A 56294-nucleotide genomic window follows, 5' to 3' on the forward strand; every position below is an offset into this window, starting at 1 on the left:
CTTCTCGTCGAGGGGGGTGGTGTCGACGTCGTTCACGTGGAGCCTCCAGGGTGTGAAGATCCGGACCTCACGGACTCTAGTGGTCCCGGGAGTGGAGGGGCGAGCGTGGTGTGCGATTCGGCGGCTCTCGATTCGGCGGGCCACTGGCCGCGCTGGACGAGCAGAGAGGCCCCGAACCTCAATGGTTCGGGGCCTCTCATCGGTGTCCGAGGGGGGACTTGAACCCCCACGCCCTAATACGGGCACTAGCACCTCAAGCTAGCGCGTCTGCCAATTCCGCCACCCGGACGAGTGCGGGGAAACACTAGCAAAGGAAGGGCCGATGCGTGGCATCGAGGGGCGACGTCGACGCGCCGCGGTTCTGTCTGGGTGCATGCGTTCGGCAACCATGACTGCTGTTCGCGGCCGGGATGGGGATTGGGCTGGCCTTCTGGGGAGTGGCGGAGCCGCTCACCTTTTTCGCCACCGACGTGAGGCCGTGAATGACCGGCGAGGGTGCGGAACTGGCCCAGAAGGCGATGCGTCAGAGCAGGTACGTCGGTCGCAGTTGCCGGATGATCCTGCGGCGTAGCCGGACCCGGCGTACTCCGTCGTGGGCGATGCGTACCCGGTCCAGCTCCCAGCCGCCGTACTCGGCGCGTTCGACCAGCAGCCGGGTCACCGCGTGCCTGGACAGCGTGCGCGGCAGGTGCACGTGGTCGAACTCCCACTCCACGGCCCGTGTCGGTGCCCGTCGCTGTCTGGCCACCTAATGCTCCGAGACGTCGTCCAGTGCTGCGGAGATCTCCTTCGGAAGCTCCCTGTCCTCCGCGGCCACGATGTCGCGCAGCTGGGCTGCGGTCCGTGCGCCGACGATCGGTGCGGTGACCCCGGGACGGTCCCGCACCCAGGCCAGCGCCACGTCGAGGGGCCGCCAGCCGAGGCCGTCCGCTGCCCTGGCCACGGCCTCGACGATCGTCCGGCCGTGGTCGTCGAGATAGGGCTCCACGAAGCCGGCGAAATGGGTGGAGGCCGCCCGAGAGTCCACCGGCGTGCCGGTGCGGTACTTCCCGGTCAGCACCCCGCGCCCCAAGGGCGACCAGGGCAGCACGCCCAATCCCATCGCCTCCGCTGCGGGCAGCACCTCCGCCTCGATGCTCCGGTTCAACAACGAGTACTCGACCTGGGTCGACGCCAGGGGTGACCGGCCGGGCACGGCCCGTTGCCAGGTGGCCGACCACGCGGTCTGCCAGCCGGTGTAGTTGGAGATCCCGACATAACTGGCCCTGCCCGTGGACACTGCGGTGTCCAAGGCGCTGAGCGTCTCCTCCAGGGGAGTCTCGTCCGACCACACGTGCACCTGCCAGAGGTCCACATGGTCGGTGCCGAGCCTGGCCAGTGAGGCATCGAGATCGGTCAGCAGTCGGCCGCGTGAGGTGTCGTACTGCCGTTCGCCCCGGCGCGCTGACACGCCGGCCTTGGTGGCCAGCACCACGTCGTCGCGGCCGACCACGTCACCCAACAGCCGGCCGATCAGTTCCTCGGAGGCGCCGTTGCCGTAGCCGGCCGCGGTGTCCACCAGCGTGCCACCGGCCTCGGCGAACGTGATCAGCTGATCACGGGCCTCGTGCTCGTCGGTGTCCCGGCCCCAGGTCATGGTGCCCAAGCCGAGCCGGGAGACCTTCAGGCCCGTCGTACCCACCCTGCGTTGCTGCATGGAGCAACCGTAGTCAGCCACGCCGCCGACGGGGCCCACGGCTCGCCGGTGAGGCGCCCGCGAGGCGTCGATGCGGGCCAGTAGTGTTGCGGCCCGTGTGGGATCTGTTGAAGGCCGTGGTGCTCGGCACGCTGCAGGGACTGACCGAGTTCCTGCCCATCTCCAGCAGTGCGCACCTGCGCATCTTCCCGGAGATGCTGGGGTGGGGAGATCCGGGGGCGGCGTTCACGGCGGTGATCCAGATCGGCACCGAGGTCGCGGTGTTGCTCTACTTCCGCAAGGACATCTGGCGGATCGGCAGCACCTGGCTGAAGTCACTGGTGCACCCGGAGTACCGGGGCCAACTCGACGCCCGGATGGGCTGGTTCATCATCATCGGCACCCTGCCGATCGTGGTCCTGGGGGTGCTCGGCAAGGACATCATCGAGAACGACTTCCGGAACCTGTGGATCATCGCCACCGCGCTGGTGGTGATGGGTCTGGTGCTGGGGCTTGCGGACCTGTTGTTCCCCAAGGACCGGGAGATCAAGGAGCTCACCCTCCGGGACGCGATCCTGATGGGGTTCGCCCAGGCGATGGCCCTGATCCCGGGCGTCTCCCGCTCCGGGGCCACCATCACGATGGGCCGGATGCTCGGTTTCGAACGCGCCGCGGCCACCCGGTACGCGTTCCTGCTGGCCATCCCTGCCGTGATCGGGGCGGGGCTGTACGAGCTGAGGGAGATCCCGCACGGCGACAACGCGTACGGCTGGGGTCCGACGATCACCGCCACCATCGTCTCGTTCGCCGTCGGCTACGCCGCGATCGCCTGGCTGCTCCACTACGTCTCGACCCACTCCTACCTGCCGTTCGTGATCTACCGGGTGCTGCTCGGGTCGCTGACGCTGGGGCTGCTCTTCTCCGGGGTGCTCAGCGCCTGAACCAGTAGCCTGCAGCCCATGGCGACAGTGATCCTGGCTCGACACGGCCGCAGCACCGCGAACTCCGAGGGAGTGCTGGCGGGGCGACTGCCGGGCGTGGGCCTGGACGAGGTGGGTCGGCACCAGGCCCGGGACGCCGCGGTCCGGCTGGCCGGCGTACCGCTGGTGAGCGTGGTGACCAGCCCGCTGCCACGCACCAAGCAGACCGCGCGGCTCCTGGTCGACGGACACCCGACCGCGCCACCGCTGACCGTCGACCGGGCGTTGATCGAGTGCGACTACGGCGAATGGCAGGGGGAGAGACTGAGCGTCCTGCGACGCCGGCGGTTGTGGCGCACCGTGCAGCAGCAGCCCTCCGCGGTCACCTTCCCCGGCGGCGAGTCGCTGGCGGCGATGCAGCACCGGGCGGTGGCCGCGGTTCGGCGCATCGACGCTGGGGTCGCCGACCTGCACGGCCCGTCCGCGGTCTGGCTGGCCGTCAGCCACGGTGACCTGATCGGCACGATCCTGGCCGACGCACTGGGCATGCACCTCGACCTGTACCAGCGGATCAGCGTCGGCCCGGGTTCGCTCTCGATCATCCGGTACGACGCCGAGCGGCCGTCGGTGCTGGGGATGAACACGCACGCCGGAGACCTGTCCTGGCTCTCCCCGCCCACGAAGCGCCGCAGCCGCGCCCGGTCCACCCTCGGCGGGGCGGCTGCCCCAGGGTGAGAGCCCACCCCTCACGGCCCTCCCGATGGTCGACACGGGGTGGCCCTAGGCTGGCCGTATGCAGGTGCACCTCTATGACCCGCCGGAGCGCTTCGTTGCCGGCACCGTCGGTGAGCCTGGGCAACGGACCTTCTTCCTGCAGGCCCGCGCCGGGGTCCGGATCACCTCGGTCGCGATCGAGAAGCAGCAGGTCAGTGCGCTGGCCGAGCGGGTGGACGATCTGCTCGACCAGGTGATGAAGGCCGGGTCGGAGGCGGTGGTCCCGGCGATGGCGCCGCTGGACCTGGACGACAGCGGTCCGCTGGACCAGCCGATCGAGGAGGAGTTCCGCGCCGGCACCATGACCCTGTCCTGGGATCCTCACGATCAGCGGGTGGTGATCGAGGTCTTCCCGATCCCGGTGACCGGGATCCCGGGCCCCGACGAGGACGAGCCGGAGCCCGACGAGGTCTTCCTGGTCAGGATCAGCCCCCGGGACGCCAGGGCCTTCGTCAAACGCTGCGTCCAGGTGGTCCGGGCGGGCCGTCCCGGATGTCCCTTCTGCGGCGAGGCGATCGACCCGAACGGCCACCTGTGCGTACGGGCCAACGGCTTCCGGCGTCGGGACCCATGAGCGAGGTGGCGCTGGTCGGACGGATCCTGCCGGCCAGCAACGCGACCTTCCTGGCCGAGCACCAGGGCCGCCGGATCGTGTACAAACCGGTCGCGGGGGAGCGGCCCCTCTGGGACTTCCCGCTCGGCACGCTCGCCGGCAGGGAGGTGGCGGCGCATCTGGTCTCCGAGGCGATGGGCTGGCAACTGGTGCCCCGCACCTGGCTCGGCGACGGCCCGCACGGTCCGGGGATGCTGCAGGAGTGGTGTGAGCCCGATCCCGACCAGCGACCCGTCGACGTGGTTCGGCCGACTCAGGTGGGTGCCGGGATGATCCGGGTGTTCGACGGGTACGACGCCGAGGAGCAGCCGGTCTGCCTGGTGCACGAGGACAGCGCGGCGTTGCGTCGACTGGCCGTCTTCGACGTGGTCACGAACAACGCCGACCGCAAGGGCGGGCACATCCTCGGGATGGCCGACGGACGGCGTCTCGGGGTCGACCACGGCATCTGCTTCCACGTCGAACCCAAGCTCCGTACCGTGCTGTGGGGGTGGGCCGGAGCGGACCTGCTCGCCGAGGAGCGGTTCGCCCTGGTGGCGCTGGAAGGCGCCCTCGGCGACACGCTCGGCGCCGCACTGGGGTCGCTCCTGGACGCCAGCGAGGTCGCCGCCCTGGCCAGACGCTGCCGGCACCTGCTCCGCGAGGGCCACCTGCCGGCACCGGCAGCGGATCGACCGATGATCCCGTGGCCGCCGCTGTGAGGTGGTTGGTTAGGCTGCCGACATGCGTGGATGGTCAGCCCCCGAGGTCCCTCAGCTACCGGTGACCGGACCCGTCGTGCAGGTGCACGACACCTCATCGAGGACCCTACGACCGACCAACCCCGACGGCGCGGCACGGATGTACGTCTGCGGGATCACTCCCTACGACGCCACCCACATGGGTCACGCCGCCACCTATGTCGGTTTCGACCTGCTGAACCGGGCCTGGCGCAACGCCGGCCACGAGGTGCTCTACACCCAGAACGTCACCGACGTCGACGACCCGCTGCTGGAGCGTGCGGACAAGGTCGGCATCGACTGGGTCGAGCTCGCCGAGCGGGAGACCGAACTCTTCCGCACCGACATGGAGGCGCTGCGGGTGCTGCCGCCCACCCATTTCGTCGGCGCCGTCGAGTCGATCCCGCTGGTGGTGGAGTTGATCCAGCGCCTGCAGTCCCGCAATGCGGTGTACGACGTGGACGGCGACCTCTACTACGACGTCTACGCAGACCCCGCCTTCGGGCGGGTCTCCCGACTGGATCGCGACACCATGCTCACCCTCTTCGCGGAGCGCGGCGGTGACCCGGACCGACCCGGCAAGAGGGACCGCCTCGACTGTGTCCTGTGGCGAGCCGAGCGTCCCGGTGAGCCGGCCTGGGAGAGTCCCTTCGGTCCCGGCCGCCCGGGCTGGCACGTCGAGTGTGCCGCGATCGCGCTGCAGCATCTGGGAGTGCCGTTCGACATCCAGGGCGGCGGCGCCGACCTCGTCTTCCCGCACCACGAGATGTGCGCCGGAGAGGTTCAGGTGGCGACCGGACAGCATCCCTTCGCGCACACCTACGCCCACGCCGGCATGGTCGGGTACGACGGTCACAAGATGTCCAAGTCCCGGGGCAACCTGGTCTTCGTGAACGCCTTGCGGTTGAGCGAGATCGACCCGATGGCGATCCGGCTGAGCCTGCTGCGCCACCACTACCGCGACGACTGGGAGTGGACCGACGCACAGCTCTTCGACGCGGTGGACACGCTGACTCAGTGGCGGCGTGCCCTGGCGCTGGGCGCCGGAGCGCCTGCGCTGCCGGTGGTGGAGCAGGCCCTGGCCGCCTTGGCCGACGACCTGGACGCGCCGACGGCGGTGGCATCGGTGCAGGCCTGGGTGGAGGCGACACTGGGCACGAACGGCCTGGCCGACACGAGCGACCCCGACGCCGCCGTACTGATCCGCTCCCTGCTGGACGCGGCGCTGGGGCTGTCGCTCTGAGCCGCCGCCCGGATCACTCCGTGTCGCGCCGCTTCAGGTAGCGCTCGAACTCCCGGGCGATCGCTTCACCGGAGGCCTCCGGCAGTTCGGCGGTGTCCCGGCTCTCCTCGAGGCTGCGCACGTACTCGGCGATGTCCTCGTCCTCCTCGGCCAGTTCGTTGACGCCGCGCTCCCATGCTCGCGCGTCCTCGGGGAGTTCGCCGAGGGGGATGCTGGTCTGCAGCAGGTCCTCGATCTGGCCCAGCAGCGCCAGGGTCGCCTTCGGGCACGGGGGCTGCGCCACGTAGTGCGGCACCGCCGCCCAGTAGGAGACGGCGGGGATGTCCAGCCGGGTGCAGGCGTCCTGGAAGACGCCGACGATCCCGGTCGGCCCCTCATAGGTCGACTGCTCGAGCTTCAGTCGGTCCACCAACTCCAGTTCGGTGGAGGTGCCGGTCACCGGGATCGGCCGGGTGTGCGGGGTGTCGGCCAGCAGGGCGCCCAAGGTGACCACCAGTCGCCCGCCGAGCTCGTCGCAGCCGGCCAGGATCTCGGCGCAGAACTGCCGCCAGCGCATGTTCGGCTCGATGCCACGCACCAGGATCACGTCGCGGTGCAACCCCGGAGGGGAGGCCACCGCGATCTGGGTGCTCGGCCAGGTCAGCCGCCGGTGCCCGTTCGGATCGGTGCCGACGGTGGGCCGGTTCATCTGGAAGTCGTAGAAGTCCTCGGGGTCGATGGCTCCGACCACCTGCGCGTCCCAGACGTCGAGGAGGTGGTCGACCGCACCTGAGGCCGCCTCGGCCGCGTCGTTCCATCCCTCGAACGCGGCGATCACCACCGGGTCGACCAGGCCGCTGACGTCGTCGATCTCGATCACCGGTTCAGCGTAGACGCCAGGTCAACGGGATTCGGGACGCGGGTGCAGGCAGGTTCCCCGGCGGGGGCACGGCCTGCGGGGATTTCTGGGGCCGGTGTCTGCGGTGTCACGATTCGGTAATCAGGTCCCGCCCCGGTCAGGGATGCCTAGGCTGGCCCACGACACCGGGTACCACCGTCGAGGAAGGCTGCATCGTTGCCTGAGGAACTGAACGTCCGACCGGACGCCACCGACCAGCTGCGCGGACTGTTGGCGGAGCGGATCCTGGTGTTCGACGGGGCGATGGGCACGATGATCCAGCGGCACAGCCCCGGTGAGAGCGAGTACCGGGGGGAGCGGTTCGCCGACTGGCCCTCGGACGTGAAGGGCAACAGCGACCTGCTGGTGCTCAGCCAGCCGGAGATGATCACCTCCATCCATGCCGAGTACCTGGCCGCCGGCGCCGACATCGTCGAGACGAACACCTTCGGCGCCACCCGGATCGCCCAGGCCGACTACGGCATGGAGGGCCTGGCCCGGGAGATGAACCTGGCCGCTGCCAGGCTCGCCCGCCAGGCCGTCGACGCGGTCAGCACGCCGGAGCGGCCCCGCTTCGTCGCCGGCGCGATGGGTCCCACCAACCGGACCGCGTCGATCTCCCCGGACGTCAACGACCCCGGCGCCCGCAACGTCAGCTACCAGGAACTGGTCGAGGCGTACCTGGAGCAGGCCGAGGGGCTCGTCGACGGCGGCGCCGACATCTTGTTGATCGAGACGATCTTCGACACGCTGAACGCCAAGGCGGCCATCTTCGCGCTGCTCACCCTCTTCGAGCAGCGGCAGCGTCGCTGGCCGGTGATCGTCTCCGGCACCATCACCGATGCCTCCGGCCGGACCCTGTCGGGCCAGGTCACCGAGGCGTTCTGGCACTCGATCCGGCACGTGGAGCCGCTGGCGGTGGGCCTGAACTGCGCCCTGGGTGCGAAGGAACTGCGGCCCTACCTGTCCGACCTGGCGACGGTGGCGGACACGTTCGTCTCGGCGTACCCGAACGCCGGCCTGCCCAACGCCTTCGGTGAGTACGACGAGTCCGCGGACCAGATGGCGGCGACCGTCGGCGAGTTCGCCACCGCCGGGCTGGTGAACCTGGTGGGCGGCTGCTGCGGCAGCACCCCCGACCACATCGGCGCGATCGCGGCCGCGGTGGCCGATGTGTCCCCGCGGGTGCCTGTGTCGCGTCGCGAGGCGATGCTGCTGTCCGGTCTCGAACCGTTGGTGCTCGACGAGGACTCCCTCTTCGTCAACGTCGGCGAGCGCACCAACATCACCGGCTCGGCCCGGTTCCGGCGACTGATCAAGGACGGCGACTACGACACCGCCCTCAGCATCGCCGCCCAGCAGGTGGAGAGCGGCGCCCAGATCATCGACATCAACATGGACGAGGGGATGATCGACGGCGTCGCGGCCATGGACCGCTTCTGCAAGCTGATCGCCTCCGAGCCCGACATCTCCCGGGTGCCGGCGATGATCGACTCCTCCAAGTGGGAGGTGATCGAGGCCGGTCTGCGGTGCGTGCAGGGCAAGCCGATCGTCAACTCGATCAGCCTCAAGGAGGGCGAGGAGTCGTTCGTGGCCCAGGCCCGGCTGTGCCGCAAGTACGGCGCTGCGGCGGTGGTGATGGCCTTCGACGAGGACGGTCAGGCCGACTCCCTGGAGCGCCGCAAGGAGATCTGCGGGCGCGCCTACCGGATCCTGGTCGACGAGGTGGGCTTCGACCCCCGCGACATCATCTTCGACCCGAACGTGTTCGCGGTCGCCACCGGGATCGAGGAGCACGCCTCCTACGGCCTCGACTTCATCGAGGCGACCCGCTGGATCAAGGAGAACCTGCCCGGCGCGCTGGTGTCCGGAGGCATCTCCAACGTCAGCTTCTCGTTCCGCGGCAACAACCCGGTCCGTGAGGCCATCCACGCGGTCTTCCTGTTCCACGCGATCCGGGCCGGACTGGACATGGGCATCGTCAACGCCGGTGCTCTGGTGGTCTACGACCAGGTCGAGCCCGAGCTGCGGGATCGGATCGAGGACGTCATCCTCAACCGGCGCCCCGACGCGGCCGAGCGGCTGCTGGAGATCGCCGAGGAGCACAACCGCACCGGCGAGGTCGAGGAGGCCGGCGTCGAGGAGTGGCGCACCCTGCCGGTCGGCGAGCGGATCACGCACGCGCTGGTCAAGGGACTCGACGCGTTCGTCGAGGCGGACACCGAAGAGCTGCGGGCCGAGATCGCGGCCCGCGGCGGCCGCCCCATCGAGGTGATCGAGGGGCCGCTGATGGACGGCATGAACGTCGTCGGCGACCTGTTCGGAGCCGGCAAGATGTTCCTGCCCCAGGTGGTCAAGTCGGCCCGGGTGATGAAGAAGGCGGTCGCCTACCTGATCCCGTTCATCGAACAGGAGAAGATCGACAACCCCGAGTTCGCCACGGCCAAGGAGACCAACGGCACCATCGTGATGGCCACGGTAAAGGGCGACGTGCACGACATCGGCAAGAACATCGTCGGTGTGGTGCTGCAGTGCAACAACTACGAAGTGATCGACCTCGGCGTGATGGTGCCTGTCCAGAAGATCCTGGACACCGCTCGTGACGTCGGCGCCGACATCATCGGTCTCTCCGGCCTGATCACGCCGTCCCTGGACGAGATGGTGCATGTCGCCTCGGAGATGCAGCGACAGAACTTCGACATCCCGCTGCTGATCGGCGGGGCCACCACCTCACGGGCGCACACCGCGGTCAAGGTGGACGGTCGCTACGACGGTGCCGTGGTCTGGGTCAAGGATGCCTCCCGGTCGGTGCCCACCGCCGCGGCGCTGCTCGACAAGGCCGGCAAGGAGCGATTGCTGGCCGACGTCAAGGAGGACTACGACGCCCTGCGCGCCCGGCACGCCAACAAGGCCGACCGCAAGCTGATCGACCTTGCCTCGGCCCGCGCCAACCGCCCCGAGGTGGACTGGTCTGCGGTGCCGCCGGCACCGGCCGCGCCCGGTATCCATGTCCTGGCCGACTACGACCTCGCCGAACTGCGTGAGTACATCGACTGGCAGCCGTTCTTCAACGCCTGGGAGATGAAGGGCAAGTTCCCCGACATCCTGCACAACCCCACCACCGGTGAGGTGGCCAGCAAGCTGTATGCCGACGCGCAGCGGATGCTGGACACGCTCATCGAGGAGAAGTGGCTGACCGCCTCAGGGGTCTTCGGGCTCTTCCCTGCCAATGCGATCGGCGACGGCGACGACACGGTGATCTGGGCCGACGAGGACCGGACCGTTGAACGGGCGCGGCTGCACCACCTGAGGCAGCAGGGCGAGCACCGTGCGGGCATCGCCAACAAGTCGTTGGGTGACTACATCGCCCCGGTCGGCACGCCCGATCACGTCGGTGCCTTCGCGGTCACCGCAGGGATCGGACTGGAGGAGCGGGTCAAGGCGTTCAAGGCCGACCTGGACGACTACTCGGCGATCCTGGCGGAGGCCTTGGCCGATCGCCTCGCGGAAGCGTTCGCTGAGCGGCTGCATCAGCGGGTGCGCACCGAGTTCTGGGGGCATGCAGCCGAAGAGGAGCTCGACAACGCTGCGCTCATCGCCGAGCGCTATCGCGGCATCCGCCCTGCTCCCGGCTATCCCGCCTGCCCCGACCACACCGAGAAGCTCACCTTGTGGGAGCTCCTCGACGTGGAGGCCTCGGTAGGCATCCAGCTCACCGAGTCGATGGCGATGTGGCCCGGCGCCGCCGTCTCCGGCTGGTACCTCGGACACCCCGACTCCCAGTACTTCGTGGTCGGTCGGTTGGACCGTGACCAGGTCGCCGAGTACGCCGGGCGGAAGGGCTGGACGTTGACCGAGGCGGAGCGCTGGCTCTCAGCCAACCTCGGCTACGACCCGGATGACTGAGTTGCCGGCGGCCGTCCTGTGGGACATGGACGGCACCTTGGTCGACACCGAGCCGTATTGGATCGCGACCGAGTTCGAGTTGGCGGCCGAGCACGGGGCCACCTGGTCTCGGGAGCAGGCGCTGGCCCTGGTCGGCAACGACCTGGTGGAGTCCGGCCGCTACATCCAGCAGCAGATGGGGCTGACCCTCAGCCCGGCCGAGATCGTGGAGCGACTCCTCGACGGAGTGATCGCCCGGGTCCAGGAGTCGGTGCCGTGGCGCCCCGGCGCCAGGGAGCTGCTTGCGGACCTGCGACACCACGACGTCCCCTGCGCCCTGGTGACCATGTCGTATCGCCGGTTCGCCGGGCCGATCGTCGACCAGCTGCCGGCCGGCACCTTCGACGTCGTCGTCACCGGGGATCAGGTCACCCGGGGCAAGCCGCATCCCGAGCCCTATCTGACGGCAGCCCGACTGTTGGGTGTATCGGCACCGGAGTGCCTGGCGATCGAGGACTCCGACACCGGCGCCACGTCAGCCGAGACGGCTGGCTGCACCGTGATCGCGGTGCCCAACCATGTCCCGGTCACGTCGGGGCCAGGTCGCATCCTGATCGACTCACTGGTCGGGGAGAGTGCCGGGTCGCTGACGCGTCGTTGCCTGACCCGGTGACATCCGGTCTCAGGTGAGCTCGCGGCCGGGCAGCGGCGGCGGCGTCCCGCCCCACGCCGGGCACAACGCCTGGTGGGCGCACCAAGCGCACAACGGACCGCGCCGCGGCTGCCAGTCCCCGGACTCCTCACAGGCCCGGATCGCCCGCCAGATGGCCTCGACCTTGCGTTCACACGCCACCAGGTCCGCCTCGTCCGGCACGTACCGCAGGACCTCCCCGTTGCCCAGATAGATCAACTGCAGCAGGGACGGGACCACCCCGCGGCTGCGCCACAGCACCAGGGCATAGAACTTCATCTGGAACAGGGCCCGGGCCTCGAACATCTCACCGGGGCTGCGACCGCTCTTGTAGTCGACGATGCGTACCAGACCCTCGGGCGAGATGTCGACGCGGTCGATGAAGCCGCGCAGCAGCAACTTCGAGTCCAGGACGGTCTCGACGTAGGACTCCCGCTCGGCGGGCTCGAGCCGGCGAGGGTCCTCCAGCTCGAAGTAGGTCTGCACCGACCGGCGACACGCCACGAGCCACTCGGCGATCTCGGCCCCTGCCGCTTCGAACCCCTCGGCGAGGCCGGGCTCGGCCTCCAGCATCTGTTGCCACGTCGGCTCGACCATCGCGGCCGCCTGCTCGGGGGTGCGGTGGGTGGCAGGCAGGTCGAAGAGATCCTCCAGCACCTTGTGCACCAAGGTGCCGCGCACCGCATCCACACTGGTCGGCTCCGGCAACTGGTCGATCACCCGGAAGCGGTACAGCAGCGGACAGGTGAGGAAGTCACCGGCACGGCTGGGGGAGAGGGCGCCGAGCACCTCGACGCCGTCCACGGGCGTGGAGACGGCCTCGGCGGGGGAGTTCGGCGTCACGGTCATGATGGGACGACCCTAGGTCACCCCGCCGACAGGCGGCCGGTCCGCTAGCCTCGTCGTGTGTCCCACGGAGTCGAAGACGCGCCCCCGACGGGTCGTGCTGCCCGCCCGCCCGGCCACCTCAAGGTGGGCCAGGTGTTCGGCAGTGACGTCCTGGTCTCGCCGACCTGGTTCGTGGTGGCGGCGTTGATCGCCGTGCTCGTCGCGCCCCGTGTCGAGCAGGTGCAGCCGGGGCTCGGCGGTTGGAAGTATGTGGCCGGCTTCTGCTTCGCGGTGGTCCTCTATCTCTCGGTGCTCCTGCACGAGGCCTCGCACGCCTGGATGGCCCGCCGGTTGGGGTACCCGGTCGGCGCCATCACCCTGCACTTCCTGGGCGGCATGACCGCGGTGGAACGCGAGTCCCGCAAGCCCCGCGAGGAGTTCTGGATCGCGGTCGTCGGACCGATCGCCTCGATCCTGGTGGGTCTGGGGGCGCTCGCGCTCTGGTTCGTCACCCCGCCCGGGCTGCTCCGGCTGGGCGTGGAGGGGCTGGCCTTCGCCAACCTGCTGGTCGGAGTCCTCAACCTGGTGCCCGGGCTGCCACTGGACGGCGGCCGAGTGCTCAAGGCCCTCGTCTGGGGCGTCACCGGCAACGCCCACCGCGGGACACTGGCCGCCGGGTGGGTCGGTCGCGCCGTGGCGGTGGCGCTGCTCAGCTGGCCGCTGGTGCTCCTCTACGGCTTCGACATCGCGCCACGGCTGCTCGACTACCTGCTCGCCGGCGTGATCGCGGTCTTCCTGTGGACCGGCGCCACGGCCGCCATGACCTCGGCCCGGCTGCGACGGCGGCTCCCGGCCCTGCAGGTCCGCGACCTGGCACGTCGCACGGTCGCGGTGCCCGCCGACGTGTCCCTGGCCGAGGCGGTACGCCGAGCCCAGGAGGCCGAGGCCGGCAGCATCGTCACGGTCACCCCGGACGGTCGCCCTCAGGGCATCGTCAGCGAGGCAGCGGTGCAGGCGACGCCCGAGGAACGCCGCCCCTGGGTGCCGGTCTCCGCGGTGGCCCGCGAGGTCGCCCACGGCCTGGCTCTGCCGGTCGGCCTCGGCGGCGAGGAGTTGGTGCTGGCGATCAGCCGGATGCCCGCCGAGGAGTACGTGGTGATCGACGACGAGGGTGCCCTGTACGGCGTACTCGCCACCGCGGACGTCGACCGGGCGTTCCGGGAGCGACGCTGACGGGTCGGGGCACTACCCTTGCGCGCATGCCTGAGATCGAGCCCGGTTCCGCACGCCCCGACGACGTCGACCCCGACGCATGGTCAGGGGTGCACCGTGGGCCACTGCGCCCGGGCGAATGGGTCCGGCTGACCGACCAGAAGGGTCGCCGCCACAACTTCGAACTGGTGCCCGGCAAGCGCTTCTTCAGCAACAAGGGGCACCTGGAGCACGACGAGCTGATCGGTCATGAGGAGGGCTTCACGGTGCGCTCCTCGGCCGGTGGCGACTACCTGGTCTTCCGGCCGCTGCTGAGCGAGTTCGTGGTCTCCATGCCCCGCGGTGCCGCGGTGGTCTACCCCAAGGACGCGGCCCAGATCGTGGCGATGGCTGACATCTTCCCCGGTGCCGTGGTGGTGGAGGCCGGCGTCGGATCCGGCGCGCTGACCTGTTCGCTGCTGCGCGCGGTAGGGCCGCTGGGCACGGTGGTCTCCTGGGAGCGACGCGAGGAGTTCGCCGACGTGGCCAAGGGCAACGTCACCCAGTTCTTCTCCGGCGAGCATCCGGCCTGGGATCTGCGCCTCGGTGACCTCGCGGAAGGACTTCCCGACTCCGGGATCCGCGCGGACCGGGTGATCCTGGACATGCTGGCCCCGTGGGAGTGCCTCGAGGCCGTCGCAGGGGCACTCGTGCCCGGTGGCATCGTGTGCGTCTACGTGGCGACCACCACCCAACTCTCCCGGGTGGTGGAGGAGTTGCGCGTGCACGGAGGGTTCACCGAACCGCAGGCCTGGGAGTCGCTGGTGCGGGATTGGCACGTCGAAGGACTCGCCGTGCGACCCGGCCACAAGATGATCGGCCACACCGCCTTCCTGGTCACCGCCCGGCGGATGGCACCCGGCGCCAAGCCCCCGCAGCGCAAGCGGCGCCCGGCACCGGGCGCCTACGGCCCCGACTACTCGGGACCGCGGCCGGCCGACGTACCCCTGGATGTCAGCGACCCGGGATGACCCCGCGACCACACCGAGACCGATTCGTTGCCTGACACTGCCCGAACCTACTTCCGTTTCTCCCCGCCGAGGGTAGGGTCACAAGTGCAGGAGGTGGTCTTCGATGACGGCACCGCAGGACGGACACACTCGTGAGGAACTCGCTGCCCAGGTGAGTTTCCTGGAGGCCGAGGTGGAGGAGTTGCGCCGCCGCGTGGCGGAGACTCCGACCGGGTCCAGAGGACTCGAACTGCGCCTGGCTGACACCCAGCGCTCGCTCGCAGCCGTGACCAGTCAGAACGAACGGCTGGCCGGCACCCTGCGCGAGGCCCGCGACCAGATCACCCGCCTCAAGGAGGAAGTGGACCGGCTGGCCCAACCCCCGGCCGGCTTCGGCACCTTCTTGAACCGCAACGAGGACGACTCGGTCGACGTCTTCACCGGCGGCCGGAAGCTGCGGGTGAACGTGAGCCCGAACGTCGACGTGGAGACCCTGGCACGCGGCCAGGAAGTGATGCTCAACGAGGCCCTCAACGTGGTCGCTGCGCTCGCCTACGAAGAGGTGGGCGAGGTGGTGATGCTCAAGGAGGTCCTCGCCGACCGCGACCGGGTGCTGGTGATCGCCAACGCCGACGAGGAGCGGGTGGTCCGGATCGCAGCCTCACTGCGTGACGAGGTGCTCCGAGCCGGCGACTCGCTGCTGCTCGACTCGCGCGCGGGCTACGTCTACGAGAAGGTGCCCAAGTCCGAGGTCGAGGAGTTGGTGCTCGAGGAGGTCCCGGACATCGACTACAACTCGATCGGCGGCCTGGCCGGCCAGATCGACCAGATCCGGGACGCGGTGGAACTGCCGTACCTGCACCCCGAACTCTTCGTGCAGCACCAGTTGAAGCCACCGAAGGGCGTGCTGCTGTACGGCCCCCCGGGGTGCGGCAAGACGTTGATCGCGAAGGCTGTCGCCAACTCGCTGGCCAAGAAGGTCGCGGAGCGGACCGGCAGCAGCGGCAAGTCGTACTTCTTGAACATCAAGGGTCCCGAACTGCTGAACAAGTACGTCGGCGAGACCGAGCGCCACATCCGGCTGGTCTTCCAGCGAGCCCGGGAGAAGGCGTCCATGGGCACTCCGGTGATCGTCTTCTTCGACGAGATGGACTCACTGTTCCGGACCCGTGGCTCCGGAGTCTCCTCCGATGTGGAGAACACCATCGTCCCCCAACTCCTCAGCGAGATCGACGGCGTCGAGACGCTGGAGAACGTCCTGGTCATCGGCGCTTCCAACCGGGAGGACATGATCGATCCGGCGATCCTGAGGCCGGGCCGGTTGGACGTCAAGATCAAGATCGAACGACCCGACGCCGAGTCGGCCCGCGACATCTTCAGCAAGTATCTGGTCGCCGACCTGCCGTTGCACGCCGATGACCTGGCGGAGTTCGGCGGCGACCGAGATGCCTGCATCACCGGAATGATCCGGGCCGTGGTGGAGCGGATGTACACCGAGACCGAGGAGAACCGGTTCCTCGAGGTCACCTATGCCAACGGCGACAAGGAGGTCCTGTACTTCAAGGACTTCAACTCCGGCGCCATGATCCAGAACATCGTCGACCGCGCCAAGAAGATGGCGATCAAGGACTTCCTCGATCACCAGCAACTCGGCCTGCGGGTGCAGCACCTGCTGCAGGCCTGCGTGGACGAGTTCAAGGAGAACGAGGACCTGCCGAACACGACCAACCCCGACGACTGGGCGCGGATCTCCGGCAAGAAGGGCGAGCGGATCGTCTTCATCCGGACCCTGGTCACCGGCAAGCAGGGCACCGAGCCCGGACGGTCCATCGAACAGGTCGCCAACACCGGCCAGTACCTGTAGGTCCGACGGCCCGAGCGGGTCGGCTGCGCTGCCACGCTGCCCGGGGGCGGCGGCTAGACTCGGACGCTGCCCCGCTGATCGTGTTCGACCCGCTGATCGTGTCCGAGGAGTTCCGTGGCCGTCCAACCCATCCGTCTCTTCGGCGACCCGGTGCTCCGGCAACGCGCCGACGAGGTGACCGACTTCGACCGTGAGGTGCGCCGCCTCATCCAGGACCTCACCGACACCATGCTGAGCGCGGGCGGAGCCGGGCTCGCTGCACCCCAGATCGGTGTGGGGCTGCGTGCCTTCACCTGGCACGTGGACGGCGAGATCGGACACCTGATCAACCCCAGCCTGGAACTCTCCGCGGAGCAGCAGATCGACCTGGAGGGGTGCTTGTCGCTGCCCGAGCTCAGCTACGAGTGCCAACGCGCCCTGTCCGTGGTGGCCCACGGGTTCGACGTACACGGTGAGCCGGTCACCGTGCGCGGATCCGAGCTGCTGGCTCGGGCGATCCAGCACGAGACCGACCACCTCGACGGCGTACTCTTCATCGACCGACTCGACACCGAGGCCCGGAAGGCGGCGATGCGGGAGATCCGCGAGTCCGCGTGGTTCGGGCTGGAGCAGCCCACCGTCAAGATCTCCCCGCACGCGACGAGAGGATTCGGAATCTGATGCGCGTCGTGTTCGCCGGCACCCCCGAGGTCGCCGTCCCAGCCCTGGAGGCGATCGCCGAGTCCGGCCACGAACTGGTCGGGGTCGTCACCCGACCCGATGCACCCGCCGGCCGGGGACGGAGACTGGTGGCCAGCCCGGTCGCGGTGCGTGCCGTCGAGCTCGGCGTCCCGGTGCTGAAGCCGGATCATCCGCGCGATCCCGACTTCCAGGCCGCCCTGCGAGCGCTGGCCCCGGACTGCTGTCCGGTGGTGGCCTACGGTGCCCTGCTGCCCCAGTCGGCGCTGGACATCCCCCCGCACGGCTGGGTCAACCTGCACTTCTCCTGCCTGCCGGCGTGGCGTGGCGCTGCCCCGGTCCAGCACTCGGTGTGGGCCGGTGACGAGGTCACCGGCGCCACCACCTTCCGGATCGTCAAGGAGCTCGACGCCGGTCCCGTGTTCGGGGTGATGACCGAACGGATCCGACCCGACGCCACCTCAGGTGACCTGCTGGCCCGGCTGGCCGAGGGTGGCGCAGGGCTGCTGGTCGCCACCCTCGACGGGATCGCCGACGGCAGCCTGGAGGCGCGGCCGCAACAGGCCGAGGGCGTCTCCTACGCACCCAAGATCGAGGTGGCCGACGCTGAGGTGGACTGGACCGAACCGGCGGCCGCCGTGGACCGCCGGATCCGAGCCTGCACCCCGGCGCCGGGTGCCTGGACGCTGCTTGACGGCGAGCGTTTCAAGGTCGGGCCAGTGACCGTCGTGTCCGGTCGGGACCGTCTGGCTCCGGGTGAGCTCGAGGTGACCAAGAGCGCGATCTTCGTCGGCACCGGGACCGACCCGGTGCGACTGGGCCAGGTGAAGCCGTTCGGCAAGAAGCAGATGGACGCCGCCGACTGGGCCCGCGGCGTCCGGCTCGAGCCCGGCACCACGTTCGCGGGGTGACGATGCTCGACCAGGCCCGACTGGCGGCGTACGAGGTGCTGACCGCGGTCAGGGCCGACGATGCGTACACCAACCTGGTGCTGCCTCAGGTCCTGGCCAAGCATGGGCTGACGGGACGCGACGCTGCCTTCGTGACCGAACTGGCGGCCGGAGCCATTCGGCGACGAGGAACCTACGACGCGATCCTGGACAGCTGTGCCGACCGGATCCAACCACGGGTACGGGATGCCCTGCTGCTGGGGGTCCACCAGTTGCTGTCGATGCGGGTGCCGCATCATGCCGCGATCTCGACCACCGTGGACTTGGTCCGCAGCCGCAACAAGGGTGCCGCCGGCTTCGCCAACGCGGTGCTGCGCAAGGTGTCCTCCGATGATCTGGACGGCTGGATCGCCAGCGTCGCTCCGGCGGCCGACACTGACCCGATCGGCCACGCGGTGGTGGCGCACTCGCATCCGCGTTGGGTGGTCGAGGCGCTGGCCGCGGCCCTGACGGCCGGTGACCGCGCCGAGGAACTGGGGGCACTGCTGGCTGCCGACAACGAGAACCCGAAGGTGACACTCGTGGCCCGGCCCGGCGTCTGCACCGTTGCCGAACTCATCGAGGCCGGGGGAGTGGCGACCGGCCGTTCGCCCTACGCCGTCGAACTCGCTGGCGGGGATCCCGGCGCGATCCCTGCGGTGGCCGAGGGCCGTGCCGGTGTGCAGGACGAAGGCTCCCAGCGGGTCGCGCTGGCGCTCACCGAGGCGTCGTTGTCCGGCCCCGACGAGCGTTGGCTCGACCTGTGTGCCGGCCCGGGAGGCAAGACGGCGCTGATGGCCGCCGTGGCGGCCGGCCGCGGGGCGCGGGTGCTGGCGAACGAGGCGCTGCCGCACCGTACGGAACTGGTGGCCCGGCACGTGCGGGCGGTCCGCGCCGGCATGCTGGACGTGGTCACCGGCGACGGCACCCGCCCGGACTGGGAGCCGGCGAGCTTCGACCGGGTGTTGATCGACGCCCCGTGCTCGGGGCTGGGGGCTCTGCGGCGCCGCCCCGAGGCGCGCTGGCGCAAGCGTCCCGAGGATCTGGACACACTGGTGCCCCTGCAGCGGGCGCTGTTGAGTGCCGGCGTGGACTCGGTGCGTCCCGGGGGAGTCGTGGTCTATGCCACCTGTTCCCCGGTCCTCGCGGAGACCCGAGGTGTCGTCGATGCCGTGCTGTCGTCACGGGATGACGTGCGGGAGGAGCGCGCCGAGCAACTCTGGCCGCACGTGGATGGCAGCGACGCGATGTTCTTCTCGGTGATCCGCCGCACCCCCTGACCCCCTCGCTGGTCGAGTGCCGCCCGGTTCGGTGGTCGAGTGCCGCCGAGGAACGAGGCGGTGTATCGAGACCACCCCCGACCGCCGAACCACGCCTGCCCTCGGTGGTCGAGTGCCGCCTGCGTTCGGTGGTCGAGTGCCGCCGAGCTTGCGAGGCGGTGTATCGAGGCCACCCCCTAGTCGTCCGGGGTCTCGATACGCTCGCTGGCGCTCGCTACTCGACCGCCGATCAGGGTGTGAGGCGTCATCCGGAAATGTCGGAGCCTGCTGGTTGGCTTGTTCTCATGAAGGCGGAGCAGCTCGAAGATCTCGACACCTCGGGTGAGGTGCTCGACTTCCTGCGCACCCAGCAGGCCGAGGCCCTTCTGGTCGAGGCGGCCGCGATGGTGGCGGCGGTGAAGTACTGCGGGATCAACACCCCGACCACTGACACCGAGGCCGCCGGGCATTGGTTCGGGGACCGGTCCTGCGCGTTGGCGGGTGCGGGTGCCCCTCAGGTGTCAGAATCCGCGGTCATCGAGTACGCCGCCGCCCTGGGCCGTAGCACCGAGTCGGCGAAGCGGTATCTGGGTGAGTGTTTGGAACTGGCGCATCGGCTCCGGAAGACCTGGACCCGGGTCCGTGCCGGTGAGGTCCCCGGCTGGGCGGCACGCCGGATCGCGTCCCAGACCATGAAGCTCCCCCAGGCCGGCGCGGCGTGGGTCGACGGTCAGGTCGCCCCCGCCGCGGGACGGATCGGGCCCACCGCGTTGGACCGGATCCTGAACGAGGCACTGACCCGGTTCGACCCCGAGGAGGCCGAACAGCGCCGCCTCGACGGCCTCGAGGGTCGTCGGGTCGATATCGATCTTGATGATCTGATCGATGGGCAGGTCTGCCACGCCCGCGTGCACGGGGTCATCGACGCAGCTGATGCGATCGACCTCCAGGAAGCGTTGAACACCCTGGCCGCGCAGTACCGCGAACTGGGATCCACCGAATCACTCAACGTACGCCGCGCCAAAGCCCTCGGCGAGTTGGCCCGCACCCAACTCCACCTCCACCTCGACGACGGTGACGGGGACAGTGGCGGGGGTCTCGCTACACCGCCTCACACGTTCGGCGGCACTCGACCAACGAACAACGACGGGGGTGGTCTCGAGACACCGCCGGGCAATGGAGCGGAGGGTGGGGGTCTCGAGACACCGCCGGGCAATGGAGCGGAGGGTCGGGGTCTCGAGACACCGCCGGGTGACGGAGCGGTGGGTCGGTGGTCGAGTGTCGGCGAGGGACGAGCCGATGTATCGAGGCCACCCACCCGGCGGGTGGTGTTGCATGTGCATCTGTCCGAGGACGCGGTTCAGGGGTTCGGGGACGGGATCGCCCGGGTGGAGACGATCCTGGGGCAGCGGGACCGGTTGGTGACGTTTGAGCAGCTCACCGAGTGGTGTGAGGGCGCCCAGGTCACCGTGCAGCCCGTCCTGGATCTTCACGAGACGTTGATGTCGACGGGGTATCAGCCCGCAGGCAGGCTGCGGGAGCAGGTGGTCGGGAACAACCCGACGTGTGTGTTCCCCTACTGCCACCGGCCGGCCAGGACCAGCGATCTGGACCATGTCGAACCCTGGCGCGACGACGGTGGCGGTGGCCGGACCGACTCCACGAACCTGGCGCCGTTGTGTCGTACCCACCACAGGGCGAAGACCCACCTGGGGTGGACCTACACGATGCTGATCCCTGGTGAGTACCTGTGGACCAGCCCCCAAGGCCGCTCGTATCACCGTGGACCCGACGGCAGCAGTCCCGTCGACCCACCACGAGATACACCCCGCCCCTGACCCCGCACCCCCACCGGCTGCGGGGCCACCGGCCTGCCCCGTGCCACCCGGGGGTGGCCTCGATACACCGCCTCGTTCCTCGGCGGCACTCGACCACCGAACAGGCGCGGCACTCGACCACCGAGCACGGTGGTGTGGTTCGGCGGTCGAGTAGCGAGCGTCAGCGAGCGTATCGAGACCCCGGGCGACCGGGGGGTGGTCTCGATACACCGCCTCGCAAGCTCGGCGGCACTCGACCACCGAACGCAGGCGGCACTCGGCCACCGAACAGGGTGGTGGTTCGGCGGTCGAGTAGCGAGCGTCAGCGAGCGTATCGAGACCCCGTGCGACCTCGGGCGTGGCCTCGATACACCGCCTCGCAAGCTCGGCGGCACTCGACCACCGAACAGGGACGACGCTCGACCACCGAACGCAGGCGGCACTCGACCACCGAACAGGGACTGCACTCGACCACCGAACGGGGGGCGGCACTCGACCACCGAAACACGCGACGCCCGACCCACCACGAGATACACCCAGCCCCTGACCCCGCACCCCCACCGGTTGCGGGGCCACCGGCACGCCCGGGCGGTCGCCGGAGGACTCCCTGACCCGGTAGCGTCGTCGACGTGGCATCCCCCTTCACCGAGGTCGAGGTTCCGTCTCCGGACGCGAGCACTCGCGTGGTCAAGGTGACCAACCCTGACCGGGTCTACTTCCCCGACCTGGGGATCACCAAACTCGACCTGGTCGAGTACTACCTGAGCGTCGGCGAGGGGATCGTCAACGCGTTGTGGGAGCGCCCGTGCATGCTGCATCGCTTCCCCAAGGGCCTGGCCGGGGAGAAGGTGCACCAGAAGCGGCTGCCCGGCGGTGCCCCCGAGTGGGTGGAGACCGTGGAACTCTTCTTCCCGAGGTGGAAGCGGACCGCAGACGAACTCTGCGTCACCGAACTGGCCAGCGTGATCTGGGCCGTGCAGATGTCCACGGTCGAGTTCCACCCGTGGAACAGCCGCCGCGCGGACACCGAAGCCCCGGACGAGTGGCGGATCGACCTGGATCCCGGCCCCGACTGTGACTGGCAGACGGTACGACGGGTGGCCGCGGTGACCCGAGACCTGTTGGACGAGCTGGGCATCCGGGGCTACCCCAAGACCAGTGGCGGGAGCGGACTGCACGTCTACGTGCGGATCCCGCCGATGCCGTTCGCCGACCTGCGGCGGGCGGCGTACGCGTTCGCGTGTGAGGTGGAACGGCGGGCGCCGGACGACGTCACCACGGCGTGGTGGCGCAAGGACCGTGACCCGGCGCAACTCTTCGTGGACTACAACCAGAACACCCGCGACCACACCATCGCCGCCGCCTACTCGGTGCGCGGTGTTCCCGAGGCCACCGTCTCCGCTCCGGTCACCTGGGAGGAGATCGGCACCTGCGAACCCGGCGACTTCACCGTGCGGACGATGCCCACCCGGTTCGCGGAGATCGGCGACCTGCACGCCAGCATCGACGACGTCGCCCACGACATCAGCGTCCTCGGCGAGTGGGCCGACCGGGACGAGGCGAACGGCAAGGAGTGACCATGCTCGACCCCCGCCAGATCGACCTGACCGAGCTCGGCGAGCTGCTCGACCAGCCGGAGTGGAATGCCGGCTACTTCGATCCGGCGACCGGCGAGGTGATCCAGGCCCTCGACGGCGAGGTATACGGACCCCAAGGTGAACCGATCGACGGGGATGAGATGGGCTGGATCGTCGTGGGCGGTGAGGGCAGTCGGAGCGCCTACCGGGACATGGAGGCCTTTGCCGAGGCGGTGGCGGATCCCCGCCTCGCGGATCGAATGGCCGATGCCCTGCAGGGCCGCGGCGCGTTCAAGCGGTTCCGTTCGGTCGTCCACGACCATCCGTCCTCGATCGGGGAGCAGTGGAACAACTACCGACGGTCCCGTCAGACCATCCGTGCCCTCGACTGGCTGCTGGACGATGGCGTGATCACCGAGTCCTCCGCCGCCCCGCTACGGGCTGAGGCGATCCGCATCGGGGACGACGCGCTGGCGTCGGTCAGCAGCCCGGTGGCCGACGGCGACATCAAGGAGGTGATGCGCCTGGAGCGGCACCTGCAGACCCCTGCATGCAGGCAAGACCCCGCGGGGCTGAGAGCGCTGCTCGCTGACGACTTCATCGAGATCGGCGCATCCGGTCGCACGTGGGACCCGGAGTCGATCATCGCCCATGTGAGAGCCGAGAAGCCCGCAGACGAGATCGAGATTGCCGAGATGACCGCACGGGCACTCGCCGCGGATCTGGTGCTGGTCCAGTGGACGTCCCAGCGAGCCGGGCGACGGGCACGACGTACCTCGATGTGGCGACGTGACCCGGGCGGCTGGCGTCTGGTGCACCACCAAGGCACACCGCTGCCCTGACGGCTTAGGATCAGGGCTCGTGGGCCACATCCAGATCACTCCCTCCATCCTCAACGCCGACCTCGCCAACCTCGGCGCCGAGGTCCGGCGCATCCCGGGCGCCGACTGGGTGCACGTGGACGTGATGGACAACCACTTCGTTCCCAACCTGACCCTGGGGCTCCCGGTCGTCGAGTCGTTGCGGCAGCACACGGGTCTGCCTCTTGACGCGCATCTGATGATCGAGGACCCGGACCGGTGGGCGCCCCAGTACGCCGAGGCCGGATGCGGGTCGGTCACCTTCCACATCGAGGCGGCCGCTGCCCCGGTCCGGCTGGCCCGCGAGATCCGCGCCCAGGGGGCCCGGGCGTCGATGGCCCTGAAGCCGGCCACCCCGATCGAGCCCTATGAGGACCTACTGCCGGAACTGGACATGGTCCTGGTGATGACGGTCGAGCCAGGGTTCGGTGGCCAGAAGTTCCTGGACCTGTGCCTGCCCAAGATCCGTCGGGCTCGGGCACTGATGGACAAGTACGGCGTCGAAACCTGGCTCCAGGTCGACGGAGGGGTGTCCCTGGAGACCATCGAACGATGCGCCGAGGCCGGCGCCGATGTCTTCGTGGCCGGCTCCGCGGTCTACCGCGCCGACGACCCCGACGCGATGGTCGCCGAGCTCCGGGCAGCCGCGGAGGCCGCCCGGGCATGACCCCGGACTGGGGCCTCCGGTTCCCACACCCCCTTCGACGCCACCAACGCGAAGCGATGGAGGCGCTGGAATCCGCCTGGCAGTCCGGTCGGCGCCGCGCCTGGGTGGTGCTGCCCCCGGGCGCCGGCAAGACGCTCGTCGGGCTGGAGTCGATCCGGCGCTGGCAACGTCCGGCCGTCGTGCTCAGCCCCAACGCGGCCATCCAGGGCCAATGGGTGAGCGGCTGGCAGGAGTTCCGCGACGACAACGGCACCAACCCCGTCTCGGTGGGTACGACGCGGGACCTCACTGCCACCGTCACCTCGGTGACCTACCAGTCGCTGGCCGTCTTCACCGACGCCAGGGAGCCCGACGAACCCGAGCCGGAGACCGAGCTCGGCCGCCTCCACCCCAACGGGCAACAGTTCGTCGAGCAGTTGCGCAACGCGGGACCGATCACCCTCGTCCTGGACGAGTGCCACCACCTGCTCGAGGTCTGGGGGCGGCTGCTGGCCGAACTCCTCGAGCAACTCCCCGAAGCAGTCGTCATCGGCCTCACCGCCACGCCGGCGACCACCCTGAGCACAGACCAGGCCGCGCTGGTCGACGAACTGTTCGGCGAGATCGCCTACGCGACCTCGATTCCCGCCGTGGTGCGCGAAGGCCACCTGGCCCCGTTCGCCGACCTCGTCTGGCTGACCACGCCCACCAGCGAGGAGGCCGAGTGGCTGCACGACCGCTCGGTGCGCTTCGCCGAACTGACCACTGCGCTGATCGCCCCGGACTTCGGCTCGCTGCCGTTCCTGCAGTGGCTCGACGCGACCTTCGTGAACGGCCCCGACTTCCGCCTGGTCAAGGCGAACCGGTTCCCGCAGTGGGACGCTGTCCGACGCCTCGAGTACGCCGGTCTGGTCACCCTGGGCGACGACGTACCCGTGGGTGAGGAGCACCGTCAACGGCCCACCGCGGACGACTGGGCGGTACTGCTGAACCAATGGTTCCGCGACTGTCTGAAGGACTCCGACGACCCTCGCGACGCTGAGGTCATCGAGGCGCTGCGCCGGGCGTTGCCCGCGGTCGGCTACCAACTGACCAGGAACGGGATCCGCCGGGGCAGATCGACCGTCGACCGGGTGCTGGCCCGGAGCGCGGCCAAGTCCCAGGCGCTGGTCGAGATCGTCAGCACCGAGCATCGCAACCTCGGTGACCGGCTGGCGATGCTGGTGATCTGTGACCATGAGGCAGCGGCCGCCACCGTCCCGGTGGATCTGCGGGGCGTGATGCCGGCCCGTGCCGGGTCGGCCCGGCTGGCGCTGGCCAGCCTCGTCGCGGACCCGGCCACCGCGGGGCTGGCCCCGGTGATGGTGACCGGCCGCACCGTCGCAGCGGCCCCGGACACCCTCAGCCGCCTCCAGAAAGGGCTCGGCGCCCTGGGTGAGGACCTCGAGATCGGACCCGCCGACACCGACGGCATCGCCGAACTGTCCGGCCCCTGGCGCACCCGGCAGTGGGTTCCGGCGGTGACCGAATTCTTCAGCAGCGGCGCCTGCCGGGTGCTGATCGGCACCCGCGCGCTGCTCGGCGAGGGGTGGAACGCACCCGCCGCCAGCGGTCTGATCGACCTGAGCACCGCCCGCACCCCCGGAACGGTGGTGCAGACCCGCGGCCGCACGTTGCGGGTCGACCCCACGCATCCGGAGAAGGTCGCGATCAACTGGACCGTCTGTTGCGTCAGCGAGGAGCACCCCAACGGCGACCACGACTGGCTGCGCACCGTGGACAAGCACCGCGGCTACTTCGGGGTCGACGTGAACGGCGACGTGGTCGACGGAGTGGCGCACATCCATCCCGACTTCTCGCCCTTCCAGCCACCTCCGGCGCACCGCTACGGCGCCTACAACGCGCAGATGCTGGTCAAGGCGGAGAAGCGCGACCTGATCGCCGACGCCTGGTGCGTCGGCGAGCCGTACGACGACGAGTTCCGGCCCACGGTCTGGGTGTCCACCCCCCGCTTGCCGGCCCTGCCGCCGGGCGGGGAGGAGGCGCCGGCGCCGCCCGCATTGCTGCTCACCGCCGACGGGCTGCGTCATCTGGACCGGCCGCTGCCCGGGCCGTGGCGGCGAGATGCCGGCCTCGGGCTGGCGGGCGTACTGGCCCTGCTCGCGGTGGTCAGCGGCACGGCCGCGGTCGCCGGCGTACTGGTCCTGGGTGTGGTCGCGGCGATGATGCTCGGTCCGCTGTCCCAGCGTCGACACAACGCCCGAGTGCTGGCCGGTCTGGAGACCGAACCCGATCCGCTGCTGGCCGCCTACGCCCTGGCCGACGCCCTCGACGAGGCCGGTCTGGTGCCCGGTGGCGCGGCGGCGGTCGACTGGTCGATCGGCACCGATGGCCGGCTCCGGGTCCGCCTCGACGGCGGAGACGCAGGCGGGCAGCAGAGCAGCATCTTCGCCGAGGCCTTCGCCGAGATGACCGCACCGATCGGGCACCCCCGCTACCTGGTGCCCCGTTACGTGGGCGGCAGCGACGGAGCCGGCGCGGGGTCACTGCGCAAGGTCCGTCCCACCGGCGTGATCTGGCATCCGGTGCCCGCGGTGCTGGGCGGTCGGGCTGAGCAGGTGCGAATCTTCGAGCGGGCCTGGCAGCGTTGGCTGGGGGGTGGGTCGGCCGTCTACACCCGCTCCCATGGTCCCGGATGGGGTGAACTGCGGGCCGCTCAGGGAAGCAACCCCTTCGACGCCACCAGCGTGATCAGGCTCTCCTGGCAGTAGGTCACCGCGCCGGCAGGATCCGGCCCCGGGCCTCGCCGAACCCGATCCTGCCGCCGTCGGAGCCGGGGGCGGTGGCTCGCAGCACTACCTCGTCGCCGTCCTCGACGAATGTACGCGGCTCACCGGCCACCTCGACCGGCTCGGTGCCGCCCCAGGTGAGTTCGACGAAGGCCCCTCGCTGCTCCCGCTCCGGCCCGGAGATGGTGCCTGACGCGAAGAGGTCCCCGGTCCGGGTGGGGGCGCCGTTGGCGGTGAGATGCGCCAGCATCTGGGCCGGCGACCAGTACATCGCCGCGTACGGCGGGCGGCTGACCACCTGGCCGTTCCACTCGATCTCCACGGCGATGTCCAGCCCCCACGGTTCCGCCAGGGCCAGGTACGGGAGCACGCCCGGTTCTTGGGTGGGGGTCGGCACCCGCGCTGCCTGCAGTGCCTCCATCGGGACCACCCAGGCCGAGACGGTGGAGGCGAACGACTTGCCGAGGTGCGGGCCGAGAGGGACGTACTCCCAGGCCTGGATGTCGCGCGCCGACCAGTCGTTGAAGAGCACCACCCCGAAGATGTGCCGCTCCGCCTCGGTCACCCCGATCGGCTCGCCCAGCGGATTGCCGACGCCGACCACGAAGCCGAGTTCGGCCTCGACGTCGAGGCGCCTGGTGGGGCCGAACTCCGGCGCGGGCCGGCTGCCCGCAGGTGCGTCGGCGGGCAGCCGCTGGCCGTGAGGTCGGACGATGTCGGTGCCCGAGACCACGATGGAGGCCGTCCGGCCGTGATAGCCGACCGGCATGTGCTTCCAGTTGGGGAGCAGCGGCTCCGCGCTGTCGGGCCGGAACAATCGGCCCAGATTGGCTGCATGATGCTCGGAGGCGTAGAAGTCGACGTAGTCGGTGACCTCGAACGGCAGGTGCAGGGTGACGTCGGCGAGGTCGTGCACGGCCGGGTCGGGGACATCGCCGGACACCGCCTCCCGGAGACGGGCCCGCACCTGCGCCCAGCGCTGGTGGCCCTGGGCCATGAACGCGTTGAGGCTCGGTCGGGCGAACACGTCCTCGCCCAGCAGCAGGGTCAGGTCGATCACCTGGCCGCCGACCCGGGTGGCGACGCGTGGTGTCTGGCCGGGGACCGAGTAGACGCCGTAGGGGAGGTTGTCGAGTCCGTACGTCGTGCTGGCCGGGGGCCGGAGCCGGGTCACCGTGATGCTCCGACCGCGTCGATGTCGGCCAGCCCCAGGTCGAGCAGGCCGAGGGCGACGAGTTCCTCGACAGGATCGGTGATGCTGCAGGTGCCGAACGAGCCGAAGGAGTCGCGGACCGTGGCGGTCAGTGACCCGGCGGCCGCCGCAATCCCCGCGGGGTCGCGGTCGGCGAGCACCTCGACCAGGTCGTCGGTGCCGGCGCCGACCCGGGCCGCAGCGGTGGCCACCATCAGGTTCAGGAACCCGTGCTGCTCGAAGTCGGTGTCCGGGTCGGTCCGGCGTACCGCATGGTGCAGCCCGGCCGTGGCCTTGAACGGCACCCCGGCGCGGACCAGTGCCACCAGGGCTTCGGCGAGTTCCTTCTCGTCCGGGTACAGGTCGGCGTGGACGCCGCCGGTGCGCAGTTTGGCTCGGCAGTCGGCGCCGCTCAAGGCCTCGATCAGCCGGTCCCGCCGGGGGTCCCGGGGGACCTCGATGTGACAGGTGAGGCGGCGGCGGCGGACCACCTCGTCCAGCAGCGGCACCACTGTGGCCGGATCGGTCTCGGGCGGCAGGGCCACTTCGATGCCGGCCAGGGTGATTGCGGGGTGTGTGTCGGTCAGTTCGAAGGTGGCGGCGATCCCGCTCAGCGGCACCACCACCGAGACGACCAGGGATGGCTGCGTCCCTGTCCCGACGAGCTGCGACAGTTCCTCGAGATGGTGGCCGGCGACCACCAGGGAGCCGACCAGCGCCGCATAGCGTGAACGTTGGTGCTCGTGGTGGGCCGTCACTGCCTCGGCCAAGGCCAGGTTGCCGGGCGGGAATACGGCTGCGTCGTCGCACAGCCCGTCGAAGAGGCCGTTCGCGTGGCTCATCAGTCGTCACCGTTCCAGGAATGCAGATAGACCCCGTCATCGCTGGCACGACCCGCCTCGCCCAGTTCGAGCGGGCGGAAGGTGTCCACCATCACCGCGAGTTCGTCGAACCGGTCGACGCCCAGACTGGCCTCGATCGCGCCCGGTTGCGGCCCGTGGGAGTGCCCACCCGGGTGCAGGGTGATCGAGCCGGGCCCGATCCCCGACCCCTTGCGTGCCTCGTAGTCGCCCCGGACATAGAACATCACCTCGTCGGAGTCGACGTTGGAATGGAAGTACGGCACCGGCACCGCGTCGGGGTGGTAGTCGACCTTGCGCGGCACGAAGTTGCAGATCACGAAGTTGTGTCCCTCGAAGACCTGGTGCACCGGCGGCGGCTGGTGCACCCGGCCGGTGATCGGCTCGAAGTCCGCCACGTTGAAGACGTACGGGTAGAGGCACCCGTCCCAGCCGACCACGTCGAAGGGATGGTGTGGCGTGACGTGGACCGAGCCGACCAGGGCCGCACCGGCGCCGCGGTGCTTGACATACACCTCGGTGGGCGCCTGGGCAGCCGCCTCTGCCGGCTCCGGGGGAGTGGGCAGCCGCAGGTCACGCTCGCAGTACGGCGCATGCTCGAGGAACTGCCCGTACCGGGACAGGTAGCGACGCGGCGGTGCGATGTGACTGTTGCCCTCGATCACGTACAGCCGCAACGGTGACGGGTCGCCGGGGTCGCTGAGTGGCACCCATCGGTGGGTGGTGGCGCGGGGGAGGATCACGTAGTCGCCCGGCCCGACCCGGAGGTCGCCGAAGACCGTCTCCACGACAGCTCGTCCCGACTCGACGAAGACGCATTCGTCGCCGACCGCGTTGCGGTAGCACGGCGAGGCGGCACCCACCACGGCATAGAGAATCCGTACGTCGGCGTTGCCGAGCAGCAGTCGCCGGCCGGTCACCGCGTCGTGCTGCCGCCACGTGTCGGCGCCGTCCAGGTCGTGCAGGCGCAGGTGCCGGGGGATCAGCGGCAGGTTCGGGCTGGTCGCCTGCTCGGGCAGTTGCCAGACCCGTGCGTCGAGCAGGGCCGAGGGCACGTGCCGGTGATAGAGCAGCGAGGAGTCGCTGGAGAAGCCCTCTTCGCCCATCAGCTCCTCGTAGTAGAGGCCGCCGTCGGCGTCGCGGAACTGGGTGTGCCGCTTCGGCGGGATCTCTCCGCACCGGTGGTAGTGAGCCATGGTCGTCTCCGCTCCTCAGATGTTGCCGCGCCGCTCCTGTTCGCGTTCGATGGCCTCGAAGAGTGCCTTGAAGTTGCCCTTGCCGAAGCCGAGCGAGCCGTGCCGTTCGATGAACTCGAAGAAGACCGTCGGGCGGTCGCCGAGCGGTTTGGTGAAGATCTGCAGGAGGTAGCCGTCCTCGTCGCGGTCGACGAGGATGCCGCGGGACTGCAACTCCTCGATGGGCACTCGGACCTCACCGATCCGGGCACGCAGGTCCGGGTCGCTGTAGTAGCTGTCCGGGGTGGCCAGGAACTCGATACCGGCCGCACGCAACGCGTCGACGGTGCGCAGGATGTCGTTGGTGGCCAGCGCCAGATGCTGCACGCCGGGGCCCTGATAGAACTCCAGGTACTCGTCGATCTGGGACTTCCGCTTGCCGACTGCGGGTTCGTTGAGCGGGAACTTCACCCGGTGGTTGCCGTTGGCCACCACCTTGGACATGAGCGCGGAGTACTCGGTGGCGATGTCGTCGCCGATGAACTCGGCCAGGTTCGTGAAGCCCATCACCCGGTGATAGAACTCCACCCACTCGTCCATCCGGCCCAGTTCCACGTTGCCGACCACATGGTCGAGCGCCTGGAAGAGGCGACGTGGCCGCTGATCCGTACGCGGCACGTACCCGGGCAGGTAGGGCCCGTCGTACCGGCTCCGGTCCACCAGGGTGTGCCGGGTCTCCCCGTAGGCGCCGATGGCGGCCAGGCGGACAGTGCCGTGCTCGTCGACCAGGTCGTGGGCCTCCTCGAGGATCCGGGCACCGGCGGCGCGGGCGTGGGCCAGGCAGCGGTCCACGTCGGGCACCTCGAGGGCAACGTCGATGACACCGTCGCCGTGTCGGGCATGGTGGGCGGCGATGTCGCTGTCCGGCTGGACGCCCCCCTTGATCACGAACCGCACCGCGCCACTGACCAGCACGTAGGCGGCATGATCACGGTTGCCGGACTCCGGGCCCGAGTAGGCGACCAACTCCATCCCGAAGGCGTGCCGGAAGAAGTGCGCCGTCTGGGCGGCGTTGCCGACCGCCCACACCACCGAGTCCCAGCCGGTGACCGGGAACGGATCCGCGGTGTCGTCGTACTCGACCAGGCCCACCAACTGCCTGAGTTCATCGAGGTCGAGGTGGGCGAGGCGTTCCTCGGGGGTCAGCAGACTCATCGGGCGTCCTTTCGTCACCTCCTCATCGAAGGACATCCGAGGCGCGGGGGTCAACATGCTGCCTACAGGCTGAGCATCCTGTACGGAACGTGCAGGGAACACCGCCTTTCAATATACAGAATGTATAGAGTTGACGCATGGATGCGCACCCGCTCGACGGCCTGGACCTCACCCTGCTCACCGCGTTGAGCGAGCAGCCGCGCGTCGGCGACATGGAGCTCTCCCGGCTCGCCGGCGTGGCCCGGGCGACGGTGCAGAGTCGGTTGCGCCGACTCCAGGACGCGGGCGTGATCGCGGGCTGGGCGCCCGAGCTCGACGTCCAGGCGGCCGGGTTCCCGGTGCGTGCCTTCGTCACCCTGCACATCGCCCAGGGTGCCCTCGATGACGTGGCCCGCGACCTGGTGGCGATCCCCTACGTGCTGGAGGCGCACGTCACCACCGGCGAGTACGACGTGATCTGTCAGGTGGCCACCCCCTCGCATGCCGACCTGCAGGCGACGCTGGTGCGGATCGACCAGTCCTCGGCGGTGGTGCGGTCGGTGAGCGTGGTGGTGCTCTCGACCCTGGTGCCCAGGCGGGTGCTGCCGTTGCTGGGTACGGCGGTGCGACCGCGCAGCCCACGCGTGCCGACGGATCAGAGCCGGAAGGTCAGCCGTCGCGGCCGCAGGTAGTGGGCCGGGTCCTCCATCCACCGCAACCGGGGGCGGTCGGCGGCGGGGATCCGGGCCAGTTCCGCCTCCAGGGCGGCCCGGTAGCCCCCCGCTTGGGTGGACACCACCGGGACACCCCAGTCGTCGTGATGCCCGGGCACGAAGAGCGGTGCCCTGGCGGCCTGGACGTAGGAACGCACGTCACGCATGCCGTTCGTCAACTGCCCGAAGCCCTGCACCGCCCCGAGGTGCACATCGCTGCGCGGCAGCGATCGGATCAGCGCAGGCAGCGTCGGCGCATCCTCGATCAGCGGCCCGACGGAGTCGTGCCAGAGCAGCCGGAAGCCCCGGAAGCGGAACTGATAGAGCAGCACCCCGCCTTCGGCGTCCCCGGCATGGCCGACGGTGTCGAGGAGGTCGCACAGCGACGGCGGGTGGGCGAGGTTGGTGGACAGATCCGGCAGCGGCACCAGTGGCGCATGCGGGTCGGTGACGTCGGGAGCCTTGATCGCCGAGTGTGGATGCCGGATGGCGCTGACCCGCAGTTTGCGGGCCCGGAACCGGCGGTGCGTCCCATACGGATCCGACTCGGCGCCGACCGCCCTGGTCCGGATCGGTGCGCCGGCCTGGCGGGCGGCCTGAGCACAGTGCTCGGCGGTGCCGACCACCGTCGCGCCGCTGAGGCGGGCCAGGTCTCCGGCATCGCGGGCGTGGTCGAAGTGGCCGTGCCCGATGAAGATCGCGAACGGACGCAGCGCCGCCACCTCGGCCACCGTGGTCGGCACGTAGCCGGAGTGGGCGCCGCGGGGCACCCACGCGTCCAGGAGCATCACCCGGCCGGCGAAGGCGACGGCATAGCTGGTGCACCCGAACCAGCTGATCACCACCCGGTCGGCGCGTACCCGACCGGTGCGCGGGTCGACATTGCGGCTGCCGAAGAACTTGCGCCGGGCGGCGATCGTCGCCGGAGGCAGCGCGGCGGCAGTTCCTGCCAGTCCGACGGCAGCCGCCGAGGCCACCGCACCGGCCAGTACCCCACGTCGGGTCATCGATGTCACGGTCCCACCTCCGGCGGCTCAACGGCTCGGGGGATCATTGGTTACTGCACGCACGTGATTCGGGTCACAGCCGGGGGTCGTCGCGGGTGTGCCACAATGTTCGGCAAGAGACACGCGTGCTCTGGGGTCGGTGTAATTCCGAACCGGCGGTGACAGTCCGCGACCCGCGTGCCGAGGCGACCAGCCGAGGCCCGGTTGACCAGGTGGAACTCCTGGACCGACGGTGAGAGTCCGGATGGGAAGAGACACGCAACGTCGTCAGCGCGCCTCTGGCGCGTCGGCGGCGTGCTGGCCCCGGAGTCCGTCGTCGGACCGAGTGAGGGGCTATCTGATGGATGTGACCGCAGCCGAACAGGCCGCGATGCGGCGCGCCCTCGCCCTGGCGGCGACGCCCGGCGTGCCGCTGGGCCCGAACCCACGGGTCGGCTGTGTCCTTCTCGATGCCGACGGGTCCGAGATCGCCGAGGGTTTCCACCGTGGCGCCGGGACCCCGCATGCGGAAGCGGCGGCGCTCGCCGAGGCCGGCGCTGCGGCCGAGGGCGCCACCGCGGTGGTCACCCTCGAGCCCTGCAACCACACCGGCCGCACCGGTCCCTGCGCCCAGGCACTCGTCGATGCCGGGGTACGCCGGGTGGTGTTCGGTCAGGCTGACCCCAACCCGTTGGCGGCCGGCGGCGCCGAGACGCTGCGACGGGCCGGCATCGAGGTCGTCGGCGGGGTGATGACGGCGCCGGCCGTGCAGCTGAACCGGCCCTGGACCTTCGCGATGACCCACGGACGTCCGTACGTGACCTGGAAGTTCGCGGCCACGCTCGACGGCCGGTCCGCGGCAGCGGACGGCACCAGCAAGTGGATCACCTCGACGCCGGCACGCGTGGACGCCCACCGACTGCGCGGCGAGTGCGACGTGGTGCTGGTCGGCACCGGCACCGTGGCCGCCGACGATCCGGAACTGACCGTGCGCGATGAGTTCGACCAGCCGGTGGCGCTGCAGCCGTTGCGGGCGGTGATGGGGGAGCGGGACCTGCCCGCCGGCGCGCGGGTCTTCAACGACCGTGCCGAGACCGTCCGGCTGCTCACCCGCGAGCCGGCCGTGGCACTGACCCGCCTGCACGAGCTGGGGCGGACCCACGTCTTCCTGGAGGGTGGTCCCTCGCTTGCTGCGGCCTTCCTGAGCGCCGGGCTGGTCGACGAGGTGGTCGCCTACGTGGCGCCGGCACTGCTCGGGGCCGGCAGCGCGGCCGTCGGCGACCTGGGGATCACCACCATCGACGACGCGATGCGCTGGCGGTTGAGCCGGGCATCGGTGGTCGGTCAGGGGCTGGACGCCTGCGTCCGGCTGAGTCTGAAGCCCGAGGAGGCCTGACATGTTCACCGGGATCGTCGAGGAACTCGGCACCGTCGTCCGCATCGAGGACCAGGGCGACGCACAACGCCTCACCTTCGCCGCCACCGAGGTGCTGGCCGGAGCCAGGCTCGGTGACTCGATCGCGGTCAACGGCTGCTGCCTGACCATCGCCGCGCTGGAGCCCGAGGAGTCCCGGCCCGGCGCAGGTCGGTGGACCGCCGACGTGATGGCCGAGACGCTGGCCAGGACCAGCATCGGTGGGCTGGCTCCCGGAGACCGGGTGAACCTGGAACGGGCGATGGCCGTGGGTGACCGGCTGGGCGGCCACATCGTCCAGGGCCATGTCGACGCGGTCGGCACGGTCCTGCGCCGGGTCCCCAGTGAGCACTGGGAGGTGGTCGAGGTCGGCTTCCCCGCAGCCTTGAGCCGCTACCTGGTGGAGAAGGGGTCGATCACGGTGGACGGCACCAGCTTGACCGTGGTGTCGGTGACGGATCCGGGCGCTGCGGACCCCGCCTTCACCATCAGCCTGATCCCCGAGACCCTCGCCCGCACCACCCTCGGATTCCGTCAGCCCGGCGACCGGGTCAACCTCGAGGTCGACATCCTCGCCAAACACGTCGAACGGCTTCTCGCCCACCAGGCACAACCACAAGGATCCACACATGAGTGACAAGGTCAGGCTCGACTCCGTCGAGCGCGCTATCGCAGACATCGCCGCAGGCAAGGCGGTCGTCGTCGTCGACGACGAGGACCGCGAGAACGAGGGCGACATCATCTTCGCCGCCTCCAAGGCGACCCCGGAGCTGATGGCGTTCACCATCCGGCACTCCTCCGGGGTGATCTGCGTACCGATGCCGGCCGAGATGCTGGACCGGCTGGAGATCCCGTTGATGACGCCGCACAACAAGGACAAGCTCCGTACGGCGTACACGATCTCCGTCGACGCCCGTGACGGGGTCAGCACCGGGATCTCCGCTGCCGACCGTGCGCACACGGCGCGGGTGTTGGCGGACTCGGCGACCGAGCCGTGGGAGATCACCCGCCCCGGGCACGTGTTCCCGCTGCGCTACCGCGACGGTGGCGTGCTGGTGCGCCGCGGTCACACCGAGGCCGCGGTGGATCTGGCCACGCTCGCCGGCCTGACCCCGGCCGGGGTGCTGGTGGAGGTGGTCAACGACGACGGCACCATGAAGCGTGGCCCGGAGCTGCGCGAGTTCGCCGACGAGCACGGGCTGGCGATGATCTCCATCGAGGACCTGGTCCGGTATCGCCGCCGTACCGAGGTGCTCGTGGAGCGGGTGGCCGAGACCCGGCTGCCGACGAAACTCGGTGACTTCACCGCCTACGGCTATCGGATCACCGTGGACGGCTCCGAACACATCGCCCTGGTCCACGGCGACGTCAGCGGCGATGAGCCGGTGCTGACCCGGGTGCATTCCGAATGCCTCACCGGAGACGTCTTCGGCAGCCACCGCTGCGACTGCGGGCCGCAACTGGAGGAGGCCATGGAGCGGATCGTGACCGAGGGCCGGGGCGTCATCGTCTACCTGCGGGGGCACGAGGGTCGCGGCATCGGCCTGGTCGCCAAGCTGCAGGCCTACCAGTTGCAGGACGGTGGTCGGGACACCGTTGACGCCAACCTCGACCTCGGTCTGCCCGCCGATGCCCGCCACTACGGCACCGCGACCCAGGTGCTCCGGGACCTGGGGGTCGGCGCCGTCCGGTTGCTCACCAACAATCCCGACAAGACCACCAGCCTCACCGACTTCGGCGTACCCGTGGTCGAGCAGGTCCCGTTGACGCCGCACCCCAACGATCACAACCTGTCCTACCTGCTGACCAAGCGGGACCGGATGGGCCATGCACTGCCACACCTGGAAGGACACACCTCATGAGCGGACACGGAGCACCCGAGACCGTGGCCCTGGACTGCTCGGACCTCTCCGTGGCCGTGGTCGCTGCGAGTTGGCACCAGCAGGTGATGGACGGCCTGCTGGACGGTGCCGGCCGGGCACTGGCCGCGCACGGGGTCACCGACACCCACATCGTCCGAGTGCCCGGCACCTTCGAGTTGCCGGTGGCGGCCGCAGCCCTGGCCGAGGCGGGCTTCGACGCGGTGATCGCGCTCGGCGTGGTGATCCGCGGCGGCACGCCGCATTTCGAGTACGTCTGCTCGGCGGCCACCGACGGGTTGACCCGGGTCGCGCTGGACCATCGGGTGCCGGTGGGCTTCGGCGTGCTCACCTGCGACACCGAGGCGCAGGCGCTGGACCGGGCCGGACTGGCCGGCTCGGCGGAGGACAAGGGCTGGGAGGCGACGGCCGCGGCGCTCCAGACTGCCCGGACCCTGCGCGCGCTGCCCACTCCCACGCCGTAGGCTGGTCTCCCGTGAAGACGTTCGAGGAACTCTGGGCCGAGCTCAGTGAGAAGGCTCGCACCCGACCCGCCGGATCCGGCACCGTGGCCCAACTCGACGCCGGAGTCCATGCGATCGGGAAGAAGCTCCTCGAGGAGGCGGCCGAGTCCTGGATGGCGGCCGAGCACGAGTCCGACGAGGCCTGTGCCCTCGAGGTCAGTCAGTTGCTCTACCACGCCCAGGTCCTGCTGCTGGCCCGCGGACTGACCCTCGATGACGTCTACAAGCACCTCTGAACCTGGAGACCCCATGCCGCCCCTCAAGATCGCCGTCCCCAACAAGGGGGCGCTCTCCCAGACCGCGTCCGACCTGCTCTCCGAGGCGGGCTACCGACAGCGCCACGACAGCAAGCAGCTGGCGCTGAGCGACCCCGACAACGGGGTCGAGTTCTTCTACCTGAGGCCGCGCGACATCGCGGTCTACGTGGGGGAGGGTCAGCTCGACATCGGCATCACCGGCCGTGACCTGCTGATGGACTCCCGCGCCTCGGCGGACGAGGTGCGGGCGCTCGGCTTCGCCCGGTCCACGTTCAGGTACGCCGGCCCGATCGGCGCCTTCGCCAAGATCGACGAACTGGACGGGAAGCGGATCGCCACGTCCTATGTGGGCATCGTGGAGGACCACCTGGCCGCGCACGGCATCGACGCGACCGTCACCCGACTGGACGGCGCGGTGGAGACCAGCATCCAGCTGGGTGTCGCCGACGCCATCGCCGACGTCGTCGAGACCGGCAGCACCCTGCGCGCCGCCGGCCTGGAGACGTTCGGCGAACCACTGCTCGCCTCCGAAGCGGTGCTGATCGCCCGCCGCGACGGCGAGTTGCCTGCCGAGTTCGAGGTGTTCCGGCGCCGCGTCGAGGGCGTGCTGGTGGCCCGCAGCTACGTGATGATGGACTACGACATCAAGAGCGAGCAGGTCACCGCGGCGGTCGAGCTCACTCCGGGGTTCGAGAGTCCGACGGTCTCGCCGCTCCATCGCGAGGGCTGGGTGGCGGTGCGTGCGATGGTGCCGCGCGTCGGCGCGCAGCGGCTGATGGATGAGCTCTACGCGATCGGGGCTCGCGGGATCCTGCTCACCGACATCCACGCCTGCCGCCTGTGAGGACGACGATGACCGAGGTGACCCTGCCGCACACCTGGCGCCCGTTCGGGGTGCGGATGGCCGCGCTGTTGGTGGGGGTCGGCCTGGCCGTGGTCTGTGCGGCCGCCTGGTTCGCGTTCCCTCCGGAGATCCGGGCGATGTTCACGCTCTTCCAGAAGGGCACCCTGGTGGTGATGGGCGCTGGCCTCTTCGTGATGGGCCATGCGCTGGTGCGCTCCAAGGTGGTCGCCACCGAGGCCGGCCTGGTGGTGGTCAACGGCTACCGCACGCGTGAGTTCGCCTGGCCGCAGGCGCTGGCGGTCCGACTGCCGGCCGGGGCGCCGTGGGCGGTCCTGGACCTGGCCGACGGCACGAGTTGTCCGATGATGGGCATCCAGGGCTCCGACGGTGCCCAGGCCCGTCGTGCCGTCCTCGAACTGCGCTCCCTGCTCGACCGCCCCTGACGAGGTGTCACATCTGGTCGGCCGAGGTGTGACATCTGGTCGGCCGAGGTGTGAGATCTCGGCGGTCAGCCGAATGCCTGCCCGGCACCTCGGTAGGTGGGGACCACGTCGATGAAGGCGTCGCCGGCGAGCAGGTGTACGACGTTCCCATGCTCGAAGAGCTCCCCCGACTTGGCGTGCCGGAACCAGACCAGATCCCCGACCTGCAGCAATGAGGCCGGGTGCCCGGTGAGCGGGGTCTGGACCTCGCCGGCCCCTTCGAGGCTGGTCAGGTGCAGTCCTGGCGGAGCCCACGGCGTGGGTGCCCGATCCGCTCCGACGGCACCGGACGCGGTGTAGCCGCCGCCGGCGACAGTGACCAGTTGCGGCCCCGGACGGCGTACCACCGGAACACCGTAGAAGGCAGCCGGCCTGGGCACGAACGCCTGGTAGTGATCGAAGAGCGTCGGCACCAGCAGGCCCGACCCGGCCGCCACCTCGGTCACGGCCGGATCGGCCACCGTCGCCTCGACCGATCCCGATCCGCCGGCATTGACGAACTCGAGCTCGGCGACGTCGGCCACCTTCTGCGTGATGCCCAGCCGGCGGGCCTTCAACTGGGACATCGAGGCTGCCTTGAGGCGCCTCACCACCAGCGACTTGGCGCGTTGGCCCGGCACGTCGTCAGGGACGCCCGCGACCTGACCCTCGTAGCTCATCAGGCCGACCAGGCGGAAACCGTTGCGCGCCACGACCGCCCTCGCCAACCGGAGTACGTCGTGGCTGTCGTGCAGCGGGGACCGCTTCGGTCCGATGTGCTGGGACCCCATCCGCAGGCCGGCGTCGACGTCCAGAGCGACCCGGACCGGCACCGCTTTGGAAGCCCGCAGCGAGTCGATCAGCTCCAGATGGGCGGTGTCATCGACCATCAGGGTGATCGCTGCAGCGGCCGAGGGCGACCCGATCAGGCTGGCCAGCGCAGCTCGATCGACGCAGGGGTAGGCGACCACGATGTCGTCGCTGACTCCCTGGTCGTGCAACCACAGGGCCTCTCGTAGCGAGTAGGCGAGGATGCCATGGAACCCGTCGTGTGCCAGCGCGCGGCGCAGTAGGGCCGGCACCCGGAGGGACTTGGACGCGACTCGGATCGGGGTCCCGCCGGCGCGGCGGACCAGGTCGGCCGCGTTGGCGTCGAACGCATCGAGGTCGACCGCGAACAGGGGAGTGGCCGGTGGCTCGTCGAGTGCCTCGACAGCGCCGTTGAGCCGGGCCCAGAGCCGATTGCGGGCCACGTGGTCCCTCACTGGATGCCGTGCCGCTTCAGGATCGCCTCGATGTCGTCGAGACCGTCGATGGGGTCGGCGGCCGGTTGGCCGCCGGAGACCTCGCCGCGTGGCGGGGCTGATTCCGTGGCAGGTCGGGACGGACGGGCGCCCACGCCGCGACTGGTCAACGCCCGCGACGTGCCGAAGAGCAGCACCGAGAGCCCGGCCAGTACGATTCCTGCCCAGGTCAGCGGGGAGAACACCAGGCCTGCTGCCCAGCGCGCCACCGAGTCGCCGACCTCGGTGAGCATCGGCAGGGTCCCGGTCGCCCACAGCGCCGGCGGCAGCAGCGTCAGGCCCAACCCGTTCAGGCCGGAGGCCACGCCACGCTTGCGGAACGCGTGCACGGTCCACAGCGCACCCAGCGCTGTCAGCACCGCCGCCACCGCGGTCCAGGTCACCTCGTCGATTCCCACGGGTACCAGCCTTCCACATCCCCCCAGCCGGGCGTGGGCGCCACCGACGGTGGGAGGATGCACGGGTGCATCCAGACCCTTCCGGCAGGCTGATCCCGTCCTCGGAGTTCGCGGGGGACAGCGGCACGGTCGATCCCGAGGTGGCCGCAGCGCTGGCGACGTACGCCGCGGACCGTGCTCGCCGCGGCGAGGTGCTGCAGGCGCTGGCCGGCAGTCGGCTGCTGGTGCCGGTGGTGGCCGTGCTGGGCGAGGTCGAGTACGACGAGCGGGGCCTGGCCCACGACAAGTCCAGCGACATGGCTGCGGTGCTGCTGAAGGGTCGCGACGGCCGCCTGGCTCTGCTGGCCTTCACCGGGACCGAGAGCATGGTCGCCTGGAACGCCGACGCGCGGCCGGTGCCGGTCACCGCTCAGGTTGCGGCGGCATCGGCCATCCAGGACGGAGCGGCGGCGCTGCTGGTCGACGTGGCCGGGCCGGTGACGGTGGTCGTCGAGGGCGAGGACCTCGAGGGTCTGGCCCGCGGCTGGCCCCTGGCCAGGGTGGGCGACCAGGTGGTCTGGATTCGCCCGGGAGTCGACTGATCCGGTAGTCTGGTGAGTCGACCGACCTCTGTCCACCCGGGTGGAGGTCTACAAGCGGAGACACGTCTCCCACCCGCATCGACTGGGATGTCGTCGGGTCCGGTCCCGCCACCGAAGGCAGCGATGTCTGCGGGGCGTGAATGGATGGTGCCCGATGCCATCCAGGTGACTGGCTTCCGCTTGCCGCGGAAGCCATTTTTGTTCCCGGTCCCCTGGGGCCCGGCGCGGAGAAGGCGACCGGACACCACGTGACACAGGAGGACACATCAGCACCGAGCTGCGCATCAACGATCGGATCCGGGTTCCCGAGGTCCGACTCGTTGGACCCAACGGCGAGACCGTGGGCATCGTGCCCACCGACCAAGCGTTGAAGCTTGCCAATGAAGCCGACCTCGACCTGGTCGAGGTCGCCCCGACGGCCCGTCCCCCCGTCTGCAAGCTCATGGACTACGGGAAGTTCAAGTACGAGAACGCCCAGAAGGCCCGTGAGGCACGACGGAACCAGACCAACGTCGTGATCAAGGAAATGAAGCTCCGCCCCAAGATCGACCAGCACGACTACGACACCAAGAAGGGGCACGTGGTCCGCTTCCTGGCTGCCGGTGACAAGGTCAAGATCACCATCATGTTCCGGGGGCGTGAGCAGCACCGGCCCGAGCTCGGGTTCCGGCTGTTGCAGAAGCTTGCCGAGGACGTGTCGGAGCTGGGCTTCGTGGAGTCCTCGCCCAAGCAGGACGGCCGCAACATGATCATGGTGCTGGGTCCGCACAAGAAGAAGTCCGAGGCCAAGGCGGAGATCAAGGCCGCCAAGGTGACCCGCGCTGCGGAGAAGGCAGCCGAGCAGGCCGAGGAGCGCGCCGAGCGCCAGGCTCCTCAGGAGCCAGCCGACAAGAAGCCGCGCAAGAGGTCCGAGAACCTCGACCCCGACATCGACCTGTAAGAGATAGAGAGCGAGAGCATGCCGAAGAACAAGACGCACTCCGGTGCCAAGAAGCGGTTCCGAGTCACCGGCTCGGGCAAGATCCGTCGCCAGAAGGCCGGCCTGCGACACAACCTCGAGAAGAAGCCCTCGAAGATGACCCGGCGGATGTCCGGCACCACCGAGGTTTCCAAGGCCGACACCAAGACGGCCCGCAAGCTGCTCGGCCGCTGATCATCTTCCCCCGTGGCCGCCGCACCGGCCACTGAACCGCACCAAAGGAGCACCCCATGGCACGCGTCAAGCGCGCAGTGAACGCCCAGAAGAAGCGTCGTACCACCCTCGACCGCGCCAGCGGCTACCGCGGACAGCGTTCGCGCCTCTACCGCAAGGCGAAGGAGCAGGTCACTCACTCCCTCGTCTACAGCTACCGTGACCGCCGTGCCCGCAAGGGCGAGTTCCGCAAGCTGTGGATCCAGCGGATCAACGCGGCGGCTCGCGCCCAGGGGATGACGTACAACCGCTTCATCCAGGGCCTCAACCTCGCCGGCGTCGAGGTGGACCGCAAGATCCTGGCGGACCTGGCCGTCAACGACGCGGCCGCGTTCAACGCGCTGGTGGAGACCGCCCGTGCGGCGCTCCCCGCTGACGTGAACGCTCCCAAGGCGACCGCCTGACGGTGAGGCCTCCGGCTCCGGCCGGTACGACGAAGGCGAGCTCCCGCGTGCCCCCTGCACCGCTGACCAGCGGCAATGCCAGGGTCAAGGCCGCGCGGAAGCTCGCCCGTCGTGCATTTCGGACCGACTCCGGTCGCTTCCTCGTCGACGGCCCCAAGGCGCTGCTCGGCGCACTGGAGCAGCCGCACCGGTTGCACGAGGTGTTCGCCACCGCCGAGGCCGCCGACCGGTTCCCCGACCTGCACCGTCAGGTCGCCGCCGCCGACATCCCGTGGATCCTGGTCGATGAGCGGGCGATGGGCTCCCTCAGCGACGCCGTGAACCCGGCCGGTGTGGTCGGCGTGAGCGAGTTGGTGACCCTGACCGGCGAAGAGGTGCTCGCAGCCGGGGGAAGACTGGTGGCGATCTGCGCCGACGTCCGCGATCCCGGCAACGCCGGCACCGTGATCCGCTGTGCCGACGCGGCCGGCGCCGACGGTGTGGTGCTGGCCGGGGACTCGGTGGATGTGCACAACCCCAAGACGGTCCGCGCCACGGTGGGCAGTCTCTTCCACCTGCCGATCGGCACCACGATGAGTCCGGCGGTTGCCGTGGCTGCTGCCCGCGAGGCAGGCTTCCAGGTGCTCGCGGCCGACGGGGCCGGCGAACTCGACCTGGACCGGGCCGCCGACTCCGGGGTGCTGGCCGCGCCGACCGCCTGGCTCTTCGGCAATGAGGCGTGGGGTCTGCCCGATGAGCTGGCCGAGCAGGCCGACCATCGGGTGGCGATCCCGATCCACGGGCGGGCCGAGAGCCTCAACCTCTCCACTGCTGCGGCACTGTGTCTGTATGCCTCGGCACGCGCGCAGCGCCTAGGGTGAGGGGCGTGCACCCGCCGGCCGACGTCCTGGACGCCTTTCCCGATGGGCTGGTGGTGGCCGACGCTCACGGCGTCGTCACCCACGCCAACGCCCGGGCCTGCCGGATGCTGGGCGTGGACGGCCCCGGGTCACCCCTGGCCGAGACGCTGCTCCTTCAGGACCGTCAGGGGCGCGACTGGTGCTCGGCGGTGCGCCCGTACGACGGGCTGCCGAGCCGCTCCGGTATCCCGGAACAGTCGTGGCTGCTGCCCGACGGAGCCGAGGTGCTGGTCGCTGCCGGACTCCAGCGTGACCCTGTGGACCGACGGGTGCTGCGAGTGGCGGTCTCACTGCGCTCGGCCCGTGGTCGGACGCGTCTGGATCGGGAACGCTCCGACCTGGTGGCCACCGTGGCCCATGAGCTTCGGTCGCCGCTGACCGGCGTACGCGCGTTCGTGCAGGCGTTGCTGACCCGATGGGACCGGTTGTCCGATGACCAGAAGCTGCTGATGCTCGCCACCGTCAATGCGGATGCGGAGCGTTTGAGCCGGTTGATCATCGACCTGCTCGACGTGGCCAGGATCGACACCGGGCGGCTGGTGCTGCACACCCGGCCCAGCGATGTCCAGGTGCTCACCGAACGGGTCATCACCTCCATCTCCGCGACCACCTCCCGCGAAATCGGGCTCCAGGTCCATGGTGAGTTGCCGAAGGTGAACCTCGATCCGGACAAGTTCACGCAGGTGGCCACCAACCTGGTCGAGAACGCGGTGCGGCACGGCGACGGACGAGTCGGCGTCGGGCTGTCCCGGACGGCCACCTCGGTGCTGCTGACCGTCACCGACGAGGGGGACGGCATCGCCGAGGAGATCAGGCGCCGGGTCTTCACGAAGTTCTGGACCCGAGGCCCCGGCGGTTCCTCGGGCTTGGGGATGTACATCGTGCAGGGGCTGGTGCGGGGCCATGGCGGGACCGTGGAGATCACCGACGCGGACGGCGGAGGTGCCCAGGTGACGGTCGCCTGGCCGGTCCACGACGACGGCCACGTCGCGCCACTACCCGAAACCCCGTCGCCGGGCTCCGGCGCGGGTTCCTAGACTTGACCGAGTCGTCGAGAAGAAGAGGCACAGATGTCGGGACCGAACACCGAGTACGACCCTGTCGCGGTGACCCCGCTGCAGGCCGACCAGGTCGAGGCGATGCGGGATCAGGCGCTTGCGGCGATCGCCGCCGCCGAGGACCTGAAGGCGTTGGCGCAGGCCCGGTCCGAGCACGTCGGTGACCGCTCCCCGCTGGCCCTGGCGAACCGGGAGATCGGTGCCCTTCCGCCCCAGGCGCGCAAGGAGGTCGGTCAGCGTGTCGGCCAGGCCCGCGGGGCTGTCGCCCAGGCCCTGGCGGCACGCACCGAGGTGCTCGAGGCCGAGCACGAGGAGCGCACCCTGCTCGCGGAGACGGTCGATGTCACGCTGCCGACCCGCCGGCATCCGGCCGGCTCCCGGCATCCGATCACCACCTTGTCGGACCGGATCGCGGACATCTTCGTGGCGATGGGCTGGGAGATCGCCGAGGGCCCGCAGGTCGAGGCCGAGTGGCTCAACTTCGACGCCCTCAACCTCGGGCCCGATCATCCGGCACGGACCATGCAGGACACCTTCTGGCTGGAGCCGGCCGACTCGGCGCTGGTGCTGCGCACCCACACCTCCCCGGTGCAGGCGCGCACCATGCTGACCAGGGAGCCACCGATCTATGTGGCCTGTCCGGGGCGGGTCTACCGCACCGATGAGGTGGACGCCACCCACTCGCCGGTGTTCCACCAGGTCGAGGGCCTGGTGATCGATGAGGGCATCACGATGGCGCACCTCAAGGGCACCTTGGACCACCTGACCACCGCGCTCTTCGGTGAGGGGATCACCACCCGGTTCCGACCGTCGTACTTCCCCTTCACCGAGCCTTCGGCGGAGATGGACATGGTCTGCTTCGTGTGTCGTGGGGTGGACCCCGAGCAGTGCCGGACCTGTCGGGGCGAGGGCTGGATCGAGCTCGGCGGGTGCGGGGTGGTCAACCCCCGGGTCCTGGTCGCCTGCGGTGTCGACCCGGACCGCTACACCGGCTTCGCGTTCGGGTTCGGCATCGACCGGATCCTGATGTTCCGCCACACCGTCGAGGATCTCCGCGACGTGTTCGAGGGCGATGTGCGGTTCACCAGCGCATTCGGGGTGGAGATCTGATGACCAAAGCGACTGTGAAAGTGAGTGGCCGATGAAGGCCCCCGTCTCCTGGATCCGTGAGTACGCCGCCCTCCCCGACGACCTGGGCATCGACGAACTGACCCACCGGTTGACCATGCTCGGCCTCAAGCTCGAGGCGCTGGAAGCGCCCGGGGACGCGATCACCGGGCCACTGGTGCTCGGCCGGGTGATCAGTCGCCAGCCCGAGCCCCAGAAGAACGGCAAGACGATCAACTGGTGCAGCGTCGACGTCGGCGATGCCAACGGCACCGGTGACCCGCAGGGGATCGTCTGTGGGGCCCACAACTTCGACGTCGGTGACCTCGTGGTCGTCGCGCTGCCCGGCGCCGTGCTGCCCGGTGGCTTTGCGATCGGCGCCCGCAAGACCTACGGGCACCTCTCGGCCGGGATGATCTGCTCGGCGGCAGAGTTGGGCCTGGGTCAGGACCACAGCGGCATCATCGTGCTGCCCGACGAGGCGGGGGTGCCGGGGGTCGATGCCCGTGCGGTGCTCGGTCTGGACGATCCGGTGATCGAGTTCGAGATCAACCCGGACCGGGCCTATGCCCTGTCCCTGCGGGGGATCGCCCGGGAGGCCGCCCTCGGCTTCTCGGTGCCGTTCCACGATCCCGCCGAGCGGGAGCTGCCCAGCCCCGACGACTCCGGCTATCCGGTGCAGGTCGAGGACCCCGTCGGCTGCCCGGTCTTCGTCGCTCGGACGGTCACCGGGTTGGACCCGGCGGCGCAGACCCCGGAGTGGATGGTCCGTCGGCTCACCCAGGTCGGGATGCGGCCGATCAGCCTCGCCGTCGATGTGACGAACTACGTGATGATGGAGCTCGGCCAGCCGATTCACGGCTACGACCGGGACAGGCTCAGCGGGGCGATCGGGGTCCGCCGGGCGCGCGAGGGTGAGCAGCTCACCACCCTCGACGGCGTACGTCGTGACCTCGACCCCGGCGATCTGCTGATCACCGATGACTCCGGGCCGATCGGTCTGGCCGGCGTGATGGGTGGCGAGGACACCGAGATCTCGCCGTCCACCACCGCGGTGGTGATTGAGGCGGCGTGCTTCGAGGCCACCTCCATCTTCCGCACCCAGCGGCGTCACAGGCTGCCGTCGGAGGCGAGCAAGCGGTTCGAGCGCGGCGTCGACCCGGCGCTGGCCGGTGCGGCCGCGGATCGGGTGGCGGCGCTGCTGGCCGAGCTCGGCGGAGCCACCATCGAACCTGGGTGCACCCAGGTCGGGACACCCCCGCCGGCCGCGTCGATCACCATCGATGCTGACCTGCCGGCCCGGATCAGTGGCATCGACATCGATCTCGACACCACCGTGGGACATCTGGAGGCGATCGGCTGCCGGGTCAGCCTCGAGGGGGATCGGCTCACGGCGGTGGCGCCCACGTGGCGACCCGACCTGACCGACCCGTTCGATCTGGTCGAGGAGGTGGTCCGGATCGTCGGGTACGACCGTGTCCCGGCCGTGCTGCCGACCGCGCCCGCGGGGCGGGGCCTGACGCGCACCCAACGGCTGCGGCGACGGGTCGGTCACGTGCTGGCCGGCAACGGCCTGACCGAGGTGATCAGCTATCCGTTCTGTTCGGAGTCGGACTTCGAGTCGCTGGGCATCGAGCCGGCCGACGTACGTCGACAGACGCTGAGGCTGGAGAACCCGTTGTCGGCGGAGGAGCCGCTGCTGGCCACCACGTTGCTTCCGGGGCTGCTCCGGGCGCTGGCCCGCAACACCGGCCGCGCCAACGCCGACGTCGGTCTCTTCGAGGTCTCGCCGGTCTTCATCCCCACCGGTTCCGAGGCCGCGCCGCTGCTGCCCACCGACCGGCGTCCCACCGAGCAGGAGTGGCAGCAGTTGCAGAAGGCGGTGCCGCACCAGCCGCTGCACCTGGCTGCCGCCATCTCCGGGGACCGGGAGGCGGCCGGGTGGTGGGGAGCCGGGCGACCGGCGACCTGGGCCGACGCCGTTGAGGTGGTCCGCAGTGTCGCCACCTCGCTGGGAGTCGAGCTGACCGTGACCAGGGCGACCCTGGCCCCGTGGCATCCGGGTCGGTGCGCGGAGTTCCGGATCGGTGAGCTCGTGGTCGGGCACGCCGGCGAACTGCACCCACGGGTGGTGCGATCGTGGGGGATCCCAGCGCGTACGGCGGTGGTGGAGGTCGATCTGGATCTGCTGATGCGTCATGCGGTGGACCCGGTCGGTCCGCGGTTCTCGGCGTACCCGGTCGCGAAGGAGGACGTCGCGCTCGAGGTCGCCGAGGACGTGCCCGCGGCCCAGGTGGAACAGGCCCTGCGCGACGGTGCCGGTGAGTTGCTCGAATCCATCCGGCTCTTCGACGTGTACCGGGGTGACCAGGTGGCGGCAGGCCACAAGTCGCTGGCGTTCGCGCTGCGGTTCCGGGCCGCGGACCGGACGCTCACCGAGTCCGAGTCCGCGGCCGCACGGGATGCGGCGGTGCGGATCGCGGGGGAGCGGTTCGGGGCGGCCCAGCGCTGAGTGCGGCAGAATCGGAGGCCGCCCACCGAAACGGAGTGCAAGAATATGCAGAGGAATGTATAGTCATGCACATGGGTGCGAAGATCTCTGTGGCCGTGGCGGGTGCCAGCGGGTACGCCGGTGGCGAAGTGCTGCGATTGCTGCTCGGTCATCCGGGCGTCGAGATCGGGGCACTGACCGCTGGCGGGAACGCCGGCGCGCGGTTGGGCGAACTGCAGCCGCACCTGCTGCCGCTCGCCGACCGGGAACTGTTGCCCACGGACCCGGAGGTGCTCTCCGGACACGATGTGGTCGTCCTCGGCCTTCCACACGGGCAGTCCGCCCCGATCGCCCTGGCACTGGGGGAGGGCACCGTGGTGATCGACTGCGGCGCCGACTTCCGACTCACCGACGCCAGCGTCTGGGAGCAGTTCTACGGAGGCAAGCACGCGGGCTCCTGGCCCTACGGACTGCCCGAACTGCCCGGTCAGCGTGAGCTGTTGCGGGAAGCCCGGCGAGTCGCTGTCCCCGGTTGCTACCCGACCGTCTCCACCCTCACCCTGGCGCCGGCCGTGGCCGCGGGCCTGATCGAACCGGACGTGGTGGTGGTGGCCGCGTCGGGGACCTCCGGCGCCGGCAAGGCCGCCAAGCCGCACCTTCTCGGCAGTGAGGTGATGGGGAACGCCTCGGCCTATGGAGTCGGCGGTGGACACCGGCACACCCCCGAGATCGTGCAGAACCTCAACCGGCTCACCGACGCCGAGGTGTCGGTCAGTTTCACGCCGATGCTGGTGCCGATGTCACGCGGCATCCTGGCCACCTGCTCGGCGTCGCTGATCGGCGATGTCAGCGAGGCCGAGGCCCGGGAGGTGTACGCCGCGGCCTACGCGAACGAGCCGTTCGTGCATGTGTTGCCGCAGGGACAGTGGCCGCAGACCCAGTCGGTGCTCGGCTCGAACGCCGTACAGATCCAGGTGACGGTGGACCGCGCGGCCGGCCGGTTGGTGGCCGTCGGCGTGGTGGACAACCTGGCCAAGGGCACCGGTGGAGCCGCCGTACAGTGCCTCAACCTGGCCACCGGCCAGGCGGAGACCGCCGGCCTGAGTGTGGTGGGTCTCGCGCCATGAGCAACTACGACCTCACCCAACACGCCGAAGCCCTCGCGATCGTCCGGTTCGACGCCGGCGCCGACCTGCCCCCCTGGGCGTCCTCAGGCACCCTGCTCTCGATCACCGCCACCGCCACCGAGACCTCGCTGGTGTGTGCCGCGGCGGTCGTGCCGGCGAAGGCACCCTCGATCGGGCCGCTGATCGCGTTCGAGGTGGCCGGGCCCTTGGACCCGACCCTCACCGGAGTGCTGGCCGGGCTGCTGACTCCGCTGGCGGAGGTGGAGATCCCGGTCTTCCCGCTCTCCACCCACGACACCGACTGGATCCTGGTTCCTGAGCAGGATGCCGAGGCCGCGGCCGAGGAATGGCGACGACGAGGGCACCACGTCCACGCCGCACCCCTCACCAGCCCAGGAGCATCGTCATGACCGTCACCCACCCCGCCGGCTTCACCGCTGCCGGCGCAGCCGTCGGCATCAAGGCCAACGGCAACAAGGACCTCGCGCTCGTCGTCAACACCGGACCCCGCCACGATTCCGCCTCGGTGTTCACCAAGAATCGCTGCAAGGCCAACCCGGTGCTCTGGAGTGAGCGGGTGGTGGCCGACGGCATCGTGCGTGCCGTCGTCCTCAACTCCGGCGGCGCCAACTGCTACACCGGGCCCGACGGGTTCCAGACCACCCATGCGGTCGCCGAGGAGGTGGCCACGAAGCTCGACATCGGGGCGTTCGACGTGCTCGTCTGCTCGACCGGACTGATCGGGCTGGCCAACGACCGGGAGGTGTTGTTGCGCGGCGTCGGCCAGGTGCATCAGGCCCTGGCCGATGACGGAGGTGTCGCGGCCGCCGAAGCGATCATGACCACGGACACGGTGCCGAAGACCGTGGTCGTGGAGGGGCCGGGCTGGAGCATCGGCGGCATGGCCAAGGGTGCCGGGATGCTGGCACCGCAACTGGCCACCATGCTGGTGGTGCTGACCACCGACGCGGTGGTCTCCGCGAGCGACCTGGACACAGCACTGCGCGCGGCCACCCGGGTCAGTTTCGACCGGCTCGACTCCGACGGGTGCATGTCCACCAACGACACCGTCACCGTGATGGCAAGCGGCGCATCGGGCATCGAGCCCTCGGTGGAGGACTTCACCGAGGCACTCACCCGGGCCTGCACCGACCTGGCCATGCAACTGTTGGCAGACGCCGAGGGTGCCGACCATGAGATCGCCATCACGGTCGTCGGGGCAGCCACCGAGGACGATGCCGTCGAGGTGGGCCGGTCGATCGCACGGAGCAACCTCTTCAAGGCCGCCATCTTCGGGAACGACCCCAACTGGGGCCGGGTGTTGGCCAGCATCGGCACCACCGACGCCGCCTTCGACCCGGCCGATCTGGATGTGGCGATGAACGGGATCTGGGTGTGTCGGACCTCGACCCCGGCAGCCGACGCGGCCACCGTCGACCTGACTCCGCGCGAGGTGACCGTGACTGTGGACCTGAAGTCCGGCCCGGAGCGAGCCACGGTCTGGACCAACGACCTGACCCACGCCTACGTACACGAGAACAGCGCCTACAGCTCATGAGCGACGACAACAGCAACTTCGACATCACCTCGGTCCGCCACGATCCCGGCAAGCCGGACCCGGCCAAGGCACGGGTACTGGCCGGCGCGCTGCCGTGGCTGAAGGCCTACCACGGCAAGGTGGTGGTGGTGAAGTACGGCGGCAACGCGATGACCGACGACGGGCTCAAACGGGCGTTCGCCGAGGACGTCGCGTTCCTTCGCTTCGCCGGGTTCAAGCCGGTGGTCGTGCACGGCGGCGGTCCCCAGATCTCCACGATGCTGGACAGGCTGGGCATCGAGTCCGAGTTCCGCGGCGGCCTGCGGGTGACCACCCCGGAGGCGATGGACGTGGTCAGGATGGTGCTCACCGGCCAGGTGCAGCGGGAGCTGGTCGGCCTGATCAACGACCACGGTCCGCTGGCGGTCGGTCTCTCCGGCGAGGACGCCGGGCTGTTCACCGCCGAGGCGACGCACACGATCGTGGACGGGGAGGAGATCGACCTCGGCCTGGTCGGCGAGGTCGCCCAGGTCCGGCCCGAGGCGGTGCTGGACATCATCGAGGCGGGACGGATCCCCGTGGTCTCCAGCGTCGCCCCTGACGTGCACGGCACCGTGCACAACGTCAATGCGGACGCCGCCGCTGCCTCGCTCGCCGTCGCCCTTGGCGCCGAGAAACTGCTGGTCCTCACCGACGTCGAGGGCCTCTATCTGGACTGGCCGGACCCCGAGGAGGTCATCGGGGAGATCAGTCCGGACGTGCTGGAGGAGCTCCTGCCCAGCCTGGCCAGCGGGATGATCCCGAAGATGGGGGCCTGCCTGCAGGCGGTGCGCGGCGGCGTGCCGCGGGCCACCGTCGTGGACGGCCGGGAGCCGCACGCGGTCCTGCTCGAACTCTTCACCGACGAGGGAGTCGGCACCCAGGTGCTTCCCGGGGTGGAGACCAAGACCCGGAAGGCACGGGAGCTGCGCGCATGAACACCTGGACACAGCGGTACGGCGACGCCCTGATGAACACCTTCGGTCCTCCGAAGATGGTGCTGGCCCGCGGCAAGGGTGCCCGCGTGTGGGACGTTGACGGACGCGAGTACCTCGACCTGCTCGGCGGGATCGCCGTCAACTCGCTGGGCCACGCCCATCCCCGGCTGGTGGCCGCGGTCACCGAACAACTCCAGACCCTCGGGCACATCTCCAACTTCTTCGCCAGCGTCCCCCAGATCGAGTTGGCGGAGCGGCTGAACATGCTGCTCAATCTCGGCGTGACCGAGCGGGTGGAGACCCATTCCTTCTTCACCAACTCCGGCGCCGAGGCGAACGAGGCGGCCCTCAAGCTGACCCGGCGTACCGGACGGACCAGGATCGTGGCCACCGAGGGATCCTTCCACGGCAGGACGATGGGAGCGCTCGCGATCACCGCCAAGGCGGCGTACCGGGAGCCCTTCGAGCCGCTGCCCGGCGACGTTACCTTCGTGCCGTTCGGTGACGCCGACGCTCTCGCGGCTGCGGTCGACGATCGCTGTGCGGCCGTGGTGGTGGAGCCGGTGCAGGGTGAGGCGGGGGTGGAGATCCCGCCTCACGACTACCTGTCCGCCGCCCGGTCGATCACGCATCGGCACGGCGCGCTGCTCTGGCTCGACGAGGTCCAGACCGGGATCGGCCGCACCGGCTCCTGGTTCGCGCACCAGAACACCGCGCTCGTAGACGCCCCCGTCGTCCCCGATGTGATCACCCTGGCCAAGGGGCTCGCGGGCGGGATCCCGATCGGTGTCTGCCTGGCCACCGGCGGTGCCGGCAAGCTCTTCGATCCCGGCAACCACGGGACCACCTTCGGTGGCAACCCGGTGGCGGCCGCGGCCGCACTGGCAGTCCTGGACACGATCGTCGAGGACGACCTCCTCGAGCACGTCGCCACGGTGGGGGAGTTGCTCGCATCCGGGGTCGCTGCGGACTCCCGGGTGACGGGGGTCCGGGCCGCCGGGTTGCTGATCGGCCTCGACCTGGTCGAAGCCAAGGCGGCCGACGTGGTCTCCGCGGCCCAGGACGCCGGGTTCATCGTCAACGCCTGCCGCCCGGACCGGATCCGACTCGCACCGCCCCTGGTGCTGACCGCCGCCGACGTCGCCGAGTTCGTCGACGCCTGGCCCGGCATCCTCGACGAGGCAGGAGTGACCCGGTGATCCGTTCACTGCTCCGGGACGACGACCTCACCGCCGCCGAGCAGGCCCACGTGCTGGCCCGGGCAGCAGCGTTCCAGAGGGACCCCCACCACGCTCGCCCGCTGGCCGGTCCGAAGGCCGTGGCGATGATCTTCGACAAGCAGACACTGCGCACCCAGGTGTCCTTCAGTGCCGGGATCGCCGAGCTCGGCGGCGCTGCGGTGATGGTCGACGGCGCGCTGGCCCGCATCGGTGAGCGCGAGTCCATCGCCGACGTCGGCAGGGTGCTCGGCCGGCAGGTCGAGGCGATCGTCTGGCGCACCTACGAGCAGCGGCGACTCGAGGAGATGGCGCACTGGTCTGGGGTGCCTGTCGTCAACGCACTGACCGACGAGTTCCATCCGTGCCAACTGCTGGCCGACCTGCTGACCGTCCGTGAGGAGTTCGGAGAGCTCGCCGGCCGCAAGGTCGCCTTCCTCGGTGACGGAGCCTGCAACATGGGACATTCCTGGTTGCTGGCCGGAGCGCTCGCGGGCATGGACGTACGGATCGCGGCCCCGGCAGCGTTCGCACCGGCCCCGGAGATCCTCGAACGGGCCGCCGCCATCGCCGCTGGCACGGGCGGCGCGGTGGCGCACCTGGAGGATCCCGTCGCCGCACTGGAGGGCGTCGACGTCGCTACCACGGACACCTGGGTGTCGATGGGCAAGGAGGACGAGGCTGCCGAGCGCGCCAGGATCTTCGGACCCTACGCCCTCGACGAGGCGGCGCTGGCTCATGCAGCCGACCACGCCATCGTGCTGCACTGCCTCCCGGCGTACCGCGGCAAGGAGATCAGCGCCGCCGTGCTGGACGGCCCCCGGAGTCGGGTCTGGGATCAGGCCGAGAACCGCAGGCACGTGCAGAAGGCCGTGCTCGAGTTCTGCGTGGCCGGCGGTCTCCCGGTGGAGGCGGTGTGATGGCCGAGTCCACGGCGATGACCAAGAACGCCCGGCAGCGGCGGATCATCGAACTGCTCGAGCACGCCGAGGTCCGGTCCCAGACAGACCTCTCCGAGATGCTGGCCGCCCAGGGCGTCCAGGTCACCCAGGCCACGCTGAGCCGCGATCTCGTCGAACTGGATGCGGTGAAGGTGCGCACCAGGTCCGGGGCGCTCGTCTATGCCGTGCCTGCCGAAGGGGGCGACCGGACACCGGTGAGCACCCGGGAGACGGCCGCGGCCTCTGCTCGGGTGGCCCGGCTCTGTGGGGAACTCCTGGTCAGTGCCGAGGCGAGCGCGAACCTGGTGGTGCTGCGCACGCCTCCTGGGGCCGCGCAGTTCCTGGCCAGCGCCCTGGACCACGCCGAGATCGAGGACGCGCTGGGCACCATCGCCGGAGATGACACGGTGCTGGTGATCAGTCGCAGTCCCCTCGGCGGCCAGGACCTGGCGGATCGGTTCCTGGCCTTCGCCAACGCCCCGCGGCACCCTGCAGGCGACCACGACTCACTCATGGAGGACGGGCTTCGATGACCCAAGGCACCAACACCGGCAAGCTGTGGGGCGGACGCTTCGCCGGCGGCCCGAGCCCCGAGCTCGAGGCGCTGTCGGTCTCCACGCACTTCGACTGGCGATTGACCCCCTATGACCTCGCCGGGTCGCGAGCCCATGCCGGGGTGCTGCATGCGGCCGGCCTGCTGACCGCGGCCGATCACGCTGAGCTGCTCCGCGGGCTGGAGGTGCTTCGGAGCTCCTACGAGGCGGGGGAGTTGCATCCCGACCCGACCGACGAGGACGTGCATGGGGCGCTGGAACGCCTGCTCCTCGAGGAGGTCGGTGCCGACGTGGGCGGACGGCTCCGGGCGGGCCGGTCACGCAACGACCAGGTCGCCACTCTGTTCAAGGCCTTCCTGCGTGATCACGGGCGGCACGTGGCCGGACTGGTGCTCGATCTCGCTGAGGCGTTGCGGGATCAAGCCGTCGCCAACCTGGGCGCGGTGATGCCCGGACGGACCCATCTGCAGCACGCGCAGCCGGTCCTGTTGTCGCACCACCTGCTGGCCCACGCCTGGCCCCTGCTGCGGGACGTGGAGCGGTTCTGTGACTTCGATGCCCGCGTCGCCGGGGACTCCCCGTACGGCTCGGGTGCGTTGGCTGGATCCAGTCTCGGTCTGGATCCGCGCGCGGTGGCTCACGAGCTCGGCTTCACCGACAGCACCGCGAACTCGATCGACGGCACCGCATCACGGGACTTCGTGGCGGAGTTCGCCTTCGTGGCCGCGATGGTGGGCGTCGACGTCTCGCGGATCGCCGAGGAGATCATCCTCTGGGCGACGAAGGAGTTCGACTTCGTGCGTCTGCACGACTCCTGGTCGACCGGCTCCAGCATCATGCCGCAGAAGAAGAACCCCGATATCGCCGAGTTGGCACGTGGCAAGGCAGGGCGCCTCATCGGCAACCTGACCGGGCTGATGGCCACCCTGAAGGCGCTGCCGCTGGCGTACAACCGGGATCTGCAGGAGGACAAGGAGCCGGTCTTCGACTCGGTCGACACCCTGCAGGTGCTGCTGCCCGCGTTCACCGGGATGATCCGGACCTGCGAGTTCAACACCGACCGGATGGCGGTGCTTGCGCCTCAGGGGTTCTCGCTGGCCACCGACGTGGCCGAGTGGTTGGTCCGCGAAGGGGTCCCCTTCCGGATCGCCCACGAAGTGGCCGGAGCCTGCGTGCGCTTCTGCGAGGAGCGCAGCATCGAGCTCGACGAACTCTCCGACACCGACCTGGCGGCGATCCACCCGGCGTTGACTCCTGAGGTGCGCGAGGTGCTCACCGTGGCGGGATCCGTGGGCTCACGTGATGGCCGTGGCGGCACGGCCCCGGTCCGGGTCGCCGAGCAGATCGACGAGCTCGGCCAGCGCATCACCGAGCTGCGGAACCGGCTGGGATGACGTGTCCGGGGAGCCCTTCACCTGGCTGACCGGTGAGCCGGACCAGGTTGCTCCCCGGTTGCTCGGTGCACTCGTCTCCACGAGCCGTGACGGCGGCGTGGTCACGGTGAGGATCACCGAGGTCGAGGCCTACGGAGGCTTCGACGACGAGGCGTCGCATGCGTGCGCGGGGCCCACCCGCCGGAACCAGCCGATGTTCGGGCCACCCGGCACCGTCTACGTCTACCTCAGCCACGGCCTGCACCACTGCCTCAACGTCACCACCGGGACAGCGGGGGAGCCAGGGGCGGTGCTCATCAGGGCTGGCGAGGTGGTGGAGGGGATCCCGCTCGCCCGTGCACGCCGGGGTGGGCGCGACCGGGATCTGGCCCGGGGGCCCGGCCGACTCGGCCAATGCCTCGCCCTGTCCCTGGACGACACCGGCACGATGCTCGGCCACGGGGTCGCAATCCGGGCCCCGGCCGTCCCGGCCGGCGAGGTGCTCAGGGGGCCGCGGGTCGGCGTACGCCGGGCCGCCGATCGCCCCTGGCGCTACTGGCTGGCCGGCGACACCACCGTCTCCGGCTACCGCAGGCACCCCCGAGTTGACTCTGGTCCCGGGCTCGTGTAAGTTTCTCCGGGTTGCCCCGGGAAGGCCCCGCGAGAGCGGAGCACCCGGGTGTGCGTGATGTTTGAGAACTCAACAGTGTGTCATTGATAGTCGACGAATTGATTTACTCCGGATCCTGACTTTGGTTGGGGTTTGGTGATTCCTTTTGTTTGATTGATTCTGGATGATTTTTCGTTCAG

At 70.0% G+C, this 56294-nt stretch carries 56 protein-coding genes, 1 tRNA gene and 1 riboswitch (1 of these 58 only partly in view); of the genes, 44 read left to right on the plus strand and 13 right to left on the minus strand.

Features of this window, described 5'->3' with window-relative positions; genetic code table 11:
• A protein-coding gene (locus JKG67_RS13955) for a sodium-dependent transporter (protein WP_203337934.1) crosses the window boundary here: on the minus strand, positions 1-36 show its 5' end (the start). It extends 1530 nt beyond the left edge of the window; 36 of the gene's 1566 nt are visible here — the first part of the coding sequence; it begins with the start codon at positions 34-36; the stop codon falls past the left edge of the window.
• A 167-nt stretch (positions 37-203) separates the two neighbouring features.
• A tRNA-Leu gene (locus JKG67_RS13960) sits at positions 204-289 on the minus strand.
• A gap of 106 nt (positions 290-395) precedes the next feature.
• Between JKG67_RS13960 and JKG67_RS13965 the strand changes: the two genes are divergently transcribed.
• On the plus strand, positions 396-482 hold the full coding sequence (locus tag JKG67_RS13965; RefSeq protein ID WP_275403385.1) for a BCCT family transporter: 87 nt from the start codon (positions 396-398) through the stop codon (positions 480-482).
• A gap of 41 nt (positions 483-523) precedes the next feature.
• Here the strand turns inward: JKG67_RS13965 and JKG67_RS13970 are convergent, their stop codons facing one another.
• Together JKG67_RS13970 and JKG67_RS13975 are read right to left on the minus strand one after the other, a co-directional pair.
• Positions 524-748 carry a DUF5703 family protein gene (locus JKG67_RS13970; RefSeq protein ID WP_372442099.1) on the minus strand — a complete coding sequence of 75 codons (225 nt, stop codon included), beginning with the start codon at positions 746-748 and terminating at the stop codon, positions 524-526.
• The gene (locus JKG67_RS13975; RefSeq protein ID WP_203337935.1) at positions 749-1696 is read right to left on the minus strand and encodes an aldo/keto reductase; all 948 of its coding nucleotides are present in this window, start codon (positions 1694-1696) and stop codon (positions 749-751) included.
• A gap of 95 nt (positions 1697-1791) precedes the next feature.
• Between JKG67_RS13975 and JKG67_RS13980 the strand changes: the two genes are divergently transcribed.
• The 5 genes from JKG67_RS13980 to mshC are packed head-to-tail and all read left to right on the plus strand — an operon-like array spanning position 1792 to position 5944.
• Positions 1792-2616 carry an undecaprenyl-diphosphate phosphatase gene (locus tag JKG67_RS13980; protein ID WP_203337936.1) on the plus strand — a complete coding sequence of 275 codons (825 nt, stop codon included), beginning with the start codon at positions 1792-1794 and terminating at the stop codon, positions 2614-2616.
• 18 nt (positions 2617-2634) lie between these two features.
• Entirely contained in the window at positions 2635-3330 is a 696-nt protein-coding gene (locus JKG67_RS13985) for an MSMEG_4193 family putative phosphomutase (protein WP_203337937.1), read from the plus strand.
• A gap of 58 nt (positions 3331-3388) precedes the next feature.
• Positions 3389-3943, plus strand: coding sequence for a DUF3090 domain-containing protein (locus tag JKG67_RS13990; protein WP_203337938.1), 555 nt, complete (start codon positions 3389-3391; stop codon positions 3941-3943).
• Positions 3940-4683: an SCO1664 family protein gene (locus JKG67_RS13995; protein ID WP_203337939.1), complete on the plus strand. Its 744-nt coding sequence runs from the start codon at positions 3940-3942 to the stop codon at positions 4681-4683. Before JKG67_RS13990 ends, JKG67_RS13995 begins: the two co-directional genes overlap by 4 nt.
• A gap of 22 nt (positions 4684-4705) precedes the next feature.
• A complete protein-coding gene (gene mshC / locus JKG67_RS14000; RefSeq protein WP_203337940.1) occupies positions 4706-5944 on the plus strand; it encodes a cysteine--1-D-myo-inosityl 2-amino-2-deoxy-alpha-D-glucopyranoside ligase in 1239 nt (412 codons plus the stop codon).
• A 13-nt stretch (positions 5945-5957) separates the two neighbouring features.
• Here the strand turns inward: mshC and JKG67_RS14005 are convergent, their stop codons facing one another.
• Positions 5958-6803 (minus strand): PAC2 family protein, encoded by an 846-nt coding sequence (locus JKG67_RS14005; RefSeq protein ID WP_203337941.1) that lies wholly within the window; start codon positions 6801-6803, stop codon positions 5958-5960.
• A 195-nt stretch (positions 6804-6998) separates the two neighbouring features.
• Here JKG67_RS14005 and metH point away from each other — a divergent pair, with 195 nt between their 5' ends.
• Together metH and JKG67_RS14015 are read left to right on the plus strand one after the other, a co-directional pair.
• A complete protein-coding gene (metH, locus tag JKG67_RS14010) occupies positions 6999-10727 on the plus strand; it encodes a methionine synthase (RefSeq protein WP_275403380.1) in 3729 nt (1242 codons plus the stop codon).
• Positions 10720-11379, plus strand: coding sequence for an HAD family hydrolase (locus JKG67_RS14015; protein WP_203337942.1), 660 nt, complete (start codon positions 10720-10722; stop codon positions 11377-11379). The genes metH and JKG67_RS14015 overlap by 8 nt, the downstream gene beginning before the upstream one ends.
• Positions 11380-11388: 9 nt before the next feature.
• On the opposite strand, the gene JKG67_RS14020 is transcribed toward JKG67_RS14015, so the two are convergent.
• A complete protein-coding gene (locus JKG67_RS14020) occupies positions 11389-12246 on the minus strand; it encodes a RecB family exonuclease (RefSeq protein WP_203337943.1) in 858 nt (285 codons plus the stop codon).
• A gap of 57 nt (positions 12247-12303) precedes the next feature.
• Between JKG67_RS14020 and JKG67_RS14025 the strand changes: the two genes are divergently transcribed.
• From JKG67_RS14025 to JKG67_RS14075, 11 genes are all read left to right on the plus strand, one after another.
• Positions 12304-13458: a M50 family metallopeptidase gene (locus JKG67_RS14025; protein WP_307816573.1), complete on the plus strand. Its 1155-nt coding sequence runs from the start codon at positions 12304-12306 to the stop codon at positions 13456-13458.
• Between the two features lie 26 nt (positions 13459-13484).
• Complete coding sequence (locus tag JKG67_RS14030) at positions 13485-14447, plus strand: tRNA (adenine-N1)-methyltransferase (protein ID WP_203337944.1); 963 nt, start codon at positions 13485-13487, stop codon at positions 14445-14447.
• 103 nt (positions 14448-14550) lie between these two features.
• On the plus strand, positions 14551-16290 hold the full coding sequence (gene arc, locus JKG67_RS14035; RefSeq protein ID WP_203337945.1) for a proteasome ATPase: 1740 nt from the start codon (positions 14551-14553) through the stop codon (positions 16288-16290).
• A gap of 114 nt (positions 16291-16404) precedes the next feature.
• Positions 16405-16950 (plus strand): peptide deformylase, encoded by a 546-nt coding sequence (gene def / locus JKG67_RS14040; RefSeq protein ID WP_203337946.1) that lies wholly within the window; start codon positions 16405-16407, stop codon positions 16948-16950.
• Positions 16950-17879: a methionyl-tRNA formyltransferase gene (gene fmt, locus JKG67_RS14045; RefSeq protein ID WP_203337947.1), complete on the plus strand. Its 930-nt coding sequence runs from the start codon at positions 16950-16952 to the stop codon at positions 17877-17879. Before def ends, fmt begins: the two co-directional genes overlap by 1 nt.
• 2 nt (positions 17880-17881) lie before the next feature.
• Positions 17882-19177: an RsmB/NOP family class I SAM-dependent RNA methyltransferase gene (locus tag JKG67_RS14050; protein ID WP_203337995.1), complete on the plus strand. Its 1296-nt coding sequence runs from the start codon at positions 17882-17884 to the stop codon at positions 19175-19177.
• A 284-nt stretch (positions 19178-19461) separates the two neighbouring features.
• Positions 19462-20994 carry an HNH endonuclease signature motif containing protein gene (locus tag JKG67_RS18915; RefSeq protein WP_203337948.1) on the plus strand — a complete coding sequence of 511 codons (1533 nt, stop codon included), beginning with the start codon at positions 19462-19464 and terminating at the stop codon, positions 20992-20994.
• A 608-nt stretch (positions 20995-21602) separates the two neighbouring features.
• Positions 21603-22550: a non-homologous end-joining DNA ligase gene (gene ligD / locus JKG67_RS14060; protein ID WP_203337949.1), complete on the plus strand. Its 948-nt coding sequence runs from the start codon at positions 21603-21605 to the stop codon at positions 22548-22550.
• Positions 22551-22552: 2 nt separating this feature from the next.
• A complete protein-coding gene (locus JKG67_RS14065; RefSeq protein WP_203337950.1) occupies positions 22553-23392 on the plus strand; it encodes a UPF0158 family protein in 840 nt (279 codons plus the stop codon).
• Between the two features lie 28 nt (positions 23393-23420).
• Complete coding sequence (gene rpe / locus JKG67_RS14070) at positions 23421-24077, plus strand: ribulose-phosphate 3-epimerase (protein ID WP_372442104.1); 657 nt, start codon at positions 23421-23423, stop codon at positions 24075-24077.
• Positions 24074-26827 (plus strand): DEAD/DEAH box helicase family protein, encoded by a 2754-nt coding sequence (locus tag JKG67_RS14075; protein WP_203337952.1) that lies wholly within the window; start codon positions 24074-24076, stop codon positions 26825-26827. The genes rpe and JKG67_RS14075 overlap by 4 nt, the downstream gene beginning before the upstream one ends.
• 1 nt (position 26828) lies before the next feature.
• On the opposite strand, the gene fahA is transcribed toward JKG67_RS14075, so the two are convergent.
• The 4 genes from fahA to hppD are packed head-to-tail and all read right to left on the minus strand — an operon-like array spanning position 26829 to position 31287.
• Positions 26829-28019: a fumarylacetoacetase gene (gene fahA, locus JKG67_RS18595; RefSeq protein ID WP_307816574.1), complete on the minus strand. Its 1191-nt coding sequence runs from the start codon at positions 28017-28019 to the stop codon at positions 26829-26831.
• Positions 28016-28879: a hypothetical protein gene (locus JKG67_RS18600; protein WP_238998455.1), complete on the minus strand. Its 864-nt coding sequence runs from the start codon at positions 28877-28879 to the stop codon at positions 28016-28018. The genes fahA and JKG67_RS18600 overlap by 4 nt, the downstream gene beginning before the upstream one ends.
• A complete protein-coding gene (locus tag JKG67_RS14085; RefSeq protein WP_203337953.1) occupies positions 28879-30093 on the minus strand; it encodes a homogentisate 1,2-dioxygenase in 1215 nt (404 codons plus the stop codon). The genes JKG67_RS18600 and JKG67_RS14085 overlap by 1 nt, the downstream gene beginning before the upstream one ends.
• A 15-nt stretch (positions 30094-30108) precedes the next feature.
• Positions 30109-31287, minus strand: a complete 1179-nt coding sequence (hppD, locus tag JKG67_RS14090; RefSeq protein WP_203337954.1) for a 4-hydroxyphenylpyruvate dioxygenase — start codon at positions 31285-31287, stop codon at positions 30109-30111.
• A gap of 137 nt (positions 31288-31424) precedes the next feature.
• Here hppD and JKG67_RS14095 point away from each other — a divergent pair, with 137 nt between their 5' ends.
• Positions 31425-31958 carry an Lrp/AsnC family transcriptional regulator gene (locus tag JKG67_RS14095; protein WP_203337955.1) on the plus strand — a complete coding sequence of 178 codons (534 nt, stop codon included), beginning with the start codon at positions 31425-31427 and terminating at the stop codon, positions 31956-31958.
• Here JKG67_RS14095 and JKG67_RS14100 read toward each other — a convergent pair.
• Positions 31922-32986, minus strand: coding sequence for an MBL fold metallo-hydrolase (locus tag JKG67_RS14100; RefSeq protein ID WP_203337956.1), 1065 nt, complete (start codon positions 32984-32986; stop codon positions 31922-31924). The two genes, JKG67_RS14095 and JKG67_RS14100, sit on opposite strands and share 37 nt — an antisense overlap.
• A gap of 121 nt (positions 32987-33107) precedes the next feature.
• A riboswitch (FMN riboswitch) is annotated at positions 33108-33248 on the plus strand.
• Positions 33249-33326: 78 nt separating this feature from the next.
• Here JKG67_RS14100 and ribD point away from each other — a divergent pair.
• Genes ribD through JKG67_RS14135 form a run of 7 tightly spaced genes read left to right on the plus strand, consistent with a single transcriptional unit; the run spans position 33327 to position 38306 of the window.
• On the plus strand, positions 33327-34361 hold the full coding sequence (gene ribD / locus JKG67_RS14105) for a bifunctional diaminohydroxyphosphoribosylaminopyrimidine deaminase/5-amino-6-(5-phosphoribosylamino)uracil reductase RibD (protein ID WP_238998456.1): 1035 nt from the start codon (positions 33327-33329) through the stop codon (positions 34359-34361).
• 1 nt (position 34362) lies between these two features.
• Positions 34363-35016, plus strand: coding sequence for a riboflavin synthase (locus JKG67_RS14110; RefSeq protein ID WP_203337957.1), 654 nt, complete (start codon positions 34363-34365; stop codon positions 35014-35016).
• Entirely contained in the window at positions 35009-36241 is a 1233-nt protein-coding gene (locus JKG67_RS14115; protein WP_203337958.1) for a bifunctional 3,4-dihydroxy-2-butanone-4-phosphate synthase/GTP cyclohydrolase II, read from the plus strand. The genes JKG67_RS14110 and JKG67_RS14115 overlap by 8 nt, the downstream gene beginning before the upstream one ends.
• Positions 36238-36723, plus strand: a complete 486-nt coding sequence (gene ribH / locus JKG67_RS14120) for a 6,7-dimethyl-8-ribityllumazine synthase (protein ID WP_203337959.1) — start codon at positions 36238-36240, stop codon at positions 36721-36723. The genes JKG67_RS14115 and ribH overlap by 4 nt, the downstream gene beginning before the upstream one ends.
• Before the next feature lie 11 nt (positions 36724-36734).
• Positions 36735-36998 (plus strand): phosphoribosyl-ATP diphosphatase, encoded by a 264-nt coding sequence (locus JKG67_RS14125; protein WP_203337960.1) that lies wholly within the window; start codon positions 36735-36737, stop codon positions 36996-36998.
• Between the two features lie 13 nt (positions 36999-37011).
• Entirely contained in the window at positions 37012-37863 is an 852-nt protein-coding gene (gene hisG, locus JKG67_RS14130; protein ID WP_203337961.1) for an ATP phosphoribosyltransferase, read from the plus strand.
• A gap of 8 nt (positions 37864-37871) precedes the next feature.
• Positions 37872-38306: a PH domain-containing protein gene (locus tag JKG67_RS14135; RefSeq protein ID WP_203337962.1), complete on the plus strand. Its 435-nt coding sequence runs from the start codon at positions 37872-37874 to the stop codon at positions 38304-38306.
• 65 nt (positions 38307-38371) lie between these two features.
• Here the strand turns inward: JKG67_RS14135 and JKG67_RS14140 are convergent, their stop codons facing one another.
• Entirely contained in the window at positions 38372-39577 is a 1206-nt protein-coding gene (locus JKG67_RS14140; RefSeq protein ID WP_307816575.1) for an amino acid deaminase/aldolase, read from the minus strand.
• Positions 39578-39585: 8 nt separating this feature from the next.
• Positions 39586-40026: a hypothetical protein gene (locus JKG67_RS18605; RefSeq protein ID WP_238998457.1), complete on the minus strand. Its 441-nt coding sequence runs from the start codon at positions 40024-40026 to the stop codon at positions 39586-39588.
• A gap of 65 nt (positions 40027-40091) precedes the next feature.
• Here JKG67_RS18605 and JKG67_RS14145 point away from each other — a divergent pair, with 65 nt between their 5' ends.
• The 17 genes from JKG67_RS14145 (at position 40092) to JKG67_RS14225 (ending at position 56115) form a co-directional block, all read left to right on the plus strand.
• A complete protein-coding gene (locus tag JKG67_RS14145; RefSeq protein ID WP_307816576.1) occupies positions 40092-40607 on the plus strand; it encodes an SseB family protein in 516 nt (171 codons plus the stop codon).
• Positions 40608-40872: 265 nt separating this feature from the next.
• Positions 40873-41547: a translation initiation factor IF-3 gene (infC, locus tag JKG67_RS14150; RefSeq protein ID WP_372442105.1), complete on the plus strand. Its 675-nt coding sequence runs from the start codon at positions 40873-40875 to the stop codon at positions 41545-41547.
• Between the two features lie 18 nt (positions 41548-41565).
• On the plus strand, positions 41566-41760 hold the full coding sequence (rpmI, locus tag JKG67_RS14155) for a 50S ribosomal protein L35 (RefSeq protein WP_203337964.1): 195 nt from the start codon (positions 41566-41568) through the stop codon (positions 41758-41760).
• A 56-nt stretch (positions 41761-41816) separates the two neighbouring features.
• Positions 41817-42203: a 50S ribosomal protein L20 gene (rplT, locus tag JKG67_RS14160; RefSeq protein ID WP_203337965.1), complete on the plus strand. Its 387-nt coding sequence runs from the start codon at positions 41817-41819 to the stop codon at positions 42201-42203.
• Positions 42204-42250: 47 nt separating this feature from the next.
• Positions 42251-43063 carry a TrmH family RNA methyltransferase gene (locus JKG67_RS14165; protein ID WP_203337966.1) on the plus strand — a complete coding sequence of 271 codons (813 nt, stop codon included), beginning with the start codon at positions 42251-42253 and terminating at the stop codon, positions 43061-43063.
• A 5-nt stretch (positions 43064-43068) separates the two neighbouring features.
• Positions 43069-44139 (plus strand): ATP-binding protein, encoded by a 1071-nt coding sequence (locus tag JKG67_RS14170; RefSeq protein ID WP_307816577.1) that lies wholly within the window; start codon positions 43069-43071, stop codon positions 44137-44139.
• 33 nt (positions 44140-44172) lie between these two features.
• The gene (pheS, locus tag JKG67_RS14175; RefSeq protein WP_203337967.1) at positions 44173-45270 is read left to right on the plus strand and encodes a phenylalanine--tRNA ligase subunit alpha; all 1098 of its coding nucleotides are present in this window, start codon (positions 44173-44175) and stop codon (positions 45268-45270) included.
• A gap of 31 nt (positions 45271-45301) precedes the next feature.
• The gene (gene pheT, locus JKG67_RS14180) at positions 45302-47779 is read left to right on the plus strand and encodes a phenylalanine--tRNA ligase subunit beta (RefSeq protein WP_203337968.1); all 2478 of its coding nucleotides are present in this window, start codon (positions 45302-45304) and stop codon (positions 47777-47779) included.
• Between the two features lie 65 nt (positions 47780-47844).
• Positions 47845-48885 (plus strand): N-acetyl-gamma-glutamyl-phosphate reductase, encoded by a 1041-nt coding sequence (argC, locus tag JKG67_RS14185; RefSeq protein ID WP_203337969.1) that lies wholly within the window; start codon positions 47845-47847, stop codon positions 48883-48885.
• Positions 48882-49295 carry an ACT domain-containing protein gene (locus tag JKG67_RS14190; protein WP_203337970.1) on the plus strand — a complete coding sequence of 138 codons (414 nt, stop codon included), beginning with the start codon at positions 48882-48884 and terminating at the stop codon, positions 49293-49295. The genes argC and JKG67_RS14190 overlap by 4 nt, the downstream gene beginning before the upstream one ends.
• The gene (gene argJ, locus JKG67_RS14195; RefSeq protein ID WP_203337971.1) at positions 49292-50443 is read left to right on the plus strand and encodes a bifunctional glutamate N-acetyltransferase/amino-acid acetyltransferase ArgJ; all 1152 of its coding nucleotides are present in this window, start codon (positions 49292-49294) and stop codon (positions 50441-50443) included. Before JKG67_RS14190 ends, argJ begins: the two co-directional genes overlap by 4 nt.
• Positions 50440-51399, plus strand: a complete 960-nt coding sequence (gene argB / locus JKG67_RS14200) for an acetylglutamate kinase (RefSeq protein WP_203337972.1) — start codon at positions 50440-50442, stop codon at positions 51397-51399. Before argJ ends, argB begins: the two co-directional genes overlap by 4 nt.
• Complete coding sequence (locus JKG67_RS14205) at positions 51396-52598, plus strand: acetylornithine transaminase (RefSeq protein WP_203337973.1); 1203 nt, start codon at positions 51396-51398, stop codon at positions 52596-52598. The genes argB and JKG67_RS14205 overlap by 4 nt, the downstream gene beginning before the upstream one ends.
• On the plus strand, positions 52595-53536 hold the full coding sequence (gene argF, locus JKG67_RS14210; RefSeq protein ID WP_203337974.1) for an ornithine carbamoyltransferase: 942 nt from the start codon (positions 52595-52597) through the stop codon (positions 53534-53536). Before JKG67_RS14205 ends, argF begins: the two co-directional genes overlap by 4 nt.
• Entirely contained in the window at positions 53536-54090 is a 555-nt protein-coding gene (locus JKG67_RS14215) for an arginine repressor (RefSeq protein WP_203337975.1), read from the plus strand. The genes argF and JKG67_RS14215 overlap by 1 nt, the downstream gene beginning before the upstream one ends.
• A complete protein-coding gene (argH, locus tag JKG67_RS14220; protein WP_203337976.1) occupies positions 54087-55505 on the plus strand; it encodes an argininosuccinate lyase in 1419 nt (472 codons plus the stop codon). The genes JKG67_RS14215 and argH overlap by 4 nt, the downstream gene beginning before the upstream one ends.
• 1 nt (position 55506) lies before the next feature.
• Entirely contained in the window at positions 55507-56115 is a 609-nt protein-coding gene (locus JKG67_RS14225) for a DNA-3-methyladenine glycosylase (protein WP_307816578.1), read from the plus strand.
• Positions 56116-56294: the final 179 nt, after the last annotated feature.

Source organism: Nocardioides limicola (assembly GCF_016827675.1).
Lineage (GTDB): Bacteria > Actinomycetota > Actinomycetes > Propionibacteriales > Nocardioidaceae > Nocardioides > Nocardioides limicola.

Coding starts and splice junctions, on each gene's coding strand:
- argB (WP_203337972.1), top strand. CDS start 50,440: ATGAGCGACGACAACAGCAACTTCGACATCACCTCGGTCCGCCACGAT.
- JKG67_RS14075 (WP_203337952.1), top strand. CDS start 24,074: ATGACCCCGGACTGGGGCCTCCGGTTCCCACACCCCCTTCGACGCCAC.
- JKG67_RS14015 (WP_203337942.1), top strand. CDS start 10,720: ATGACTGAGTTGCCGGCGGCCGTCCTGTGGGACATGGACGGCACCTTG.
- JKG67_RS14085 (WP_203337953.1), bottom strand. CDS start 30,093: ATGGCTCACTACCACCGGTGCGGAGAGATCCCGCCGAAGCGGCACACC.
- argH (WP_203337976.1), top strand. CDS start 54,087: ATGACCCAAGGCACCAACACCGGCAAGCTGTGGGGCGGACGCTTCGCC.
- hppD (WP_203337954.1), bottom strand. CDS start 31,287: ATGAGTCTGCTGACCCCCGAGGAACGCCTCGCCCACCTCGACCTCGAT.
- JKG67_RS13985 (WP_203337937.1), top strand. CDS start 2,635: ATGGCGACAGTGATCCTGGCTCGACACGGCCGCAGCACCGCGAACTCC.
- arc (WP_203337945.1), top strand. CDS start 14,551: ATGACGGCACCGCAGGACGGACACACTCGTGAGGAACTCGCTGCCCAG.
- JKG67_RS14020 (WP_203337943.1), bottom strand. CDS start 12,246: ATGACCGTGACGCCGAACTCCCCCGCCGAGGCCGTCTCCACGCCCGTG.
- ribD (WP_238998456.1), top strand. CDS start 33,327: ATGGATGTGACCGCAGCCGAACAGGCCGCGATGCGGCGCGCCCTCGCC.
- ribH (WP_203337959.1), top strand. CDS start 36,238: ATGAGCGGACACGGAGCACCCGAGACCGTGGCCCTGGACTGCTCGGAC.
- hisG (WP_203337961.1), top strand. CDS start 37,012: ATGCCGCCCCTCAAGATCGCCGTCCCCAACAAGGGGGCGCTCTCCCAG.
- rpmI (WP_203337964.1), top strand. CDS start 41,566: ATGCCGAAGAACAAGACGCACTCCGGTGCCAAGAAGCGGTTCCGAGTC.
- JKG67_RS18600 (WP_238998455.1), bottom strand. CDS start 28,879: ATGAGCCACGCGAACGGCCTCTTCGACGGGCTGTGCGACGACGCAGCC.
- JKG67_RS14205 (WP_203337973.1), top strand. CDS start 51,396: ATGAACACCTGGACACAGCGGTACGGCGACGCCCTGATGAACACCTTC.
- fmt (WP_203337947.1), top strand. CDS start 16,950: ATGCGCGTCGTGTTCGCCGGCACCCCCGAGGTCGCCGTCCCAGCCCTG.
- JKG67_RS14065 (WP_203337950.1), top strand. CDS start 22,553: ATGCTCGACCCCCGCCAGATCGACCTGACCGAGCTCGGCGAGCTGCTC.
- JKG67_RS14095 (WP_203337955.1), top strand. CDS start 31,425: ATGGATGCGCACCCGCTCGACGGCCTGGACCTCACCCTGCTCACCGCG.
- JKG67_RS14115 (WP_203337958.1), top strand. CDS start 35,009: ATGAGTGACAAGGTCAGGCTCGACTCCGTCGAGCGCGCTATCGCAGAC.
- JKG67_RS14100 (WP_203337956.1), bottom strand. CDS start 32,986: ATGACCCGACGTGGGGTACTGGCCGGTGCGGTGGCCTCGGCGGCTGCC.
- JKG67_RS14030 (WP_203337944.1), top strand. CDS start 13,485: ATGCCTGAGATCGAGCCCGGTTCCGCACGCCCCGACGACGTCGACCCC.
- JKG67_RS14110 (WP_203337957.1), top strand. CDS start 34,363: ATGTTCACCGGGATCGTCGAGGAACTCGGCACCGTCGTCCGCATCGAG.
- argJ (WP_203337971.1), top strand. CDS start 49,292: ATGACCGTCACCCACCCCGCCGGCTTCACCGCTGCCGGCGCAGCCGTC.
- JKG67_RS14135 (WP_203337962.1), top strand. CDS start 37,872: ATGACCGAGGTGACCCTGCCGCACACCTGGCGCCCGTTCGGGGTGCGG.
- mshC (WP_203337940.1), top strand. CDS start 4,706: ATGCGTGGATGGTCAGCCCCCGAGGTCCCTCAGCTACCGGTGACCGGA.
- rplT (WP_203337965.1), top strand. CDS start 41,817: ATGGCACGCGTCAAGCGCGCAGTGAACGCCCAGAAGAAGCGTCGTACC.
- pheS (WP_203337967.1), top strand. CDS start 44,173: ATGTCGGGACCGAACACCGAGTACGACCCTGTCGCGGTGACCCCGCTG.
- argC (WP_203337969.1), top strand. CDS start 47,845: ATGCACATGGGTGCGAAGATCTCTGTGGCCGTGGCGGGTGCCAGCGGG.
- JKG67_RS14215 (WP_203337975.1), top strand. CDS start 53,536: ATGGCCGAGTCCACGGCGATGACCAAGAACGCCCGGCAGCGGCGGATC.
- JKG67_RS13990 (WP_203337938.1), top strand. CDS start 3,389: ATGCAGGTGCACCTCTATGACCCGCCGGAGCGCTTCGTTGCCGGCACC.
- JKG67_RS14050 (WP_203337995.1), top strand. CDS start 17,882: ATGCTCGACCAGGCCCGACTGGCGGCGTACGAGGTGCTGACCGCGGTC.
- JKG67_RS18915 (WP_203337948.1), top strand. CDS start 19,462: ATGAAGGCGGAGCAGCTCGAAGATCTCGACACCTCGGGTGAGGTGCTC.
- JKG67_RS13995 (WP_203337939.1), top strand. CDS start 3,940: ATGAGCGAGGTGGCGCTGGTCGGACGGATCCTGCCGGCCAGCAACGCG.
- JKG67_RS14190 (WP_203337970.1), top strand. CDS start 48,882: ATGAGCAACTACGACCTCACCCAACACGCCGAAGCCCTCGCGATCGTC.
- pheT (WP_203337968.1), top strand. CDS start 45,302: ATGAAGGCCCCCGTCTCCTGGATCCGTGAGTACGCCGCCCTCCCCGAC.
- JKG67_RS13975 (WP_203337935.1), bottom strand. CDS start 1,696: ATGCAGCAACGCAGGGTGGGTACGACGGGCCTGAAGGTCTCCCGGCTC.